At 58.1% G+C, this 57,671-nt stretch carries 50 protein-coding genes and 3 pseudogenes; 25 read left to right on the top strand and 28 right to left on the bottom strand.

Annotation, left to right across the window (positions count from 1 at the left end; translation table 11 throughout):
• Positions 1-145: 145 nt before the first annotated feature.
• Positions 146-1,873, top strand: coding sequence for an FAD-dependent oxidoreductase (locus DMP06_RS09750; protein WP_161957893.1), 1,728 nt, complete (start codon positions 146-148; stop codon positions 1,871-1,873).
• Between the two features lie 58 nt (positions 1,874-1,931).
• Here the strand turns inward: DMP06_RS09750 and DMP06_RS09745 are convergent, their stop codons facing one another.
• On the bottom strand, positions 1,932-3,323 hold the full coding sequence (locus tag DMP06_RS09745) for a helix-turn-helix transcriptional regulator (RefSeq protein WP_123209549.1): 1,392 nt from the start codon (positions 3,321-3,323) through the stop codon (positions 1,932-1,934).
• 249 nt (positions 3,324-3,572) lie between these two features.
• Here DMP06_RS09745 and DMP06_RS09740 point away from each other — a divergent pair, with 249 nt between their 5' ends.
• Positions 3,573-4,505: an IS1634 family transposase gene (locus tag DMP06_RS09740; protein ID WP_148042527.1), complete on the top strand. Its 933-nt coding sequence runs from the start codon at positions 3,573-3,575 to the stop codon at positions 4,503-4,505.
• Here DMP06_RS09740 and DMP06_RS11910 read toward each other — a convergent pair.
• Positions 4,465-4,626 carry an IS3 family transposase gene (locus DMP06_RS11910; protein WP_220092558.1) on the bottom strand — a complete coding sequence of 54 codons (162 nt, stop codon included), beginning with the start codon at positions 4,624-4,626 and terminating at the stop codon, positions 4,465-4,467. The two genes, DMP06_RS09740 and DMP06_RS11910, sit on opposite strands and share 41 nt — an antisense overlap.
• A 494-nt stretch (positions 4,627-5,120) precedes the next feature.
• Between DMP06_RS11910 and DMP06_RS11905 the strand changes: the two genes are divergently transcribed.
• Entirely contained in the window at positions 5,121-5,345 is a 225-nt protein-coding gene (locus tag DMP06_RS11905) for a type II toxin-antitoxin system PemK/MazF family toxin (RefSeq protein ID WP_123209547.1), read from the top strand.
• Between the two features lie 312 nt (positions 5,346-5,657).
• Here DMP06_RS11905 and DMP06_RS09725 read toward each other — a convergent pair whose 3' ends face one another.
• Positions 5,658-7,055: a helix-turn-helix transcriptional regulator gene (locus DMP06_RS09725; protein WP_123209546.1), complete on the bottom strand. Its 1,398-nt coding sequence runs from the start codon at positions 7,053-7,055 to the stop codon at positions 5,658-5,660.
• A gap of 189 nt (positions 7,056-7,244) precedes the next feature.
• Here DMP06_RS09725 and DMP06_RS09720 point away from each other — a divergent pair, with 189 nt between their 5' ends.
• Together DMP06_RS09720 and DMP06_RS09715 are read left to right on the top strand one after the other, a co-directional pair.
• Positions 7,245-8,912, top strand: a complete 1,668-nt coding sequence (locus DMP06_RS09720) for an FAD-binding protein (RefSeq protein ID WP_161957896.1) — start codon at positions 7,245-7,247, stop codon at positions 8,910-8,912.
• Positions 8,913-9,128: 216 nt separating this feature from the next.
• A pseudogene (locus DMP06_RS09715) lies at positions 9,129-10,615 on the top strand (IMP dehydrogenase).
• A 210-nt stretch (positions 10,616-10,825) separates the two neighbouring features.
• Here DMP06_RS09715 and DMP06_RS09710 read toward each other — a convergent pair.
• Positions 10,826-11,332, bottom strand: coding sequence for a transposase (locus tag DMP06_RS09710; protein WP_123209544.1), 507 nt, complete (start codon positions 11,330-11,332; stop codon positions 10,826-10,828).
• Here DMP06_RS09710 and DMP06_RS11900 point away from each other — a divergent pair.
• The 5 genes and pseudogenes from DMP06_RS11900 to DMP06_RS11490 form a co-directional block, all read left to right on the top strand.
• Positions 11,286-11,474 (top strand): annotated as a pseudogene (locus DMP06_RS11900) (transposase); the annotation flags it as partial. The gene DMP06_RS09710 and the pseudogene DMP06_RS11900 overlap by 47 nt on opposite strands.
• 121 nt (positions 11,475-11,595) lie before the next feature.
• The gene (locus tag DMP06_RS11895) at positions 11,596-11,880 is read left to right on the top strand and encodes a DDE-type integrase/transposase/recombinase (protein ID WP_420820462.1); all 285 of its coding nucleotides are present in this window, start codon (positions 11,596-11,598) and stop codon (positions 11,878-11,880) included.
• Positions 11,881-11,903: 23 nt separating this feature from the next.
• Positions 11,904-12,191: a transposase gene (locus tag DMP06_RS11765; RefSeq protein ID WP_245962474.1), complete on the top strand. Its 288-nt coding sequence runs from the start codon at positions 11,904-11,906 to the stop codon at positions 12,189-12,191.
• Positions 12,188-13,045 (top strand): IS3 family transposase, encoded by an 858-nt coding sequence (locus DMP06_RS09700; RefSeq protein WP_245962473.1) that lies wholly within the window; start codon positions 12,188-12,190, stop codon positions 13,043-13,045. Before DMP06_RS11765 ends, DMP06_RS09700 begins: the two co-directional genes overlap by 4 nt.
• Positions 13,046-13,064: 19 nt before the next feature.
• Positions 13,065-13,883 (top strand): annotated as a pseudogene (locus DMP06_RS11490) (IS3 family transposase); the annotation flags it as partial.
• Positions 13,884-14,320: 437 nt separating this feature from the next.
• On the opposite strand, the gene htpG reads toward DMP06_RS11490, so the two are convergent.
• The gene (htpG, locus tag DMP06_RS09695; protein ID WP_123209542.1) at positions 14,321-16,267 is read right to left on the bottom strand and encodes a molecular chaperone HtpG; all 1,947 of its coding nucleotides are present in this window, start codon (positions 16,265-16,267) and stop codon (positions 14,321-14,323) included.
• An 877-nt stretch (positions 16,268-17,144) separates the two neighbouring features.
• On the opposite strand from htpG, the gene DMP06_RS09690 reads away from it, so the two are divergent.
• A complete protein-coding gene (locus DMP06_RS09690; RefSeq protein WP_123209541.1) occupies positions 17,145-17,378 on the top strand; it encodes a hypothetical protein in 234 nt (77 codons plus the stop codon).
• A gap of 71 nt (positions 17,379-17,449) precedes the next feature.
• On the opposite strand, the gene DMP06_RS09685 is transcribed toward DMP06_RS09690, so the two are convergent.
• Complete coding sequence (locus tag DMP06_RS09685) at positions 17,450-18,001, bottom strand: hypothetical protein (protein ID WP_161957890.1); 552 nt, start codon at positions 17,999-18,001, stop codon at positions 17,450-17,452.
• A 42-nt stretch (positions 18,002-18,043) separates the two neighbouring features.
• Complete coding sequence (locus tag DMP06_RS09680) at positions 18,044-18,565, bottom strand: hypothetical protein (protein ID WP_123209539.1); 522 nt, start codon at positions 18,563-18,565, stop codon at positions 18,044-18,046.
• 163 nt (positions 18,566-18,728) lie between these two features.
• On the opposite strand from DMP06_RS09680, the gene DMP06_RS09675 reads away from it, so the two are divergent.
• Positions 18,729-19,460, top strand: a complete 732-nt coding sequence (locus DMP06_RS09675) for a metallophosphoesterase (protein ID WP_161957889.1) — start codon at positions 18,729-18,731, stop codon at positions 19,458-19,460.
• On the opposite strand, the gene DMP06_RS11760 is transcribed toward DMP06_RS09675, so the two are convergent.
• From DMP06_RS11760 to DMP06_RS09650, 4 genes are all read right to left on the bottom strand, one after another.
• Positions 19,457-20,509 carry a YaaA family protein gene (locus DMP06_RS11760; RefSeq protein ID WP_245962472.1) on the bottom strand — a complete coding sequence of 351 codons (1,053 nt, stop codon included), beginning with the start codon at positions 20,507-20,509 and terminating at the stop codon, positions 19,457-19,459. The genes DMP06_RS09675 and DMP06_RS11760 overlap by 4 nt on opposite strands.
• A 135-nt stretch (positions 20,510-20,644) precedes the next feature.
• Complete coding sequence (locus tag DMP06_RS09660; protein ID WP_123209537.1) at positions 20,645-21,856, bottom strand: Fic family protein; 1,212 nt, start codon at positions 21,854-21,856, stop codon at positions 20,645-20,647.
• A 180-nt stretch (positions 21,857-22,036) separates the two neighbouring features.
• On the bottom strand, positions 22,037-24,952 hold the full coding sequence (locus DMP06_RS09655) for a DEAD/DEAH box helicase (RefSeq protein ID WP_123209536.1): 2,916 nt from the start codon (positions 24,950-24,952) through the stop codon (positions 22,037-22,039).
• 9 nt (positions 24,953-24,961) lie between these two features.
• On the bottom strand, positions 24,962-25,354 hold the full coding sequence (locus DMP06_RS09650) for a (deoxy)nucleoside triphosphate pyrophosphohydrolase (RefSeq protein ID WP_123209535.1): 393 nt from the start codon (positions 25,352-25,354) through the stop codon (positions 24,962-24,964).
• Between the two features lie 231 nt (positions 25,355-25,585).
• On the opposite strand from DMP06_RS09650, the gene DMP06_RS09645 reads away from it, so the two are divergent.
• The gene (locus DMP06_RS09645; RefSeq protein WP_123209534.1) at positions 25,586-26,800 is read left to right on the top strand and encodes an ATP-binding protein; all 1,215 of its coding nucleotides are present in this window, start codon (positions 25,586-25,588) and stop codon (positions 26,798-26,800) included.
• 8 nt (positions 26,801-26,808) lie between these two features.
• Here the strand turns inward: DMP06_RS09645 and mazG are convergent, their stop codons facing one another.
• The 3 genes from mazG to DMP06_RS09630 all read right to left on the bottom strand — a co-directional run bounded on the left by mazG (position 26,809) and on the right by DMP06_RS09630 (position 28,445).
• Positions 26,809-27,681, bottom strand: a complete 873-nt coding sequence (gene mazG, locus DMP06_RS09640) for a nucleoside triphosphate pyrophosphohydrolase (protein ID WP_123209533.1) — start codon at positions 27,679-27,681, stop codon at positions 26,809-26,811.
• Positions 27,682-27,994: 313 nt separating this feature from the next.
• The gene (locus DMP06_RS09635) at positions 27,995-28,183 is read right to left on the bottom strand and encodes an ATP-binding protein (protein ID WP_123209532.1); all 189 of its coding nucleotides are present in this window, start codon (positions 28,181-28,183) and stop codon (positions 27,995-27,997) included.
• A 73-nt stretch (positions 28,184-28,256) separates the two neighbouring features.
• The gene (locus DMP06_RS09630) at positions 28,257-28,445 is read right to left on the bottom strand and encodes a 4Fe-4S binding protein (RefSeq protein WP_123209531.1); all 189 of its coding nucleotides are present in this window, start codon (positions 28,443-28,445) and stop codon (positions 28,257-28,259) included.
• Positions 28,446-28,732: 287 nt separating this feature from the next.
• Between DMP06_RS09630 and DMP06_RS09625 the strand changes: the two genes are divergently transcribed.
• Positions 28,733-29,089 carry a winged helix-turn-helix transcriptional regulator gene (locus DMP06_RS09625; protein WP_123209530.1) on the top strand — a complete coding sequence of 119 codons (357 nt, stop codon included), beginning with the start codon at positions 28,733-28,735 and terminating at the stop codon, positions 29,087-29,089.
• A gap of 175 nt (positions 29,090-29,264) precedes the next feature.
• Here DMP06_RS09625 and DMP06_RS09620 read toward each other — a convergent pair whose 3' ends face one another.
• Positions 29,265-29,705, bottom strand: coding sequence for a hypothetical protein (locus DMP06_RS09620; RefSeq protein ID WP_123209529.1), 441 nt, complete (start codon positions 29,703-29,705; stop codon positions 29,265-29,267).
• 224 nt (positions 29,706-29,929) lie between these two features.
• Here DMP06_RS09620 and DMP06_RS09615 point away from each other — a divergent pair, with 224 nt between their 5' ends.
• From DMP06_RS09615 to DMP06_RS09585, 8 genes are all read left to right on the top strand, one after another.
• Entirely contained in the window at positions 29,930-30,184 is a 255-nt protein-coding gene (locus DMP06_RS09615; RefSeq protein ID WP_123209528.1) for a dynein gamma chain protein, read from the top strand.
• Between the two features lie 2 nt (positions 30,185-30,186).
• Positions 30,187-30,699 (top strand): nickel-responsive transcriptional regulator NikR, encoded by a 513-nt coding sequence (gene nikR, locus DMP06_RS09610; protein ID WP_123209527.1) that lies wholly within the window; start codon positions 30,187-30,189, stop codon positions 30,697-30,699.
• Between the two features lie 39 nt (positions 30,700-30,738).
• A complete protein-coding gene (gene hypF, locus DMP06_RS09605; protein WP_123209526.1) occupies positions 30,739-33,201 on the top strand; it encodes a carbamoyltransferase HypF in 2,463 nt (820 codons plus the stop codon).
• Entirely contained in the window at positions 33,192-33,428 is a 237-nt protein-coding gene (locus DMP06_RS09600; RefSeq protein ID WP_123209525.1) for a HypC/HybG/HupF family hydrogenase formation chaperone, read from the top strand. The genes hypF and DMP06_RS09600 overlap by 10 nt, the downstream gene beginning before the upstream one ends.
• Positions 33,429-33,433: 5 nt before the next feature.
• Positions 33,434-34,513: a hydrogenase formation protein HypD gene (hypD, locus tag DMP06_RS09595; RefSeq protein WP_123209524.1), complete on the top strand. Its 1,080-nt coding sequence runs from the start codon at positions 33,434-33,436 to the stop codon at positions 34,511-34,513.
• A 338-nt stretch (positions 34,514-34,851) separates the two neighbouring features.
• Positions 34,852-34,974: a hypothetical protein gene (locus tag DMP06_RS11820; RefSeq protein WP_273123216.1), complete on the top strand. Its 123-nt coding sequence runs from the start codon at positions 34,852-34,854 to the stop codon at positions 34,972-34,974.
• 232 nt (positions 34,975-35,206) lie between these two features.
• A complete protein-coding gene (gene hypE, locus DMP06_RS09590) occupies positions 35,207-36,232 on the top strand; it encodes a hydrogenase expression/formation protein HypE (RefSeq protein ID WP_123209523.1) in 1,026 nt (341 codons plus the stop codon).
• 313 nt (positions 36,233-36,545) lie between these two features.
• Positions 36,546-38,276: a glucose-6-phosphate isomerase gene (locus DMP06_RS09585; RefSeq protein WP_123209522.1), complete on the top strand. Its 1,731-nt coding sequence runs from the start codon at positions 36,546-36,548 to the stop codon at positions 38,274-38,276.
• Positions 38,277-38,373: 97 nt separating this feature from the next.
• On the opposite strand, the gene DMP06_RS09580 is transcribed toward DMP06_RS09585, so the two are convergent.
• The 4 genes from DMP06_RS09580 to DMP06_RS09565 all read right to left on the bottom strand — a co-directional run bounded on the left by DMP06_RS09580 (position 38,374) and on the right by DMP06_RS09565 (position 42,593).
• Entirely contained in the window at positions 38,374-39,099 is a 726-nt protein-coding gene (locus DMP06_RS09580; protein ID WP_123209521.1) for a winged helix-turn-helix transcriptional regulator, read from the bottom strand.
• 154 nt (positions 39,100-39,253) lie between these two features.
• Positions 39,254-40,498 carry an ammonia-forming cytochrome c nitrite reductase subunit c552 gene (locus DMP06_RS09575; protein ID WP_123209520.1) on the bottom strand — a complete coding sequence of 415 codons (1,245 nt, stop codon included), beginning with the start codon at positions 40,496-40,498 and terminating at the stop codon, positions 39,254-39,256.
• Between the two features lie 294 nt (positions 40,499-40,792).
• Positions 40,793-42,310 carry a sodium/pantothenate symporter gene (panF, locus tag DMP06_RS09570; protein WP_123209519.1) on the bottom strand — a complete coding sequence of 506 codons (1,518 nt, stop codon included), beginning with the start codon at positions 42,308-42,310 and terminating at the stop codon, positions 40,793-40,795.
• Positions 42,303-42,593: a YhdT family protein gene (locus DMP06_RS09565; RefSeq protein WP_123209518.1), complete on the bottom strand. Its 291-nt coding sequence runs from the start codon at positions 42,591-42,593 to the stop codon at positions 42,303-42,305. The genes panF and DMP06_RS09565 overlap by 8 nt, the downstream gene beginning before the upstream one ends.
• A 254-nt stretch (positions 42,594-42,847) precedes the next feature.
• On the opposite strand from DMP06_RS09565, the gene DMP06_RS09560 reads away from it, so the two are divergent.
• On the top strand, positions 42,848-44,479 hold the full coding sequence (locus tag DMP06_RS09560) for a hypothetical protein (RefSeq protein WP_123209517.1): 1,632 nt from the start codon (positions 42,848-42,850) through the stop codon (positions 44,477-44,479).
• A 524-nt stretch (positions 44,480-45,003) separates the two neighbouring features.
• On the opposite strand, the gene DMP06_RS09555 is transcribed toward DMP06_RS09560, so the two are convergent.
• The 9 genes from DMP06_RS09555 to DMP06_RS09515 form a co-directional block, all read right to left on the bottom strand.
• Positions 45,004-45,717: a LytR/AlgR family response regulator transcription factor gene (locus tag DMP06_RS09555; RefSeq protein WP_123209553.1), complete on the bottom strand. Its 714-nt coding sequence runs from the start codon at positions 45,715-45,717 to the stop codon at positions 45,004-45,006.
• Positions 45,718-46,299: 582 nt separating this feature from the next.
• Positions 46,300-47,604, bottom strand: coding sequence for a histidine kinase (locus tag DMP06_RS09550; protein ID WP_380783673.1), 1,305 nt, complete (start codon positions 47,602-47,604; stop codon positions 46,300-46,302).
• Between the two features lie 102 nt (positions 47,605-47,706).
• Positions 47,707-48,564: a sulfite exporter TauE/SafE family protein gene (locus tag DMP06_RS09545; RefSeq protein ID WP_123209516.1), complete on the bottom strand. Its 858-nt coding sequence runs from the start codon at positions 48,562-48,564 to the stop codon at positions 47,707-47,709.
• 7 nt (positions 48,565-48,571) lie between these two features.
• Positions 48,572-49,846 carry a glycosyltransferase gene (locus tag DMP06_RS09540; RefSeq protein WP_123209515.1) on the bottom strand — a complete coding sequence of 425 codons (1,275 nt, stop codon included), beginning with the start codon at positions 49,844-49,846 and terminating at the stop codon, positions 48,572-48,574.
• Positions 49,847-50,267: 421 nt separating this feature from the next.
• Positions 50,268-50,852, bottom strand: coding sequence for a QueT transporter family protein (locus tag DMP06_RS09535; RefSeq protein ID WP_123209514.1), 585 nt, complete (start codon positions 50,850-50,852; stop codon positions 50,268-50,270).
• 271 nt (positions 50,853-51,123) lie between these two features.
• On the bottom strand, positions 51,124-51,870 hold the full coding sequence (locus DMP06_RS09530; protein WP_148042526.1) for a hypothetical protein: 747 nt from the start codon (positions 51,868-51,870) through the stop codon (positions 51,124-51,126).
• 177 nt (positions 51,871-52,047) lie between these two features.
• A complete protein-coding gene (locus DMP06_RS09525; RefSeq protein ID WP_123209512.1) occupies positions 52,048-52,914 on the bottom strand; it encodes a phosphoribosylaminoimidazolesuccinocarboxamide synthase in 867 nt (288 codons plus the stop codon).
• 6 nt (positions 52,915-52,920) lie between these two features.
• Complete coding sequence (locus DMP06_RS09520) at positions 52,921-54,555, bottom strand: sensor histidine kinase (protein WP_123209511.1); 1,635 nt, start codon at positions 54,553-54,555, stop codon at positions 52,921-52,923.
• 15 nt (positions 54,556-54,570) lie between these two features.
• Positions 54,571-55,275: a response regulator transcription factor gene (locus tag DMP06_RS09515; protein WP_123209510.1), complete on the bottom strand. Its 705-nt coding sequence runs from the start codon at positions 55,273-55,275 to the stop codon at positions 54,571-54,573.
• 445 nt (positions 55,276-55,720) lie between these two features.
• Here DMP06_RS09515 and DMP06_RS09505 point away from each other — a divergent pair, with 445 nt between their 5' ends.
• A complete protein-coding gene (locus tag DMP06_RS09505; protein WP_245962471.1) occupies positions 55,721-57,109 on the top strand; it encodes a hypothetical protein in 1,389 nt (462 codons plus the stop codon).
• 330 nt (positions 57,110-57,439) lie between these two features.
• A partial coding sequence (locus DMP06_RS11595) for a hypothetical protein (protein WP_220092557.1) occupies positions 57,440-57,671 on the top strand: 232 nt, incomplete at its 3' end.

The following is a 57,671-nucleotide window of genomic DNA, read 5'->3' as shown; positions in this document are numbered from 1 at the left end:
CTCAATCTCATCGTACGAAACGTACGATGCACCGTTTTTCTTTTTTCCATCGAACGGTACGAAGACAAGCACGTGCCCTAAGCCCTATGTTTTCCTCAGCGCAAGCAGATTAACTTGCCAGTTGGAGACAGCGAAAGGAATCAGGATGAGCACCCCTATTTCAAGAAGGTCGTTTCTCTCGGGCGCAGTTCTCGCTGGAGTGGGAGCAGCGGGCGTTACGCTTGCCGGATGCTCCCCCTCCCCCACCAAAGAAGCACTCGACACGACCGGAGACATCGATGCCCGGGAAAACGGACAGCTTCCCTCCGTCGAACAGAGCCAAATCAGTCAGACCGTCGAGGTGGACGTAGCAGTCATCGGACTGGGCATTGCGGGAGTTGCGGCCCTGCGCTCGGCCGCCGAGCACGGCCTTAAGGTCATCGGCATCGAACGATGCGCCACTCCTTCCTCCCGTTCTTGCACGTTTGCTTATTTCAACACCGACCGCGCTCGCTCCATGAACATTGCTGACGTTCCTCCGGCCGAAATAGCCAACGAAATAATGATCCAGGGCAGCCATTACCCCAACATGGGAATCCTCGTTGATTTCGCACGCCACTGCGGCGAGGCTGTCGACTGGTACTGCGACGCGTACAACCCCAATATGGTTTGGACCGACGATTTTGCCGCCATTCCTGCCGATGAAAACGAGCTCTACGCTATGAGCTGCACGTACTATACGAAGTCCCCGTTTCTGGAGAGCGCCTACGAGGAAGGGCGCGACCATGAGAAGATCTTCATGGCCGCCGTTGACTTCGCCTCGCAGACCGAATTTAGCCATCAGCCCATTCTTGAGGCGAACGTTGCCGCCGCCGAGAAGGCCGGTGCGCAGACGGTATTCAACTCTCGCGCGTGCCAACTCGTATACGATGGCACCGCGGTAACAGGCGTCATTGTCCACAACCTCGTCGAAGACACCTACACCCAGTACAACACCTCCAAGGGCGTCGTGCTGGCAACTGGCGGCTACACGCATAATGACGAGCTCATGAAAGAGTATCTTCCCCATATCTGGAGCGACATTGATTACTATACGTTGGCCTACCCCCACACAGATGCCAACGGGGACTTTGCAGATACAGGAGATGGCCTGCTGATGGGGCGTAGCATTGGCGCAAAAGTGGAGAATGCGCCCCATGTTCCCATGGCTCACTCGACCTTGACTTCGATCCTGGGCGTAGATGCCTTCCTCCAGCTCAATGCAAACGGAGAGCGCTACATAAACGAGGATCTTTCAATCGACCACTTCACCATCAACATGATGTCGCAACCGAAAAAGACCATCTATCAGTTCTTCGATGGCAATTGGCAAGAGCAGATGGGCGCCATGCAGGCGGGCCTCGGCGCCTACACCACGCTCCTTATGCCCGATGCGGCGGAAACAATCGACGAGTGGACCACCGCGCACGGCGACACGCTTGAGGAGCTCGTCGCCCAGCTCGACGTCGACAAGGATGTTCAGACCTCCATGCTGGCCTCGTTCAAGCGCTACAACGAGCTTTGCGAAAAGGGCATCGATGAGGATTTCGGCAAAACGCCGGAGCGCATGTTCAAACTGGAGACACCACCCTTCTACGCCGTTCGATTCACCCCTCAGGACGAGAACCCCGCCGTGGACAAGCTCCGCCTGCTTGTGACAATGTCGGGTTTGCACACGACTCGCCAATCCCAATGCCTTGACGAGCAGGACGATCCCATTCGTGGGCTATACGCCATCGGCAACACCCAAGGAGGCCGGTTCGGCGTCACCTATCCGGTAACGCTCGCAGGAGCCAGCCACAGCATCGCCCTTACCGCTGGTTACTTGATAGGAGAAACACTCGCAGCCCTGTAAAAGCACGGCAGGCATTCCAGCACGCAGGCATTCCAATCCTCCCCTTCGCCCTCCTTCCCTACCGGGAAAGGGGGCGATTATCTGCTTCCGTCGCCTCCAGCAAAGAGATAAGCTCCTGCCTCGAATGCACCCCGGTTTTGGCATAGGAGTGCGCCAGATGGGACTTGACGGTGCTCTCGCTCAAGACGAGCTGCTCGGCAATGAAGGGCGCACTCCTTCCCTGGGTATAGAGCATAGCTATTTCCACCTCTCGGGGAGTCAATCCGTACTCGGAAGCAAGGGCGTTCCAGGCATCCACGTTCGAAGGAGCGGAGAAGGAGCTCTCGGGGCTACCGCGGAGCAGCCCGTCGAGAGAGCGGTCGTTGAAAACCCAAAGCGTCACGCCGGCCAAAAGACCGATGAGCAGCCCGAGGAATCTCGCGTCGCCGGCAACTCCTCCGGCCATTGATACCCACAGCACAGGGACCGAGCCTGCGTAGAGCATAAAGCCCACGACGCCAAATACCCTCGTCGGAGATTGCTTCGTCGAGCGAACGACCTCGATAGCGATCAAATAGACAACGCCCCACAGCAAGCCAAAAGCCGAGCTTGCAAGACAGAAAGCGGCATTCCCGTTCCCTGGAAAACAGAGCATGAGGCACAAAGCGGCGAACGACAACGTAAGGACGACCTTCAACGCGAGCCCATGGCCCGGATCCGGCACTTTACAAAGAAAAAGCCAGAGAAGAAAGAGCGTTAGAACGCCCATGCCCAGATTCCACCACTGATTCCACGTGCCGTCCTGGGCAACCGACGACTGAACGCAGCCCACCACGAAGCCCACGAGGAGCAGACCGAAAACGGGCCGTCGCGAAATGGTCGCCTCCGGCTGCTTCGCCAGAAGCGGCTCCGATTCGCCTCCGCTGCCGTCCAAAAGCAGAAGAGAAACCGAAAGGGCTGCCAGCAGCACCGCCGCCCAAAGGGGATAAGATAGAAAACTCGTCGCGAAACCTCCGAGAAGAACCGATGCGCTTTGTCCGACTAAGACGCCCCTTAATCCCATCGAGGACACAGACGCGAGTCTCTCCATCCATGCAACGAGCATCGTCGTGGAGAACAGGAGGAACAGCGCAGTCGCGAGCAGGGCCGAACCGGGCCAATCTGTCGCAGTAGACACAACGCAACCGGCAATGCCGCAGATGCACGCACCGACCTGAAGGGCCCGGTTCTTGTTCACGCTCCTCCACTTGCCGCCAATAACAACGAACACCAGGGAAAAAAGCGCCATAAACGGCACGGCCACGGCCTCGGGGTAGAGGGGGGAATCACCCGAGAAAAGTTGATCAATGCCAGGGCGAAACAAAAACGACTGCTCGGCACAAAGCAAGGAGGCTAAGCCCACCATCGCACGCAGAGATCTCATGTCTAAGCCTTGAACGAAGAAACCCTGAGCCTTCTCTGCAAGCGCCATTCAGCCGCCCTCTCCTCTTGCCGTCCCCTCTGCACAGTTCGACGATCTCATTATATCCCACGGCATTTTGACGGATGCCCGTTTTCCGGAGTTTTGCAGCTAGTTTAGCCAGCTAATAGGATCATCACCCCAGTTCATGAGCTGTTTTTGGCTCTTTCTTTTTGTCAACTTTTATGACTATATCAGTACATGGTTGTACGTGGTTATGATATAATTCGGTATATGTATCCGCAGGTCAGAAGCCGTTTCATGTATCTGAACAAGAGGAAGAAGCCCAACGGCAGGATTTACCTCGCGATAGCCGAGAGCTATCGCGAGAACGGCAAGAATAAGACCCGCCATGTCGAAGCCATCGGCTACGTCGACGAGCTTGCCACTCCCGAGTGCCCTGACCCCATCGCGTGGTGGGACGAGGAGATCGCCCGCCGCAACGAGGCGGCGAGGGAGGCCGCGTCCCCCGTCATCGTGAAGCTCTCGACGGCGAGGAGGATCGACAAGCGCGCCGAGTCGCGCATCGACCTCGGCGCCGCCGTCCCATCCGCATACTTTCATCGCGACTTGGGGATATGGGGCTTCTTCGAGCGCAAGCGCACGGCGCGCGGCTTCGACTACGACCCCTGCCGCATCCTCGAGCTGCTCGTCTGGAACCGACTGAGCGCGCCGTCCTCCAAGAAGGCGGCGTGGGAAGGGCGGGGCCGCTTCCCGCGCAAGTGCGATTTCTCCCTCGACGACGTGTGCCGCTCGCTCGACTACATCGACGCCAACTCCGATGCGCTGGTGAGGCACATGAACGCGTCGCTGGAGAAGACCCGGGGGAGGCGCGACAGGACCCGCCTGTACTACGACGTCACCAACTACTACTTCGAGGTCGAGAACGAAGACGGGGACGGGCTGTGCAGGCGCGGCGTCAGCAAGGAGAACAGGCGCAGCCCGATCGTGCAGATGGGGCTGCTGCTCGACGCCCAGGGCATCCCGCTGGATTTCGAGGTGTTCCCCGGCAACGAGAACGACATGCTGACCATGCTGCCCGTCATGAGGAAGGCGGGGCCTTCGCAAGAAGGACGACCCCGAGGCGGAGCGGGTGGTCATTGTGGCCGACAAGGGCCTCAACACCTCCGCGAACATCGTGGATTGGCAACACTTATTTGGACAGTTTTTCGAGGAACAGTCCCGCCTTCCTGAATTCGACGGGGCTCATGTAGCCCAGCTTTGAGTGGAGCCTGAAGTTGTTGTACCAGTGGATGTAGTGGAGACGATACGACGGGGCCGCGCCCCCGGATGCGGGGCGCGGCCCAACTTGCACGAAACGCTCAATTCGCGATGCCCGGGCTGCTCAATTCCCGATGCACGATTGGGCTAATTCTTATTGCACATCAACACTCCGCTGGATTCTGCTTCGGCCATGATGGTATCCTCCAATCGTTCGGTCGATCGGACGCTGGCCGCCGCGACACCCACATTACCTGGCCGTGGCGCGTCGGAAGCGGAGCCCGGCAGTTTCCTATCAGTCGTCTGAGCCAGCGACGCCCGCGTCGGCAACACCCCCCCCGGGGCTCTCGAAGGGCAGGGGCAGACGGCCGTCCGCGGGCGCCCGATCGGCGGCCCCCAAGGACATGGCCCAATCGTAATCCGACGACGATGGGTTAATCGAGACGTTCGGATCAGCTACGATTCAGACTGTAATGGGATGGCGGGGCCAGCTTTACCGGACAGAAAGCACGCGTTTGTGAAGAGGGACAGCGTCATGCTTGGTATCTTCGAGCATGGTGACGTGATAAAAACAACTCCAACCCTTCGGTGAACCATGAGCCTGCAGGTTGGCACTACGGGGTGGTAATAAGCCCCTTTCGCATGAACTCTCTCGCCTCCTTAACGCTGATTGCACCCGTTACTTCCAAAGACAATGGGTTTCCTCTTCACATTCCCATTGCTGAAGATAACCCGATTTATGGGTTTGTTCAAGTCGAGGGCATCCAGTCGGTGGATCTTGCGGCTCGTGCTGCGAGCGGCAGCCCTCGATGACGGAAATATGGAGAACGTCATGGGTGCTTTGAAGCTTTTCACGGGTCTCTCGGAGCAGCTCCATAGTTTGACATCGTCAATGTAGCGACCGCCTTGCACGTTTCAAGAGGGCAAAAGAGAGCTCGGATTGCCGACGATTCAACCCATGGCCCGATGAACGATAGGGTCCACAGGGGCCATCCTCTCTATTGCTAAAAGCGCATACAATCGAAGCCCGCGCGCAGTGTGAAACCCCAGGTTCTTGAGCAGGATTCGCCCCACCGCTTTCAGCATCTCATTACGCAGATTGTGATGAAGTCGGGCATTACTCTGTTATGACAAGCCGAGAAAGTCATACAGCTCTTGGCGGCTGTGCACGCCAATCTTCTTGTAAATATTGTGAATATGGGTTTTCGCGGTGGCAAGGCTCACAACGAGATCGGCACTGATTTGTGGTGCCGTTTTCTTCTGCGCGAGCAGCAAGAGAACATCGCTCTCGCGTCGCGATAGGGAATATTGCATGGAAACCGAGGAGCAGGTATCGGCCAGTGTGGCGAAATATCGGATTGGGTCAAGGCATTTTTCCTTGTCAAGGACGGAGCTGTGCAGAAAATGGCAATCGTCCTCGTCTGAGAGAAGAATGAGGGTCAGCGTGCCGAACCCTGCGAGCACCACTAGGAAAAAGACGTGAACTCCAGGGCCCAACGCTAATGTTAGAGCGTCGGCGAGAAATGCTGATAATTGCTCGAACAGATAAGCCATTGCGAACATGAGGATCGGATCCATTTTGCTGCGCTGACAGAAATTGCACAGCGAAACAAAGAAATAGGTTGAGAAAGCCATATACGCTGCGTCCAGAACGATAGAGGCTAGCTCAAAAGAGTGTGCATTGCTTAGCGAGAAAACGACAACCCCAAGTTCAATTAAGCAGATTGAGGAAAAACACAGTTGTCCGATCCTGATAATGCGTTTGTTTATGGCAAGCACAATGCTCGTCACGACAATAGCAATGAGCAGGCCCAAGTATGAGACACCTGCCACGGATACATATGATAGGCCCTGCAGCGATTGAATAGTGAATACCACAATCGTATTCATGGCGATGAGCTTGGCAGGTTGACGCAAATCTTTCGATATCGAGTTTGCCCCAGTATCGGTTTCTTCGGCAATTACAAGGTTGCGCTGCAAAAGGTACACCGTCGATTTTCTCGCAAAACACAGCACGATGATTAATGGTGCGATGAGGGAGATGGCACCAGAAGGGCAGATGCTCGCAATACAGCGGAGAATCGCAACGAAAAATTGCCACGCAATGAGAGCCAGCATGCAGTCGACCATAGACAAGTTGGCGAATGCTTTGAGGCAGGTAAGTAGCAGCAGCGCTTGGCATAAAACAACCATGAGCAGGCAAAAAGAAATGGGCAAGAATAACACATCGCTTTCCTGGTGCTTGAGCACTAGGGCAAGCGCAAAGCACAGAAGGCAGAGAAGACATGCCGTAGCGAGAATGGGTCTTTTTGCAGTTATTTGACCAACCTGCTGATGGGCGATAGCTATGAACGCAAACGTTATTGCCGTCGCGAGAAGATGGGGGTAGCGAGCGAAGGGGATGAGCGCTTGCAAGGCGTCGGGAGCAGCAAGAGATGGGTCAATCATCCATGCGCAGGCAAATGCCAGGGAAAGAGCGTACGGTATTTTTCTCAACTGTGATAGCGAAACTGCTCTGCTCATGAATAAACCTTTACCTGACTTGGCAATTCAACCCTTTTTTCAACCTATAACTCTGAGAAATCATACCAAATATTCGCCTCGTTACGACTTGTCATGGGGTAATCCTGTCTCGTCCGAGAAATGGCGAAAAGCGATGCTGAAGAGCGCGCTGTGAATCGCCATAGCAACGAGAAGAAGGGAAGATGCACAATGACGAAAACAGTGAGTCGCCGCGATTTCTTGGTTGGAAGCGGCGTTCTAGGTTCAGCCGTGGCGCTAGCTGGATTATCGGGCTGCTCGCCGAATTCAACAGGAAGCGCATCTCATAATTTGAGTGCAACCAGTAGTGAGGAGGGCATATCGAGTGAAGCAAGCAAGGGGTCTTCCAGACTCTTGGCGGTTGACGAGAGCGATGTTGCCCGAACTGAAGAATGCGATGTTGTCGTCTGCGGGTCGGGCTCCGCAGGCACCTATGCCGCTATCCGCTCTGCTGAGCTAGGAGCGCGCGTAATATGGCTTGAGAAAACGAATTTAAAAGGCGGCACATCTACGGTAACGGAAGGGACGCTTGCCTACAACACCAAAGAGCAAGTTGAAGCTGGAGTCGTCTTCGAACCGCAAGAGGAGTTCGTAACCTACATGAAATGGCACAATTGGGGTGCCTATGGTCCCGGCGTATGGAGCTTTTTAGACAATTCGGGACAGGCTATTGATTGGGCAATCGAGCATGGCGCCATGATGGCCACGAGCGGCTATGGGGCTTTGCATAGCTGTTTTGATGAGGACGGCAATTGGGTCAACAACGGAGAGGGTATGCTCAAGCCCTTATGGGCCTTTGGCGATACATTGGAAAACTTGGACTTCCGCCTTGAGACACCCGCCGTCAACGTTATCGTTGAGGACGGCGTAGTAAAAGGCGTGTATGCACAATCGGGCGACGACATTATTCGCATCAACGCCAAAGCGACTATATTAGCTACTGGCGGATTCGGCAAGAATCCCGAAATGTGTGCCGAACGTCTTCGTGTCCCCAGTGAGCGTGTTGTATTTCTGGGATTCGATGGCCAGGATGGCGACGGTATCAACATGGCCCTGGAGGCGGGAGCTGCTCCGCAGGCACCTTCCTCGGTTATGTACGGTCTTTCGAAGGCTTGCGGCGAAAGCTGGAGCAGTATGCTCTCAATCTTCACCCAATGGCCCCCTTCATACCGTTATCCGCTTGAGCTCGGTAAGTTTCTGCCCATGGTCAATCAGAATGGAGAGAGGTTCTACAATGAGACCTTGGGCGAAGATGCTGATACGGCGCGCTTGAATGTCGCCATTGCCTCGCAGCCCAAAGTATTCACCCTCTTTAACGAGGACCATGTGAAGGCCTACGAAGGTGAAGAGAACCTGAATAATTTCGTTGCTTTTATGGGCGTCGGCAGCGGAGAATTGCGCTCTGCCGTCGAGAACAGTGACTTTGTTTGGAGTGCGGACACCATTGAGGACTTGGCTGGGCAGATTGGAGTAGACGCCACAGTCCTTGCGTCAACGGTATCTGATTGGAATTCCTGCGCGACAGGCGGCGATACCCATGATGCATTTGGGGCAGACCCCGCGCAAATGACAGTACTTGAGAACGGGCCGTTCTATGCAGTTCAGGTGGAAGCTTGTGCCTATAGCACCTGCGGTGGTATTCGGGGAAATTACGAAGCTCGTGCGGTGGATGCAGATGACAAGCCGATTCCCGGACTGTTCGTGTGCGGTATAGATAACGGCTCTATGCAGTATAACGATTACCCCTATGGGCTTCATGGAGGGTCTGGCCAAGGTGCAGCTTGTACGACAGGTTATGTTGCTGCCAATGCAGCTTGCAAAGATTTAGGGCTTGCGTAGCGCACCGCAGATATCGCAGTAAGCAAGGCAAGGGGCCGCGACGATGCTCGTGGCCCCTTGTCTTGCCCTGGCTATGAAATGGCACGGAAATGGCACGGATGGCTGACTTTGCATGGTCGTTGCCGAAAATGCGAATCAGGATCTTCTTTTCGTCGCGTTGCCCCTTATAAGGAGCAATTATCGCCGTCGGGTTTGAATTGAGAGAAGGAGCGCGCCGTGGCCTACTATTTCGATGAACCGTCCCGCACATTCAACGAGTACCTGCTGGTTCCGGGTCACACGCCGGCCGACTGCGTCCCGGCGGCTGTCAGTCTGAAAACTCCGCTCGTGAAGTGCCGCAAGGGCAAGGAGGAGTGCCCGCTCACCTTGTCGGTGCCCATGGTGAGCGCCATTATGGCCGCTGTTTCTGGCGACAAGATGGCCGTGGCGCTGGCTACTGAGGGCGGGCTCTCATTCATCTACGGCAACCAATCCATTGAAGATGAGGCCGCCATGGTGGCCCGCGTGAAGGACTACAAGGCCGGTTTCGTCACATCAGATGCGAACCTTTCCCCCGACGACACCCTCGAGCAGGTGGTGGCCCTCAAGGAGAAGCGCGGACATTCCACCATGCCTGTTACGGCCGATGGCTCGGCCCACGGCAAACTCTTGGGCATTGTTACCGAGCGCGACTACCGCCTGTCCCGCATGAGCATGGACGAGGTAGTGGCCGACTTTATGACTCCCCGCGAGAAACTGGTGGTCGCCTCCGACGGCACGACGCTTAAAGAGGCAAACGATATCATTTGGGAGCACAAGCTGAACTCCCTTCCCATGGTGGATGCCGATGACCGTTTAGTGGCCCTCGTGTTCCGCGAGGACTACGACTCCCATAAATCCAACCCCGACGAGATGCTCGACTCCCACAAGCGCTACATGGTGGGTGCGGGCATCAATTCCCGCGATTATGCCGATCGCATACCGGCTCTGGTGGAAGCAGGCGCCGATGCGCTGCGCATCGACAGCTCCGAGGGCTATTCCGATTGGCAGAAGATGACTATTGAATGGGTGCGCGAGCATTACGGCGATACCGTGAAAATTGGAGCGGGCAACGTGGTTGACGCCGAGGGCTTCCGCTTCCTGGCCGATGCGGCGCCGACTTCGTGAAAATTGGCATCGGGGGCGGTTCCATCTGCTTCACTCGCGAGACCAAGGACATCGGACGCGGCCAGGCCACGGCCACCATTGAAGTGGCCAAGGCTCGCGACGAGTGCTTCCGTGAGACGGGCGTGTATGCGCCCGTCTGATCCGTTGGCGGCATCGTCTATGACCACCATATTTCGCTCGCCCTTGCCATGGGTGCCGACTTCGTGATGCTCGGCCGCTACTTCGCGTGCTTCGACGAGAACCCGTCGGCCAAGGTGATAGTGAACGGCACCTACATGAAAGAGTACTGGGGCCGCTACGATTTGGGCGGCAAGAAGTCGCTGTCCTTCGAAGAAAGCGTCGATTCCTACGTGCCCTATGCCGGCAGCCTGAAAGACAATATGGCCATTACGCTGCTGAAACTGAAGAGCACCATGTGCAACTGCGGCACGCTCACCATTCCCGATTTCCAGGACAAGGCGAAGCTCACGCTGGTAAGCGCCACCTCTATTGCGGAGGGCGGCGTCCACGACGTGCTGCTGAAGGACAAGGCCCCCTACGCGAGCAATACCCGCTAGGTGCTTGGCTCCCGTCGCTTAAGAGAATGCGGCCGCTAGGTCGCATTCTCGGTGTTCGGCCAGAGATGACTCACGTTGGTACGCGACACGGAAAAGCCGCTGGTTGTGTCTATATTTCCAAGAAACTCCCTGCGGTCGCCCTCCCCCTTGGGACGGTGATATACCCCAAGTTTGCAGCAAAAAAACGAGGCTTCGCCAGTTTGTGTGGGTCTATAGGCGCCCCGGAAGCTCGATTGGCAGGTTCGAGCATCTCAACATCACGAGCGCGATGAGGTTGTCGACGTTCCGGAACCCGTAGCCCATGCGGACCGTCAGCTTGATCTTGTTGCTCACCGCCTCCGCCCGCGCGTTGCTCAAGCCCAGCCCCACCGCCCGGACGATGGCGTCGCGGTGTCTGCGCGCTTTCTTCGACAGCTCCTTGATCTCCCTGGCCCGGCTTCGCGACGCGCTGCGCAGCCAGGAGTCGAGCAGCTCGGCCGCCGCGGCCGCGCCCGTCGCCTTGAACACGTCGCGCAGGCGCTCCTTGAGCAGGCAGGCCCGGTAGAGCCGCTTGTCCTCGCGGGCGATCCGCCCGAGGTCGAGCACCTGCCTCTCCGTGAGGCCCTCTGATCTGTACTCTTTTTTCGGACACGCAGGCTCGAGGGAGAGCCTGTAGACTTCTGCACGTCCGATGAAAGAGAGGTTCGATATGGGGCAGAACCCAGCGACCAAGTACACCGACGAGTTCGGGCGCGAGACCGCCGACTACGTCATCTCGTCGGGAAAGCCCATCACGGAGTGCTGCCGCGAGCTCGGGCTGAACCCGAAGACCGTGAACAACTGGGTCGTGAAGCGCAGGCGCGAGCTCGGGGGCGAGCCCGACCCGAAGGCCGACGACGCCGAGCCCCCGGTCCCGACGACCGTGCTGTGCGGCGACATCACCTGCCTCGAGACCGGCCGGGGATGGCTGCACCTGGCGACGGTCATCGACCTGTGCGCGCATGGTGGTCGGATGGTCGCTCTCCGGGCGCATGACCGCCGACATCGCGGTCTCGGCGCTGGACATGGCGCGCTCGCGAGGCTACGTGGCGGGCGGCGCGATATTCCGTTCGGACCGCGGCGCCCGGTACACGAGCAGGCTCCTGGAGGAATGGGCGTCCGCCAACGACGTGAGGCTGTCGGCGGGGCGGACCGGCAGCCGCCGCGACAACGCGGTCGCCGAGTCCTTCTTCGCGACGCTCAAGAACGAGATTGGATTGGCTACACTTAACGGGACAGTTTCATGAGGACCTTCGGAAGGAGGGGGGGCATGGCCGACCCGAAGCACCCCCGGCGCTTCACCGACGAGTTCAAGCGCCAGATCGTCGACCTGTACAACGCTGGCAAGCCGCCGTCCGAGATCGAGCGGGAGTACGATCTGGGCCACTCGACCCTGAGGCGCTGGATCAAATCGATAAACGCCACCGGATCGCCGCACGCCGCTGACAACAGGACGCCGGAGCAGAACAGGATCATCGAGCTGGAGCGCGAGAACAAAAGGCTGCGGATGGAGGTCGACGTCCTAAAACAAGCGGCGCCGATATTCGCACGAAAGTGACGGCGATAGCGGCGAACGCCGGCCGCTACCCGGTATCAGCGCAGTGCAGGATCCTCGGCGTGCCCCGCTCGACCTACCACCGCCTCCGATCGCGGCCCGATCCGGCGCCGGAGCCCGACCCCGTCGCACCCGACGTGCTGGCGGCCCATGCGGAGAGCAAGGGAAGGTACGGGGCGAGGAGGGTCAAGGCATCGCTCGAAAGGCGCGGCGTCGTCGCGAGCCGCAGGCGGATATCGCGGATCATGAGGGAGAACGGCCTTTCGAGCGCGTACGGGAAGAAGCGCTTCAAGGCCCATCCCGGCAAGCCGAACGAGGCGGAGCTGCCGAACCTGGTCGCCCGCGAGTTCAACGGCCGCGCGCCGCGCACGCACGTCTGCAGCGACCTCACCTACGTGCGCGTCGCCGGCTCCTGGTGCTACGTCCGCCTGCTTGTCGACCTCTACAACAGGGAGATAGTCGGCCACTCGGCCGGCGCGCGCAAGGACGCGCGGCTCGTGAAGGCCGCCTTCGCCACCCTCGAGTTCCCGGTATCCGATATCGAGGTGTTCCACACCGACCGCGGCAGCGAGTTCGACAACGCCGAGATCGACCTCATGCTGGAGGCCTTCGGCGTCGAGCGGTCGCTCTCCGCCAAGGGCTGCCCCTACGACAACGCGGCCGGCGAGTCGGCGAACAGGATACTCAAGGCGGAGTTCGTCTACCGCGAGGGCTTCTCGGACCTCCGCGACCTGCAATCCAAGCTGTCCGACTACATCCACTGGTACAACAACTTCAGGCTCCACTCAAAGCTGGGCTACATGAGCCCCGTCGAATTCAGGAAGGCGGGACTGTTCCTCGAAAAACTGTCCAAATAAGTGTTGCCAATCCAGCTACTACGCCCGCCGCGGGAGGGGCGCGGCGGCGCCCGCGGACCCGTGGGCCGCGCTGCGCGCCGAGGTCGAGCGGCTGTGGCTCGACTCCGGGGGGAGGTGGGGCGCCCGCACGGTCCTCTCCAGGGTCGGGGGCTTCCCCGGGGCGACCCTCTACCGGGTCAGGAAGCTCATGCGCGAGCTGGGGATACGCGGGATCCACCCCCGCGCCTCGAGGCGCACCACCGTGCCCGACCCGCTCGCCCCCGACCGCCCGGACCTGGTCCGGCGCCGGTTCGACCGGCCCGTGCCCACCTGCTGGCTCGTCGGCGACATCACGTACCTGAGGACCGGGCAGGGATGGCTCTACATGGCCGTCGTGATCGACCTGTGCACCCGCATGGTCGTGGGGCTGTCGTTCTCGGACAGGATGGCGGCCGGCCTGCCGATAGCGGCGCTCGAGGCCGCGTGGCGGCGCGGCTACGTCGCCGAGGGGGCGGTCTTCCACTCCGACCGCGGCAGCCAGTACACCTCGAAGGCGATGGCGGAGTGGGCGCGCTCGCGGGGCGTGAGGCTCTCGGTCGGCAGGACCGGGAGCTGCCGCGACAACGCCGTCGCCGAGTCGTTCTTCGGGACCTTCAAGAACGAGATGTACCATCTCGGGGAGTTCGCCACCCGCGACGAGGCCAAGGCCGCGTCGGTCGGCTACGTCGAGGGCTACTACAACCGCCGCCGCCCGCACTCCTCAATCGGCTACGCGTGCCCGGCGGACAAGATGGAGGCGTTCATGCGGAGGATGGACGCGATGGCCGCCCGCGAGGCGGCGCTGCCGTCCGCGGCATGATTTCGGGCCGTTCGCTGTCCAGGAAGTTGAAACAGTTCAGTTCAAGTTTGGCGCCATTAGCACAGGACATCCTGGCGCTTTGCGCTCTTTCACCCGGAGCGCCTTGCTCCTCTCTTCCCTGAACAGGCATTATGTCGCCCCGCAGATTCCAACCAATCCTCCATGCCGCCACCTCGGCATGCTAATGGCGCCCTTTTTGAACCGGGCATGCCTAAAACATGCTAATGGCGCCTTTTTTGAACCGGAATCGCGCCCGAGGACGCAACCCGCGCGGCACCGCGACCCTCACAACAACGCAACCCGCACGACAACGCAACGATGCCGGAGCGGAGCGCGAAAGCCCCTTCTGCGCATGCAAAACGGCCCGCAGGCACTCCGCCCGCGGGCCGCATGCGATTCATTTCGGCGAATTTCTATCCCGCCAAGCTCGGCAAACCTTACTTCATCAGGCTCGCGATCTGCTGGGCGAACGCCACGGGGTCCTCGATCGGCATGCCCTCGACGAGCAGCGCCTGGTTGTAGAGCAGCCCCGCGTAGCTCGCCACCTTCTCGGCGTCGCCGGCCTCCTGCGCGGCCTTGAGGGTCGCGAAGATGGGGTGCTTGGCGTTGATCTCCAGCACGCGCTGGCTCTTGATGTCGTCGCCGGCGTCGGGCATCTGGGAGAGGATCTTCTCCATCTCGAGCGAAAGCGGGCCCTCGGCGGTGATGCACGCGGGCGCGTCGTCGGCGGACGTGAGGCGCGTGGACACGCTCACCTTGGTCACCTGCTCGCCCAGCGCCTCCTTCATGGCTCCGAACAAATCCTCGCTCTCCTTGGCAGCCTCTTCCGCAGCCTTCTTCTCGTCCTCGGACTCCAGGCCCAGATCGCCGGAAGCCACGTTCTTCAGCTGCTTCTCGGAGAACTCCTCGCCCTCGGCGGCAGGCTTGCCGTAGCCCATCATCGCCTGAAAGCAGAACTCGTCCACATCCTGGGTGCACAGCAGCACGTCGTAGCCCTTGTTCATGACGGCCTTGACCACCGGCATCTTCGCCAGGCGCTCGACGGAATCGCCCGCGGCGTAGAAGATGGAATCCTGGCCCTCGGGCATGGCGTCCACGTACTCGTCGAGCGTGACCATCTTCTGCTCCTTGGCGGAGTAGAACAGCAGCAGGTCGGCCAGCTCGCCCTTGTTCATGCCGTAGCTCATGTAGATGCCGTACTTCAGGCCGCGGCCGAAGTTCTCGAAGAACTTCTCATAGGCCTCGCGGTCGTTGTCGCGCATGTTGGCGAGCTCGCCCTTGATCTTCTTCTCGAGCTTCTTGGCGATGGCGCGCAGCTGGCTGTTGTGCTGCAGGGTCTCGCGGGAGATGTTGAGCTGTAGATCCTGGCTGTCCACCACGCCGCGGACGAAGTTGAAGTAGTCGGGCAGAAGCTCCTCGCACTTCTCCATGATGAGCACGTTGGAGCTGTAGAGCGCCAGGCCCTTCTTGTAATCCTTGCTATACAGGTCGAACGGCGCGCGGCTGGGGATGAACATCAGCGCGTCATAGGTCATCGCGCCTTCGGCATGCACCTTGATCGTGCGCGCCGGGTCGCTGAAATCATGGAAGTCGGATTTGTAGAACTCGTTGTACTCTTCCTGAGTCACGTCCTGCTTGCTGCGCTTCCAGATGGGCACCATGGAGTTGATGGTTTCCGTTTCGGTGTAGTGCTCGTACTCGGGTTTGTAGTCGTCACCGGCGTCTTCGGGCTTGGGCTTCTGGCGCGTCTTGGAGCACTCCATGGTGATGGGATAACGCACATAATTGCTGTACTTCTTGATGAGGTTCTTCAGGCCCCACTCGGACAGGTAGGCGTCGTAATCGTCCTCATCGGTGTTGTCTTTGAGCGTGAGGATGACGTCAGTGCCGTGCCCCTCGCGGGTCGTCTCGCTGATGGTGTAGCCCTCGATACCGTCGCTCTTCCACTCCCACGCCTCGTCGGAGCCGAACGCGCGCGACACCACGCGCACCTCCTTGGCCACCATGAAGCTGGAATAGAAGCCCACGCCAAACTGGCCGATGATGTCCACGTCGTCGCCCTGGGCCTCGACGTTCTCCGATTTGAACTCGAGCGAACCGGAATGCGCGATGGTGCCCAGGTTCTTGTCCATCTCGTCCTTGGTCATGCCGATGCCGGAGTCGGACACGGTGACGGTGCGGGCATCCTTGTCGAAGGACACGTGGATGGCCAGCTCGTCCTTGGCCAGGCTCACATCGGAATCGGTCAGACTCTTGAAATAGAGCTTGTCAACAGCGTCGGATGCGTTGGAGATGAGCTCGCGCAGGAAGATCTCACGATTGGTGTAAATCGAGTTGATCATGAGGTCGAGCAGCTTCTTGCTCTCTGTCTTGAACTTCTTCATGGGCTTGGGCCTTCTTTCCTTATGTGAATGCGTGCCGAAAGGATGCAGGGCGGTTGAGCGCGGATGGCGATTGCGAGACGCCACCCCATATCTTCCTGCTTTGCTCCATAAATTAGCACTCGAAGGTTCCGAGTGCTAAAACGTGATTGTAGTCACACGCGCGATGGTGTCAACCCGCCCGCCCGTGACGCCATGCAATGTTGACGATTCGTTGCCGGAGCCTACGAGCGTTCGGCCCATCCAGCATTGCGCGACAAGGGCCACACAGGGCCTGCGGAGCGTGAAACGCTCCCACGGCAGCGCCCCCAGGAATTCGAGATCACGCGGGGCCACCTTGCGACAGAAATCGCTATAGAATGACATGGACCACAAGGCTTAGCGCCCACGTTCTCTATTTTCCACCATACCTTATCTCTACCGCGCTCCCTTATCCCTGCCGTGCCCAGCCTCTCTGCCGTGCTCCAGCCTCTCTGCCCCGGTATAAAAATCGCGTTATGTGCTAACTTTTGGCATACTCAGTAGAAAAAGCGCGTTATTTGCACGATGGTCAATGCGAAATTGGCAGGTTTGGGCGCCACTCTTCACGCAAGAGCCGTTGGTGAACATCGCTGACCTGGGATTTCTTTATCGTCGATAAAGGGACCGTGCAAAAAAGATGCGCGGCGGGATTCTTCGACCAAAATGCGACACACATATAACGCTGTTTTTATACCGAGGGCCCATTTTCTTCGCACATAACGCGATTTTTCTACCGGGCACATGTCTCCCGGAGCATGTGCCGGCCTCCGCCGCACCCCAATCGCGTTTCCAGCCAGCGCACCTTGTTTGCCCTCCATTTGACAAATAGGGAAAAGGAAAGAATGGGAAAAGGGGAACAATGAGGCAAGGAGGCGTACATGGCGACGCGAGCTCGACCTCGCAAATTACCGAGCGCATGGGCGCAAGCGCGAGCTCGCAAGTTGCCGAGCGCATGGGCATGAGCGTCGATTACGCCCAGAAGCATCGCCGGCACCTCATCGATGCGGGCGTCATCCAAAGCGCCGGACGCAGAAAGGTAGCTTTTGCCGTACCATATCTCAAGGAGTTCCTACGTGAAGAGCTGGGCGAGTAGACTGCGCACGCTACGACCTGCGGCGCGGGGATAATCGCGAACCGAACGCGGAACAAAGACCGCTTGGAGACCTATGCCGTCGCGCTCCATCGGTCGATGAAGCGCTGCAGCGCCTCGCGAAATGCGGGCGTCAAACGCGGCTCGCCATCGGGACCGTTCTCTAGGCAGGGCACGATACGCTTGGGCTCGGCAACAGACCCCTTGAATTCAACGCACATCGACTCATCTGCCGCGAACGCCTTGATTTCGTCGTTCACCCCGGAGTGCATCTCCAGATGTGGGAAGAATTCATCCCCACGCAAATCGCAATCATAAAGCCCGCCAACCGACAGCTGAACAAGGCCGTGGACCACATGGACGTTCCCCGTTTTCCCGTCGATTTCGAAGGCCTCCGGCGAGATGAACATTTCCTGGTTTGCGGCCTTTCCATCGCCTCGACCGTCCACGGGGTTGTCGAATCGAAGCGTCACCCATCGCATATGCCCAAGAAGGGCAGTGCGCGTGTGGCTGCATTGGCGAACCGGCCGCTCGGGAATCGTCACGCCCACAAGCCCGCCCAGGCGCACCTCTTCGCCCAGCGCAGCAGCCATCCGCTTGCAAAACCGCTCATTTTCGCTAGTCAAATCATCGAAAACATCCCTGAAGGCCATCGCCGCTCACAACCTCTATTCGAACTCGTCATCCCTCACGTACCCCTGGTCATACAACGTTTCGATGTAGCGGACCGCTTTCTCGGCAGACCACAAGCCGACCGCCAAGCCCAGAAGGGGTTCCTGCATCTGCTCATACCTTCGCACCCCGTCAGAAAACAGCGCCTGACGTGCTTCTTCGGGATGCTCTTCAATCATCCAGTCGGGAACCCACGTCAAATACGTCAGATCGTTATCGTCCACCACGAACTGCCCGAAGGTAACCTCCGCACAGTTTGCCGCATTCGCAAGATGAACGAACGCGTCGCGCGTTTCGGGACGAATGATTTGCGGGCTAACGAACAGCGAGCTCATCACAGAATTATCGCGCACGAAAACCGCCAGTTGAAGCGATAGCCTGGGCAAATCGATAAACACATGGTAGGTGTCCCTGGTTTTGAAGGGGATGATGTTGCCCACCGGCTTGGGCTCGTACAGCCTGTAGAGTTTGTTCTGGCATTGCTTGCGCACCAGCGCATCCACGAGCGAGATATCCACGGCGTTCCTCCTTGCCACAGGTGCCAAAGGGCAATTGCGCTTACATCGCATTGCGTTTTCCATTATGCCGCATGGCTGTTGTTGCTGATAGAATCCGATTCGTCAAATAGCTCGCATGCGCACGTCAAAAGAACTCGCAGGAAGCCTGACGCAAGGAGGATTCGTGATCTACGTTGTCTCCGACATTCACGGGCGATACGACAAGTGGCGCAAACTGCTCGAAACCATTAAGCCCACCTGGGCCGATACGATATATGTGCTGGGCGACACGATCGATCGCGGGCCTGAGGGGTTGCGCACGCTGCTCGACATGGCGCAGCGCCCCAACGTGGTGCATCTTTTGGGGAATCATGAGTTCATGCTGATGAGCGTGCTGCCAACGCTGCTTGCCCAGCTGACCGATGAGCTTGTCGACGACCTCGAGCAAAACGACAACACAATCTCGATGTTGGCCAATTACATGATGAACGGCGGTGCGGCGACGATTGACGAGCTTAGCGCCCTGAACGCAATCGATCGCGAGGAGATCCGCGCCTACATACTGGACATGAGCTTGTTCGAAGAGTTCGAGGTGAACGGCAAGTCGTACCTGCTCGTGCATGCGGGTCTTGACAACTTTGCGCCCGAAAAGGCGCTCGAAGAATATGGCCTGCATGATTTTCTATGGGTGAGGCCCGATATTCGCAAGCGCTACTACCCCGACAAGACGGTCGTGTTCGGGCATACGCCCACGAGGGTGATTCGTCAGACGTATGGCATAAGCCCTGATAGAGAAAGCATCGGCGAGGACGGCATGATCATCACCGACGGTATGATTGCCGTCGATTGCGGCTGCGGTCATGGCGGGCCCCTGGGTTGCCTCTGCCTCGACACCATGGAGCGCGCGTACGTTTAAATCGGGCGGCGCAGCCGTCTTGAGTCGCCGCTTCTTGCCTTCCGAGGGGATGCCTCCTGCGCCGCTCCGGAAACGCTCCCCAGCCGCACAATTGCCGCGCCCATCGGGCACCTAAGAGGGCGCCCCTGATGCGTGAAGACAAACGTATCTTCAGAAGAAAGCGCCTCGTTGTATTGGTAACCGCCTATGTCAAAATGCTGAAAATCAGACACATGCCTAACATTATTCTCCGCGCACCAACGCACAAACGTGCCGCGCGCCGCTTTGGCCTCAGTGGAACGCTGCGTGAATTTGCCGCTCTTCATACTGCCGAACAGACACGTGACGTAGCGCGGAGCGGCCGCCATGGCCGCACTCCCCCGGCCCGCCTCAGGTTTCAAGACTTCGCCCCCTGCCGCGCCGACGCTTAAAGGGGTGCCCGTTGCCAAGGGCGCCTTCTCGATTGATCCACTTGCCGGATGCGCTGCCAACGTCGCCTTCGCATACGGCTCGACCGCCTTGGCATATTCGACCGACGCAAGGTTAACGATGGCGCAATCGCTCTCCCGCCCACTCGCAGCAATATCTTCGCATAGGGCGTCGTAGAGGCACGAACCCCAGAATTCATACAGATTGCGTGCCGGCACGCCGTTCGCGCCGCTTGGCATCGCAAGCTTCGCCTGCATCTCCAAGCGATACGGCGTGACACCATCAAACGGACGCAACACGCCATAGAAGCCTGAGAGTATACGCAAGTGGTTCTGCAGGTATTCCAATTGCTCGACAGTCATAACGTGCGGCGCCATGTTCTGATACTGAATGCCCTCGTAGGAGAATGCAGCCGGGGTGAGCAATCGATCGTCGCATGGATCCATCCGCTGCACGCGGTCGTAGTTGAGTGATGCCAGTGCATCGCTGCACGCCCACAGCGATTTGAGCTCGTCATACGATTTGCCACGCATCGCCTCCAACAGCTCGCACGCCTGCGAAAGAAATCGCGGCAGATCGCGCCACGCAAACGAATCGGATGCATCCACCATCTTCTTAGCGGGTGAGATTATGAACAGCATGCAGACCTTTCTAATTTCCGAATCAAAAACAGCAGAAACGATACCTCGTCAGACGCGCTCTGCAATTGGGTAAGATGTTGCTTTTTTTAACTCAATCAACTCGATATTTATCTATCGAGCTGAAAAATGACCCGATTACGAACCCTGGACATTCGCACGCTGTTCAAGCGTACTCAGATCGCACGAATAATACGTCTTGCGCCCAACTTTTTTGATTTGAAGTATCCCCTCATCGCGCAATGCCTTTGTCCGTTTATAGAGAGTTTGGCGTGTTATTCCTAGAGCCTCCGTGCATTCATCCGCCGTCACGCCATACACCGCGAACAGTCTTGCAGCAATCAAAATATTAACCACTCGAAGCATATCGCCTTCATACAAACAGCGCGCCAAGTTTTCGTACCGCAACAAATCCGCCTCGCGTTCCGCCAGAGTTTCCTTCAAACGCGCCATCCCAGACACAACAATCTCGGCAAACGAAATCACAAACGGGGTTAAATCTCCCCGATTCAGAGGGTGCTCACATACCGCAAACGCCTTGTAATACTTTTCTATCTCCTCTTTAATCGCAAAGGACAAACGCAGCCCCACCAGACGCTCATACTCATTTGCAATCATATAGCTGCTGATGAATCTGTTCGTGCGCCCATTCCCATCATGGAATGGGTGAATATATCCGAACAAAAAGTGACACACTGCGACGCGCACTAAGAGGTCGAGGTCTTCTCGGTTGAGGAATGCCAGAAGGCGCTCCATCATTTCGATTATCCTAGATTCGGGTGTAACGCCTTTATGAATCTCACGTTCCGCCCCGTCGACCACACTGACCGGTTCTTTTCGAAACCATTTTCCATCAGGTATTTTGTTTCTATCCGATTCCAGTACTTCATCAAGTACAAGATCGTCATACAGTTTTCGGACGTCCGCGCATGACCCTAAATCAACAGCTTCGCCTTTTAGAAGCATGTTGTACTTCGCAACGATTCCATGGAAACGACGGCGCCTGCCATTCTTCGCAAGATTGTCCAGCACTTCGCCAATCTCTCGACGCGTAGAGTGCTCGTTCTCTATTTCATTTGTAAGAACGATTTCGTCAATAAGGCAAGCGTTCATGTAGTCTTCCACCGCTTTATCGGGGAGCTTGCAAATAAGCCGAAACACGTCCTTATCAATTTTTGCCGCCTGCACTAGAAGCATACTGAGCTCGGGAGTAAGCACACAGAATGCCGGGGAACCCGCAACATCGCAGCCAACCTTAATCGCGAACTCCGATTCATATCTGCTTTTATACAGTTCCTCATCATCGATGGCCGGATCATGGAAAGCCTTGCACAACATTTTATAACTCATGCCTAGTTCCAATCTCGCTTAAAAGGCAATCGCTTTTTCAGAGGCAGATTATACCCTTTTCAATATATTGAGTTAAAATAATATTGATTTTTAACTCAATTGCTTAGCGCATTACCCATTGAGTCAAATATCTGACTCAATTGCAACTCTAATTGAACCTGTCATTGAGCGTATTCGCCATTAATCAATCGCGCCTTCGAAATACTCATAGATATCTTCGCGAACCGGTGGATCCACATCCAAAATAAAATTAACAACGGGCACCTTGCCGCCCTCGTCGTCAAAAATGTATTCCTGCGTCCAGTCGCGCGGCGTAACCTTGCCCATGAAATAAAAGTCCGACCCTTCGTCATCGCTCTTTTTCACGAAGAGATACATCTTTACGCTGCCGTCTCTTCCAGCGATGATCTTTTGAATTTCGGTTGACTCGATCTTGAGACGAGAGCGTGACATCCAATTGAAAAGACCCTGATCAATGAAATGATCCGCATACTGAATTGTAGCCGAAATGTCTTCAGACTTTTTATAGGTAACAAATATCGGACAGGTGCCGTATTTGACCCTGTATCCGTACAAGGTCGAGCTATCATCCTGCGGCCAATTTAATAGACGGCATACGTCTTTACGAGAATACTTCTCGTAAAGCGCGAAATCGTCGATAGTTTTACCGTACTTTTCCCTACAACGCGCCAGGCCGAACTCTACAATATCCAAAAGTGCAGCACGAAATTCCTCGTCATCCGTCATTTCCGCAAAATCAGAACTCGCATGAATCGAACCGTCGCTCCCATCAGCCTCAATCATATGTAACGTGGCATATCTTTTCTTATCTCCTGGCGAATTGAGAAAATCAGTATTCAGCACTCGGAGCGCAGACTCATACGAGCCGTCGTCGGCGTCGATCTTCCTGTAGCTTTCAACCTCAGACAAAAAGGTTGACTTAGTGAACTGCCTTTCTTCGACCAGCTGTCTTATCATCAGCAGTTCATGAGGCCGCATGCCATTTGCAACCATGCTCGACAAGAATTCCAAGACCATCCATTCCTCAGCGGAGAAATCCGGAGAATAGTCCTTGTCCACTATGCTTGCAAATCTGCGGTACGACCCTTTCTTTTCAACAAAGAGAAGCGGGTCAACTTCTCCGAAATCGACGAAGTCAACCATCGACGGCACTCTGCCCAACTTGTCTTTCAGGGCAAAATACTTCTTCTTCAACATCGTTTGCGACGTTTTCTGAGCGTCGATTGACTTGAATATCCTCTCCTTGGTGATCTCGTCAAAATGGATGCTCGAACAGCCAGAGATAACGCGAGACCCCTCCATGACGTATTTCCTGATGGCATCTTTGCTGTAGCTCCTGTCTCCTGACAGAGCGATGGGAATCATATAGTTATTCGTGTAGTTGCCAATAAAGTCGATCACGACGACAAAATCTTTTTCGTTGAACTTGCGCAAGCCTCTTCCCAGTTGCTGAACAAAGACGACCGGTGACTGTGTAGGACGAAGCATTAGTACCTGATTAACCGCAGGAATATCGACACCCTCATTGAAGATGTCGACGGTGAAAATGTAGTCGAGACGATCCTCGAAATCTGCCGACGCTTCTAATCGTGCAATTGCTTCTTCACGTTTTTGCGGCGAGTCATCGCCCGAAAGAGCACATGTCCTGTAGCCGCGTTCATTGAACAGCCTCGACAGCTCTCGCGCTTCTTTAATGGCACTGCAAAATACCAGACCCCTCAGCCTATCGCCACTGTGCCCATAATATTCCGCCTGATCGATGATGTAATTCACTCGTTCGGAAGAAACGAGCTTACGAAAATCGCTGAAAAGCGTCTCCTCGCTGATCTCGGAGCCTTCGTATTGAAAATCAGTAATACCGTAGTAATGGAACGGACACAACAGATTCTCTTCCAGCGCCTGCTGCAGCCTAATTTCGTATACAAGATTGTTGTCAAACAATTCATAGATATTGAATCCATCGAGACGCTCGGGGCTCGCCGTCATGCCCAACCAATATTGAGGCCGGAAATAATTCATGATCTTCTGGTAGCTGTCCGATCCGGCACGATGAACCTCGTCGATGACAATGAAGTCAAAGGCGTCCTTCTGGAACAGCCTCATCTCCTTATCTTCCGACATGGTTTGCATGGTCGCGAAAAGACACGTCGCCTCACGGCATTTCTCATTACCCGACAGAATGCCATACGTATACACGTTGCCAAGAACGCGACGATAGCTTTGTACCGCCTGCTTCAAAATTGTTTCCCGATGCGCAAGGAACAGTATCCTGCGGGGATTCCTGTGGCGCAAACCGAATGCAGATGCGAAAGTTTTTCCGGTTCCGGTGGCAGATACAAGCAGAAACCTATCCTCGCCCGCTTCGATCATCCTATCAAGATTGTCAACGAAACGAGCCTGCATGGCATTAGGCTCGAGCTTCACGTTTTCAAAGGAAATGACACGATCTGCGCGTACTGTCTTCTTTTTCTCTTCGTATATCTTGGCGTATGTTTCCAAGACGCTCGAAAGAGCGGAGGAATTCGCCCAAAGTCGTTCAAATTCGCAAAGCAGAGACTCTGCCATTGACCCATTCTGGGCAAACGCAAAGTGTAGATTCCATTCTTCGTTTTCCGATAAAGCTTTACCGGTCATGTTGGCGCTACCCACGAGAGCCCTGTAGGTTCCATCTTCGCGCCCAAAAATATACCCCTTTGGGTGAAAGCCATGTCCAAACCGCCGCTCTTCTGCCATACGAACCTCGACGTTCGAAAGGCTTCCAAGCTTTCTCAGCGCTTCTGGCTCGCTGAACGACAGATAATCCGTCGTGAGAATTCGGCCTTTAACTCCGCGGCTTTCCAGGGTCTTGAAGATAGGCAACAGGGGCGCAATGCCTCCCAAGGTGATGAAAGCGACACAAAAAGAAAAGGAGCTACAGTGCGCCAATTCGTACTCTATATCGGAAATGATTTTTCTCCTCGACTCGAAATTATTAACAACAAGTCGAGGAGTGAAATCCGGGTACGAGTCAATCCTCGAATCAATGAGGCCGTTCGTTGCGCCTTTCATTATCAAGGATGCTGTAGCTTGCGACATTTCTGCTCCCTATTGAATCCTGGCCTTCAATGCATCAACCACCGATATGTCGGCAGGCAGCCAATCCACCGTCTCGAGCTCATCGCTCGCAAGCCATTTTGCAGCTTCATGCTCAAGTAGCTGCAAATGATCATTTGCAAGGTGACAGATATAGCAACGCATTGACAAGTGGAATGTTTCGTAGTCGTATTCGACGTCTACTAGATGCGAATCAATGGAGATGTCCGCATCAAGCTCCTCTTTGATCTCTCTTATCAACGCCGCCTCAGGACATTCTCCTTGTTCGATCTTTCCACCAGGAAATTCCCAACCACCTTTGAACTCTCCGTAGCCTCTTTCGGTAGCAAGGACCTTGCCATCGCGCACGATAATGGCGGCAACGACATCCACGACTTTCTTCACGGCTTTCCCCTTTATTTCTAAACGTCAGGCTCACAAACGCACTATACCGTTTTATCCCCTCCGATGCTCGTCTCCTCACATCAGGAGCGCTCGGGCTTCACCTTCTTGTAGCTATCCAGATATCTGGATGATTATCGAATTTTCAAAATTTTATCCAAGTAACTGGACGAAATTCCTCATGTTGCTAAAATCATCCAAATAGTTGGATGATTTTGGTCACGGGGAGCAACCATGGCAAAGTCTGCATATTTAATCGAACGCCCGCAAGCGATGGAATGGCTTCGTCGATGGCGCAATCGTGACGTAATCAAAGTGGTCACGGGAATTCGCCGATGCGGAAAATCCACCGTGCTCGCGCTCGCCCAACAGGAGCTTCTGCGCGACGGAACGCCTAAGGATGCCATCATTTCGCTCGACATCGAAAAGATGGCGTTCGACGCCCCGAAAACCGCGAAGGAGCTGTACGACCTCGTGGTATCGCAGCTCAAGGCGCAAACGAATTACGTATTCATCGACGAGGTGCAACGCGTGCCCGAATTCGAGAAGGCCGTAGATGCTCTCTTCGCACGCGATGACGTTGACCTTTACATCACGGGATCGAACTCCGATCTGCTATCGAGCGAACTGGCAACGCTTCTCACTGGCAGATACGTTGAGCTGACCATGCTGCCGCTCTCCTTCGCGGAATACCGGTCGGCATTCCCTCGAGAGCTAAGCGACGAGGACCTGCTCAACCGCTACCTCGTCTTTGGGGGAATGCCCTACACAGCAGCCCTGCCGGAATCGGACGTGTCAGATTATCTCGATGGCGTACTCAGCACCATCCTGGTGAAAGACGTATCGCTGCGTCACCCTCGGTTCAATATGATGGCGATCAGATCGCTGGCTGCGTTCCTTGCCGACAACATCGGCAACCGCTACTCTCTTAAAACCATCGCGAACGGCCTCTCCCGAAACGGCACTAAAATATCCCCCACGACCGTTGGCGAATACCTCGATGCCCTATCAGAAAGCTATATCGTTTTCGAAGCCAAGCCCTATGACGCGAAGGGCAAAACGCTCCTAACGCAGGGCGGAAAGTACTATCTGGGCGATTTAGGGTTCAGGCACCTGCTGCTCGGTCGCGACCAAAGCGATCTGGGGCGTCGTGTTGAAAACGTCGTGTACTTGGAGCTTTTACGCCGCAATCGCAACGTATTTGTCGGCCGGTCCGGAGAGGCGGAGATAGATTTTGTTGCAGAGGGGGATCAGGGCACATGCTATTACCAAGTTGCCCTTAGCGTTCTCGATGAAAACACTCTTGCACGCGAGCTTGCTTCACTCCAAAGCTTGTCGGACAACTATCCGAAAACGCTTCTGACTCTCGACCGAATAGGCACGGGCGACTTCAACGGCATCCGGCATGTGAACCTGATTGATTGGCTTTTGGGGCGAGAGGGGGCATAGGGGTTCAGCTATTTCTTCTCCCGACGTTTGGCCTCTTGCCAAAGGGCCTCTTGCTCTTCGACGGTCAAATCGGCGGCATCCTTGCCTTGCGCCCAGGCTGCGCCTTCAATAAACGCCCATCGACGGCGAAACTTCACGCATGTCGCGCGCAGGGCGTTCTCCGCATCAATGCCACGCCACCGCGCAACGTTGACCACGCTGAAAAGCACATCGCCAAATTCGAGTTCGGCGTCTTCGGGGGCCGCGTTCTTGAATTCTTCGACCTCTTCGGCCACTTTTTCCCATACGCCCTCTTCGTCAGGCCACTCAAAGCCTGCCGCCACGACTTTGCGCGAAATCTTTTGCGCCTGCATAAGCGCGGGAAAGCTCGTGGGCACACCGTCGAGCAGCCCTTCGGGCTTTCCGGCCAAAACAGAAGCATCGCCAACAGGGATCGCAGCAACACCAACCGCATCTCCCGACACTTCCGCGGCATTTTGCGCCGCCGCAGCCGCCTGGGCCGCCTTGCGCTCTTCCATCTTCACGCGAGCCCAAATCTCGGACGTATCCTTTGCCGTTTCTGCCGTTGCATCGCCAAATACATGGGGATGCCGGCGCACCATCTTCTCATTGATGTCGCGACACACATCGTCAATGGTGAACTCGCCCGCATCTGCCGCAATCTGCGCCTGCAGCACCACCTGCAAAAGCACATCTCCCAGCTCTTCGCGCAGATGCCTCGCATCGCCGGTCTCTATGGCGTCAACCGCTTCATACGCCTCCTCGATCATGTTGTGCGCGATGCTCTGATGCGTCTGCTCGCGATCCCATGGGCATCCGTCGGGCGCGCGCAAACGCGCAATAGTCGCGACGAAAGCATCGAAATCGGGATGAGAGGCCATATGCACCTTCCTTTATATCTTCGCTTTTGCGCCCTACCCGCCAAAGACGCAATCTCGCACCGGTCATCCGTCAATGGCAAACCCCGCGCCTGCCATCCGCAAAGACAAAGCCACCACATCGGCACCTGTCAAAGACGAAGCGCATATGCGCCAAAAAACCGCTGCCCCGCCCGGCGCGCGCCGAACGGGGCAGCCATGCATGCAAAGCCGTATGCAAACCTCAACGAAACCCGGGCGTAAACCTGGAGCAAACCTGGAAGAAATCCCAGGTTAAAGCCAAGGAGCGACCGGGCGTTCGCAAGAGCGTGCGAGACTAGTCCTCGGTAATCTCGGTGATGCAGCCCGCGGGACAGGCCTCGACGCAATCGCCGCAAGCGATGCAAGCATCCTCGTCAACGACTTCCGCAACATCACCAACGATGTCGAGCACGCCCTGAGTGCAAGTTTCCACGCAGATACCGCAGCAGATGCAAAGCTCGTAATCAAGCACGGGATGAGCCATGGCGGTGCTCTCCTTCCGAATTTGTTAAATCAATTGATACTGAGCGAAGCGCGATCGCAACGAGCACGCGAGACTAGTCCTCGGCGATCTCGGGGATGCAGCCCATGGGGCATGCCTCAACGCAGTCGCCGCAAGCGATGCAGGCGTCCTCGTCGACAGCCTCAACAACGCCGTCCACGATGTCAAGAACGCCCTGGGCGCAAGACTCGACGCAAATACCGCAGCCGATGCATTCCTCGGTTTCAAGCACGGGATGAGCCATAGCGGCACTCTCCTTCCGAATTTGTTAAACAAATTGACACTGACACTGAGCGAAGCGCGATCGCAACGAGCACGCTTCAAATCACATGCGTGCAAGATAGCATTTAATCGCTCGTTTGCAAGAAGAATCTTGGAACTGGTACCGAACCGGGCAGATTGTGAACAATGCTAAATTCTCGATTGAAGTAATCAGGTTTCTATGGGATACTAGCAACCTGATTGCAATTCAATATCAAGTTTCGCTTAACCACACTACAAACACCGCACGAGCGAAAGGACGCAAGCCGCATGGCAACCAAGCTATCCCGCACCGCATGCCCCGTTGAGGCAACCCTCTCCCTCATTTCAGACAAATGGAAGTTTCTCATCCTGCGCGACCTGCTCACCGGCACCAAGCGCTTTGGCGAGCTGAAGAAATCCATCGGAACCATTTCGCAAAAGGTGCTCACATCGAATCTGCGCGCCATGGAGGACGACGGCCTGCTTATGCGCGAGGTGTTTGCCGAGGTTCCGCCGCGCGTCGAATACACGCTCACCGAGCGCGGCGCAAGCATGGCGCCGGTCATCGAAGCCATGCGCGCCTGGGGAGAGGCTCACATGGCCGAGCTTGCCGCTGAAGAGGAAGAAGCGCGTCGCGCATCGTAGCGTCTCATGCGCGTTTGCGCCGTTCGGAAGAACATAGAGACACGGAACGAAACAGCGAGCGGTTATGAGGGGCGACATATAGGGCCGCCGCGCGGCCGAGCGTACTTCGGTACGCGAGGGAAAGCGCACAAGGCCCTAGATGACGTGCCTCATGACCGCGCAGCGTCGTAGTGCCTCATGCGCGTTTGCGCCGTTCGGAAGAACGGCGCAACATTTTCAGCAGAGCCCAATCACGTTGCTTGGTGCGCTCCTGCTCCAAATCTGCCTCAAACGAAGAAAACGCCACGCAAGGCCTTCCGAAGAGACGACCGTAAGCGTCAGGCGTCACATTGGCGCGATACGCCTGCGCGAGCAGCGCTGCCGCCACATCGTCGGCCACGATAACCGCTTCGGGGTCCAAGCCCTCCAGCGCCGCGAACGCATCCGCGGGCGAAAGCTGCGACGCGTCGAGATACACCGGATCGGGCATTCCCACGCCGCCGCACGCCGCGTCTAAAGCCTTTCTCACATGCGCCGGCAACGCCCCATACGACACGACGCACGCGGATGCATCTATGTCGCCGTCGATTGCCGCATCGTACGGAGTCAGGCTTGTCACCTTGGCATTCGTGTACATGTTACTTTTCGCTGGATTTTTCACACCGTTTCCTTGACCGCTCTTTACATTGGCACCCTTCAAGTAGCAATAATATCCCCAACGAACCCGTCTCTCAACAGAAGACGAGAGGCGGATCCGGGGCAAGTCGGCAAAGCGGACGCCGGGTGCCCCAGAAGGCAGCTCGTCTGCACGACACGCCCCGAGCGCAAGACGATCGAGGCCGCTCGAAAGTAGGAGGAACCATGTGCACTAACGGAATCAACACCGACCAGTTCGAGATGATGATCGAGCAGATCGACGACCATATCAAGCTGGAGCGCCGCTGGACGCACAATCTCGCCCACAAAGCAGAGGACGCGGGCTTCGAAACCGTAGGCGAGAAGCTCCATACCGCCATGACCATGCTCGATGACATCCGCGCGCTGCTCGATGACGCAAAAGACGCCCTGGAAGATGACGCGCGCGACGCAAGCGGCGTGACCGTCGAATTGGTATAGCCATGGGCCAGGATCTCGCCCGCTTCTCGGTCACCATGCCCGAAAGCCTGCTCATGCGCTTCGATGCCCTCGTGGCTAAGCGCGGGCTGGCCAAAAACCGCAGCGAGGTGATTCGCGACCTGGTGCGCGACGCGCTGGCAGAGGAGGAGTGCTCCATGCCGGGCGAAGAGGTGATGGGCACGCTCACCATCGTCTACGACCATCACACCGGCGCCGTGCGCGAAAAGCTCGACAGCATCCAACACGAGTTCTACGAGCAGATTGTGACCTCCCTGCACGTGCACCTCGATGCAAACATGTGCATGGAGGTGGTGATTCTGCGCGGCGAAAGCGGGCTTATTCAGGCGGTTTCCAACATTATCCTGGGAACAAAGGGCGTCACGCACGGACACCTCACGCTCACCTCGACCGGATACAGCCTCTATGACAGCCACCAGGGCGGGTCTCAGGCGCGCGCATTCGCCCGTGCGCATCCTCACACCCCCACGACGGCGCCGTTCCAAATGAGCCGCTAATTTCAGCGCAAGAGAACCATCAAGCATCCGAGGTACATCATGACCGAAGCGCTCGACATAGAAGTCCACGGCATTGTGCAGGGGGTGGGGTTCCGTCCCTTCGTCTACAACCTTGCACGTAAATACGCCCTAAAGGGCTGGGTGCTCAACGCCACGGCAGGCGTGTTCATCCATGCCGAAGGAGAGCCGAACGACATCGATTCGTTCGTCATCGAGATTTCCGAGCACTCCCCTGCCGCCGCACGCGTGGATGAAATCCTCATGCACGAAGTGCCGCCGGAGCATTTCACCGATTTCTCTATCCGCTATTCCGACGATGCCGCGGCAGCAGCCACTACGCTCGTGTCGCCCGACCTTGCCACCTGTGACGATTGCTTCCGCGAGCTGTTCGATCCGGCGGATCGACGCTACCATTACCCGTTCATCAACTGCACCAATTGCGGTCCCCGCTTCACTATTATCGAAGGGCTGCCGTACGATCGCCCGAAAACGTCGATGAAGAACTTCGAGATGTGCGATACGTGCGCCGCGGAATACGCCGCCCCCGAAGACCGACGTTTTCACGCGCAGCCCGATGCCTGCTTCGAATGCGGGCCGTGGATTTCGTGGCGCGATTCGCTCGATGCCGATAAAAGCAATGTGATCTGGGGCGACACGCGCGAGCGCAGCGATGAGATCATCGACCTGGTAGTAGGCGCCCTGCGCCGTGGCCAGATTGCCGCCATCAAAGGACTCGGCGGGTTCCACTTGGCATGCGACGCAAACAACAAGGAGGCAATCGCTGAGCTGCGTCGCCGCAAGCGCCGCGAAGGCAAGGCGTTCGCCGTCATGATGCCCAATATGGCACACGTACTTGATTACTGCGAGGTGAATGACGCGGAGGAGCGTCTGCTCAACGGTCCGCAGCATCCTATCGTGCTCCTGAAGAAGAAGCCCGGCGCGCAGTTTGCCCCCGGCCTGGCCGATGCGCTGCCCGAGTTGGGCGTGATGCTCCCTTACACCCCGCTTCAGCACCTTCTGCTCGCGGCGTTCGGAGGCCCCCTTGTCATGACATCGGGCAACATTCATGACGAGCCCATCCAGACCGACGACGATCAAGCCTGGCAGGCGCTCCACGAGGTGGCAGACGTCTTCCTGGGCAACAACCGCCCCATCCTGTGCCGCTTCGATGATTCGGTGGTGCGCGTCATCAAAGCGGGCAGCGCCGGCGAGGCCATCCAATCGGTACGCCGCGCCCGCGGCTACGCCCCCCTGCCAGTGAAAATCAAGCGCGCGGAAGCACCCGATGCCACCGAGGCTGGCCCTCAAGTCGCTGAAGAGCAAGCCGGCGATCGGGAACGCGGCAGAACGCCCGTAATATTCGCCTGCGGCCCGGAGCAAAAGTCCACTTTCACGCTGCTGCGCGGCGAAGACGCATTCGTAAGCCAACACGTGGGCGACATGGAAAACGCCGCGACGTTTGATGCGTGGCTCGACGCAAAGGCTCACTACGAAAAGCTGTTCGATGCCGTGCCCCAGGCGATCGCCTGCGATATGCATCCCGAATATCTGGCTACCAAGTGGGCGCGCGAGGAAAGCGCCAAGCGCGGCATGCCCCTTATAGAAACGCAGCATCACCACGCCCATATCGCAGCCGTCATGGCCGAAAACGACCTCGACGACGCCGTGATCGGCGTGGCATTCGACGGAACGGGATACGGCGCCGACGGATGCATATGGGGCGGAGAGGTGCTGCTGGCAAACCGCTCGGATTACGAACGCTTCGCGAACTTCGCCTATATCCCCATGCCGGGCGGCGCGGCATGCATCAAGCGCCCGCTGCGCATGGCGTACGGCCTGCTGTGGGAATTCGACCTGCTCGACCATCCCGCTGCCGCGTTCGTGACCGACAAGCTGGGGCAAACGGAGTCGAACCTGTGCGCCCAGATGATCGAGCGCGGCCTGAACACACCCATGACCTCGAGCGTCGGACGCATCTTCGACGCCTTGAGCGCCCTTTTGGGCATCTGCGTACAGCCCGCCTATGAGGGAGAAGCGGCCATCCTTCTGGAAGCCGCCATCGACCCTGGCTATGACTCGACCCAAGCGGGCGAACCGTACGCGATTTCCCTCACGAAAAACGCGGCAGATCAGAACAGCACGGCCCATGACACGAGCGTGGTGCTGTTCGACGCCGAGCCGATGGTTCGCGGCGTGCTGGACGACATCGCCGCCAACGTGCCGCGCGGCATCATCGCCGGCAAGATTCACGATGCGTTCGTAAACGCCATCGTGCTTATCTGCCAAGTTGCCAACGCCGCCTATGGCATAGCCACCGTGGCGCTGGCAGGCGGCGTGTTCATGAACCGCTACCTGGTGGAGCACGCAACCGCCGCCTTGGAAGCCGCGGGGTTCACCGTGGCGCTGAACAAGGAGCTTCCGCCCAACGACGGATCAATTTCATACGGCCAGGCCGCCATCGCGGCCAAACGCCTCGAAGAAAGCGAGCAACCATGTGCCTAGCAATTCCCGCACAAATCACCGAGAAAAAGCCCGATGGCCTGGCCGAGGTTGACATCCTCGGCGTCAAGCGCACCATCGCAACCGACCTCACTCCTGCGGCAGACGTGGGCGATTTCGTGCTGGTGCACGCCGGCTTCTCCATCGAAATCGTGAGCGAAGAGGAGGCCCAGCAGACCTTGGACCTCATTCGGGAATTCCCCGAACTCGCCGACCTGAAAACCGCGTGATAGCCATGGTTGGACCTAACGATTTCAAAGACCCCAAGCTTGCGCGCGGGCTCATCGACAGCATCCAGGCGCTTGCGCCCGAGCATGCCACGCTCATGGAAGTGTGCGGAACCCATACCGTTGCCATCGCACGCAACGGCATCCGCAGCCTGATGCCCGAAGGCTGCCGCTTGGCGAGCGGCCCGGGCTGCCCCGTATGCGTGACCAGCAACCACGACATCGACGCGGTGATCGCTCTCGCACGTGTGCCGGAAGTGATTCTGACCACGTTTGGAGATATGACCCGTGTGCCGGGATCCACTTCCTCCCTTTTGAAAGAGCAGGCGGCAGGGCGCGACGTGCGCATCGTATATTCGCCCCTCGACGCGCTCAACATCGCCAAAGAAAACCCGGAGCGCCAGGTGGTGTTCGTGGGTGTGGGCTTTGAGACCACCACGCCGCTCATTGCCATCGCCATCAAGCGCGCAAAGGCCATGGGGCTTGAAAACTTCAGCGTGTTCGCGGCGCACAAGAACATGCCCAATGCCATGGACGTGCTCATGCGCGACCCCAACCTGAAGGTGGATGCCCTCATTCTGCCCGGCCACGTAAGCACCATCATAGGTATGGAGCCTTGGCGCTTTTTGGCCGAGAAATACGGCATCCCTGGCGTGATTACGGGCTTCGAACCGCTCGATGTGCTCGAGGGCATCGCGATGATTATGCGACAGCTGCACGAGGGTCGCGCCGAGATCGAGAACGCCTACACGCGCGGCGTGATGCCCCAGGGCAACCCCGTTGCGCTTGCCGCCATCGATGAGGTCTTTGAGACCTGCACCGCCACGTGGCGCGGCCTTGGCCCCATCGAGGGCAGCGGATATCGGATTCGCGATGAGTTTGCGCAGTTTGATGCGCTGCGCCGCTTTGAGCCCACGATTGAACCCACCAAGGAGCCCAAAGGCTGCCGCTGCGGCGACGTGCTGCGCGGCATCATGGCGCCCGATGAATGCCCTTTGTTCCGCAAGGTGTGCACGCCGGAAAACCCGGTGGGGCCGTGCATGGTGAGCTCGGAAGGATCCTGCGCCGCTTACTTCAGGTACTACTAATATCCCCAGGGTCGGGGAGAGTGCCCGGGAGGGGTCTGCGGAGCACCCGCGATGCTACCGCCCTCTTCGAGGGCTATGCGCATCGCTCCAGTGGCCCGTTTTGTATCAGCCTTGAGCCACTGAGTGCTCCGCAGACCCCTCCCGGGCACTCTCCCCGACCTCTTTGAAAACCATACCTGAAGCAAGCGGCTTAGGCGTCCACTCGCTTGCGTTGTTTGGAGTTTGTCGCGTGGCCTTTGGCCTCGCGGTTCAAATGAATTGCGTGATACAATTGTGTTACGCCAACGATAGTTCCGTGTGCTGGCAGTGCCTTCTTTTTTGAAAGGAGGTGATTGCTCATGGAGCTCGCTACTGAAATCGTCAAGCTCGTAACAGCTTTGCTGGGGCTGGCGGCGGCGGTGGTTGCGCTCTTGCCCAAAGCACAGGGTGGCTCCTGTAAAAAGAAGGGCCGCAAGCGCTAGCCTGCAGCCCTATCTTCAAACCAAACGGCGCTGCCCGCTTCCTACCACGGGCTACCGTTGGCTGTATCATAACACACCGCCGCACTCGCCTTGCGTATAGTGTAAATCTTCCTTGCTTCTTTAGAAAGGGAAATTGCACCTTGAAGCGTCGCCTCATCAGACGCAGAGCTTGTTTGCGCGACACTCTCTGAGCTCGAGGCAATCAGAGGCGCACGAAGGAAAGGATCTTCACATGAACGACGAAACGGTGCTTTTGGGACATGGGTCCGGAGGGACCATGATGAAGCGCATTATCGACGAGGTGTTTGCGGCGACGTATGGCAGCGAGGAACTTGCCCAGGGCAACGACGCTGCGGTGCTGCCCGCGCCCGCTCCCGGCGAACGGCTGGCGTTCTCCACCGACACCTTCGTGGTAACGCCGCACTTCTTTCCAGGCGGCAACATCGGCCGCCTTGCCGTATGCGGCACCGTAAACGATGTCGCCACGAGCGGCGCCCACGTGAAATACCTCTCGGTGGGCATGGTGCTCGAGGAAGGCTTTCCGATGGACGATCTGCGCCGCATCTGCGCCACCATCGCGGAAACCGCACGCGAGGCGGGCGTGCACATCGTGACGGGCGATACCAAAGTGGTCAACCGCGGGCACGGCGACGGTATCTACATCAACACCGCCGGCGTGGGCCTTATCCCCGAAGGGCGCGACCTTTCGGGCGCATATTGCAAACCCGGCGATGCGATTCTTGTTTCCGGCACGCTGGGCGATCACGGCATAGCCATCATGAGCCAGCGCGAGAACCTCTCGTTCACATCCCCCATCGAAAGCGATGCGGCGCCACTCAACCGGCTCATCGCCGATGTGCTCGCTGCCGCCCCCGACACGCGATGCTTCCGCGACCCTACGCGCGGCGGACTGGCTTCCACCCTCAACGAGCTCGCAGAGCAAAGCGGCGTCGATATGGCGATTCGCGAGGATGACGTGCCCGTAAAGGACGCGGTGCGCGGCGCTTGCGAGATGCTGGGCTACGACGTGTTCCAAGTGGCAAACGAGGGAAAGATGGTGTGCGTGGTGCCAGCCGAACAGGCCGATGCGGCGCTTGCCGCTATGCGCTCCAACACGTACGGCTCCGATGCGGCCATCATCGGCCAGGTAGAAGAGGCAAAACCCGAGCGCGGACCCAAGGTATTTTTGGAAACCGGATTCGGCAGCAGACGCATCCTGGACATGCTCGTAGGAGAACAGCTTCCGCGCATCTGCTAGATCGGCACGATGAGCTTCACCGCACCAGGCGCGGCAGGCCCATCAACGTGCCGCAAGAGAGCCAAGGTCGCTCACAATGGCGTTCCAGAAGCACCCTCCCGTGTAAAATCCACGTAATATTGCGGTGCTTTTCTCAAGCCAAACGGTAAGGCCAGCAACGCTTTCTCCACAAATCGCCCTATCAGACGGGCACTTTGATACAATACGGGGCACTGAAACACGAATATCGCGGCGCACAGATACGTGCGCCGTTTTCTTGCATGTCATAACCGTTCCCGGTCGCACGCGGATGCATCCGGGGAAAGGGGAAACGATGCTCGTCAACGAGACTGACAAGCTCTATCCTTCGGCGAAGACGCTCGTGCGTGACCACGTGGCAAGTCGTCTGCACGCCAAGGATGCCTCGCTCTACGAATTCGACGAAGCCGCTTGCGAATGCGCCGGCGACTTCATGGGCTGGACCGACCTCGCCACCAACCCGCCCACTTCGCCCACCGAGATTCAGGCCTTTGCTCGCGAGGTAATTGCCGAGGGCTTCAAAACCGTTCTGCTCATTGGCCAGGGCGGCAGCACGCAGGCCCCCATGACCATCACCAAGTACAACAAAATCGACAAGAACGCGCTCGATTTCAAGACGCTCGACAGCGTGTCGCCCGTGCGCGTGCGCACCATCCTCGCAGGCATCGACCCGCTGACCACGCTCGTTCTCGTTTCCAGCAAGTCGGGTGGCACCATTGAGATGCGCAGCGTGCTCGACGCCGTGATCGCCTACTTCTCGGAGAAGATCGATGAGCGGCGCATCCCGTCGCATCTTGTAGCCATCACCGACCCCGGCACCAAACTCGAAGAACGCGCGCAAACAGAAGGCTGGCGCGCCTGCTTCACCGGCGAGCCCATGGTGGGCGGCCGCTTCAGCGCTCTTTCGGTGTTTGGCCTGGTGCCGGCTGCGCTTGTAGGCATCGACTTGGAGAGCTTCCTCGCCCGAGCACAAGAGGCCGAAGCCGTGTGCAGCGAGGACGCCGTTGACAATCCGGCCATTGCGCTCGCGTCGTTTCTGTTCGACAACTACACCGCCGGACGCGATAAGTTCTGCTTCCTCACCCAAAAGCGCGGTCGCGTTCTGGGCCTTTGGATCGAGCAGCTAGTGGCCGAGAGTCTGGGCAAGAACGGCCTGGGCATCCTCCCCAACATCGAGGTTGACACGCTGCTTTTGACGCAGGACCCCAAGGACCGCTGCGTCATAACCTACCAGACCAAGAACACGCTGTGGGACGAGCGCAAAAACTTCGACATGAGCCTGGCGTATCTGGACGACGCCATTCCGCGCATGAGCTTCCGCATCGAGAATGTAATCGAGCTGGCCGAGCACTTTGTGATGTGGGAATACGCCACCGCCATGTGCGGCTATCTGATGAAAGTATGCCCGTTTGACCAGCCCGACGTGGCCTCCACCAAGGCAGCAGCGCTCAAAATTCTCGCCGAGGGCCAGCCCGAGCCAGATTTCAAAGAGGATTTCATCGGAAGTGTGAACATGGGTGAGGCCGAGGCAACCATGGCGCCGTGCGTGCGCGCCGACAATCTGATGGACGCACTGCGTAACCTGCTAGAATCCATCAAGCCCGGAGATTACTTTGCCATCGACGCCTTTTTGCCGTTTGACGGCGAGGGCCGCCGCGAAGCGCTGGAGACGATTCGCCACGGCGTCGCCGAAAAGATGGGCGTTCCCTCGTGTCTGGAGATTGGCCCGCGTTATCTGCATTCCACTGGCCAGCTGCAAAAGGGCGGCCCCAATAACGGCGTATTCTTGCTGATTTCCGCTGATGAGCTCAAGGATATCCCGCTGTCGCACGTGGAGCCCGCAAGCCTAGGTGCACTCGCTAAGGCGCAGGCGGCAGCCGATCTCTCCATCCTTATCGACCGCGGGCGTCGCTGCATGCACCTGCACCTGCCTGACAACACGGGCGTCACGCTGCGCGCCCTGGGTGATGCGGTAAACCGCGTGCTCGCCGAAATAGAGATGCAACAGACTACGGCGGATAAATAACGCATATAAAAGAGGCGTTGGACGGGCATTGTCACAAATGCGCATCCAACGCCATGCCACTAGTAAGCCTCTTTATGCGGCGATTCTTTTAAAAACACTATTGGGCCCCAAACGACTCATGCGAAAAGTCCACATCCGTGAGGCAATAGCCGCGGCCGCGCACGGTGGTCAGTATTTGCGGGTTGGAGGGGTCTGACTCGATTTTCTCCCGAATTCGGCGGATATATGTCGGAATGCTGATGGACGTTCCCATGTACTCCTCGCCCCAAATGGAGGCAATGAGCTCGTCTCCCGACAGCACTTCTCCGCAGCGGGCGGCAAGCGCCTTTAGGATGCGCAGCTCGTTGGGGGTAAGCTCCACGCGCCTCCCTGCCACAAGCACAACATCCCCCTGCATGTCTAATGCCAAATCGCCCATCCGCACATAACGGCCCGCCTTGGCTCCCCCTGTCTGAACGAAGGTCACACAACGAAGAATCGCTTTTGCCCGAAACACCAGATCGTCCAAATCCAACGGCCACAACAAGTAGGCATCCACGCCAAGGTCGCTCGCAAACTCAAAGCCCCGTCCGTTCGACTCCTCGTCGATGAAAAATACCGCCACCGCGTCATTCCTAGCGCGAATCTCTCGGAAAAGCGAGCTCCCTCCGTCAGGCATGAGCGACACGTCAAGAATCACAAGGTCAAAATCTACAAGAGTGGACGGATCGACGGCAATGTCAAAAGATTCCGCTTCAAGCCCATTTGACTTCAGGCATGAAGCAACCTTCGAGTTATTTGCGCTATGCTGGCCCACCACTGCAACATGCTTCTTTTCCACCATTCACCGCCTTCTTAGCGCATGCCCGCCAATGCCTCCGGCAAACCCTATCGCCGGCTCGATGCGTCTTGCCCTTACACACATGCCGCCCGAAAAACACTATGGATGAGATGGGAATCCCCATCTCGTCCATTATCAACGCTCATTGCTCATTCTTCTACGAGAGAAGCGCAATTCCTTGGTCCATCATGTCAATCGCCTGCTGGACATACTCACGCTCCCCGTAAGGATTGTGCGCAACTTTCTGCCCCTTGAAATCGCCGCCGCCATCGGCATAGCGCACGTACCACGTCCCGCGCGTATACAAATCGCGAGCTTCGTTAAGCGCGTCGCTCTCTTCCGCAGCCGCAGTGGCGTCTTTGATCAAACCATGGAGTTGCGTTTGCTTCTCGGTGAACTGCGCTTCAAGGTCGGCAACGCTTTGCTGGGCATCCTTCACGAACTGCTTCATTTCGTCGGTGCTCTCAACCCCCTGCTCGGTATGGCATGTGAGGCAAAACTCCAACGCCTCTTCGTTCTCAAGAGGGGACGACGATGCATTGTGAGATGTATATGGCTGCCCGTCTTCGCTCGTCTTGGTAGGCATATGGCAATCGATGCAGGCCAACCCCTCCTCTTGCATCACACTGCCCTGGAAAATTTCAATTTCAGGATGATTCGCCTGGAATGTTGCGATGCCCGTCTCCGGGTCGACGTTCATTTCGTAGCCATCCTCAAGCGCCGCTTTCATCAGGCTTTCGGGGTCGGTTCCGTAGCGGTACGGGTCGACGCTGTTGTAATCCACTTCGCCCGACTGCATCTTCTTCATAAGCCCGCCGCGCGTATATACGGCACCATAGTAGTTGTGACACTGTCCGCATACCGCCTGCTTCTGGTCGATGGAGTCAAGAAGCGTCCCTCCGAATGCGGTTGCCGCCATGCCGTTATAGTGCAGCTCGCCACCAGGAGTGGCATCCACGTGGCACAACCCGCAATCCCACCAATCGATGGAGTCCTCGTATTCGTCCCAAGGCTGGCTGAACGAGTCAAGCCCCATTTCCTCATACAGCTTCGTACCCGTCGTGGATTTGCAGGCGATGCATGCAGTCCCGTTCGTTTGCGGATCAGCCGCGCTCACAGGGACGTTTGCATACAGCATGGCATGGCTATGGACCTTGCCATCCCACGCCTCAACTTCGTCCATTCCGTCAAAAAACGAATCCACCTCAAGCGGGTATTCGCTGCGCCATTTCTCCCAGCTGGCATCTTTGGTTTGAACGAACGCGCCCGTTACAGCAGCGTCCGCCGCATCGCCCGCAGAATCCCCAACAACCTTGGGAGCGCATGCGGCGCATGAAACGGTGAGAATCACCGCTCCTGCCATGATGAGCGGCTTAGCCCAACTCGCCTTTGCTTTGCTCATGACATCCCCTTCCTCGCTACTCCATCAAGCCACCGCCGCGCAAAAGCGCCCTTCACTCAAGATAATTGCCCGGCACGCAAGCCAGCATGGGCTCGACTTGCCGGGAGGAGGGGTGCATGCCGAGGAAGAGCGCTGCGCTGCGATGCAACCACTTCTTCATTGTGATAGAGGGCTGTTTGCTGCACAAATTGCATTTTTGCAATCTAACGGCGCATGAAGCAGCCGAATCGGGGTACGCAAAAGGGCTCGCACACTGCGAGCCCCTACGTTGACAACCAGCTATGTCGCCTTTTCCTATGCCGCTTTTGCCGGCTTTTCTTCCTCCGGGAAGAACGGCTCGAGGGCTTTGGGATCGCTGGGCTTGCCCAAAAGCGATCCGACCACCATCAGCACGAACGACACCGTGATGCCTATCACGATCTGATGCATGCCGAAGAACGTAATGCCGGCCGCCATGCATACGCAGTAAGCCACTACACCACCCGCCATAGAAAGCAAGGCTCCTGTCTTGTTGGCACGCTTCCAGAACAGCGCGCCCACAAACACCCAGCAAAACGCCGTCTCAAGCCCGCCGAACGCGAACATGTTGATCTTCCAAATCACATCAGGCGGCACGATGGACAGCACAAACACCACAGCGCCGATAGCTAGCGTGATAATCTGGCTGGAACGCGACACGGCCTGCTCGGTGATCACGGTGCCCTGCTGTGCCGCGCGGTGCAGCCACAAGTCCTTGATGATGGCCGATGACGACGCAATGAGCAGCGAAGACACCGTGGAGATGGACGCCGCTATGGGCCCAATGATGGCGATGCCTGCAAGCCAAGGAGGCAGCGTTTGCACAATGGCTTGCGGGATGATGTTGTCGATGCTGTTGCCGTAAGCCGTAAGGTCATCGGTAAGCACGCCCGCCGCAAGCACGCCGAGCGCCGTCACGCCGATAATCATGGCGCCCATAATCACGGTACCCAGAATGAGCGCGCGATGAAGCGACTTTGTGTCCTTGAAGCCCATGCAGCGAACCGCCGACTGAGGCAGCGCAAACGTAAAGATGCCCACCAGCAGCCACTGCGTGAAGTAAAGCGACACGGGCATGGTTCCCGCCGAAAGCGGCTCGAGCATCTGCGGGTGATTCGCCGCAATGGTATCCATGATATTGGTGTAGCCGCCCGCCTCGTTGAGGATGCCGCCGGCGAGCACGGCGATGCCCACGAGCATGGCAACGCCGCACATGGCGTCGGTCACCGCCACGCCGCGGAACCCGCCCACGGTGGTGAATATGATGACGGCGATACCGAACAAGCACAGTCCCACCACGTACGAATAGCCGGTCACAGCCTCGAAGAGCTTGGCGCCGCCCACGAACTGGGCGACCATCGTGGCGGCAAAGAACAGCACGATGATAAGCGCGGCGATATTCGCAATGGCATTGGAGCGATATCGCGCACGAATGACATCGATCACGGTGACCGCGCCCAGCTTGCGCGACAGCAGAGCCATCTTCTTGCCCATGATTCCGTACAAAAGGAACAGCGTGGTCACCTGCACGGCGGCCATATACACCCAGCCGAAGCCGGTCTCCCACGCCTGACCGGGGCCGCCCACGAACGAGCTCACCGATCCATAGGTGGCAATGGTGGTCATAGCCAACACGAATCCGCCCAAACCGCGATTGCCGATGAAGTATTCCTTCACGAATCCGCCGCCCGCTTTGCGCGATCGATTGCGGATGACTATCGACACGATAAGTGCCGCGATGAGAAACAAGACGATGGGGATAAGGCCCACCAATCCCGCTGCGTTGTTATTCATGGCGCTCGCCCTCCCCTTCTTCCTCGTCGCCCAGATCAAAATCCTGGAACACGAACGTGCGAAGCACCACAACGGCAACGATCGAGAAGATCCATACGCCGACGGTCCCGCCAAGCACCCAGATGGGCGTATGGAACAATTGGATATCCAAATCCGAAAGCCCGAACCCGAGGGCGATCCAAACGATAACGGTCAGAGCAAGCACGACAAGCGTCGCTTTTGCCTCGCGATTGGCTTGCGCCATCTTCTCGCGATAGGTGCAATGCCTCATGGGGGCGGCCATGATGGGTCCTTTCTGTTAACGCCAATGAGCACGCTGCAATCCACGAACGAACGTGCGGCAGGCATTCTACCCGCCTTTTCCGACTGCAAAGCAATGAGCCGCAGTTAAAACTCAGTAAACGAACCACTAGGCGCAAAACACTGCGTTTACCTGGTCTTTTCCTTATCCTGCACAAACACGATGTTTTCGAATGTACGCGGGGGAATGCGGGGTATACTCTTCCGAAAGCGCCATATGCGAAGAAATGGAGCGCCATGCATCTTAAGAAAACCAAGCGCGGCGATCGCATCTACCTATCTATTGTGCAGAATTATCGCGAAGGCGGACGCACGCGAACCAAAACCATCGAGTCCATCGGATACGTCGACGCTCTTGAAAAACTCTACCCCGATCCTATTGCCCATTTCCAAGCACACGTCGACCAGCTGAACGCACAGATGCGCATCGCCAATCCCCCGATCGAGCTCAAATTTGCTTCCGACTCGAAAATCGACCCCGATCATGTCGCGTCTGCCCGTTGGGGGTGCGCGATTGCGCTTGCATATCTCGATGCCTTGGGCGTGCGCGCTTTCTTCGATGCGCGATCCGGCCATGCGGGCTTTCCCCCTCATGCCGGGCGCATCTTTGAGTTGCTCGCGGCAGAGCGCATCATCCACGTGGCCTCGAAACGTGAATCCTGGGAGCGTCGAGCGTCGTTTCCACGGCGATGCGACTTCTCGCTCTCCGAAGTGTATCAGGCGCTTTCCTGTTTTGCCGCCCATGACGAAGGCCTGATTCGCGCTATGAACGCCGCCTATCGGCAGATCCGCGGTTCACGTCGACGCGCCCAAACGTATGTGGTCCTCTCTCCCGCCGCCTTCGCCGAGACGGGCGATGTGGCGTCGGCGCACAGAGCGGCTACATCGCAGGTGGGCGGCATGGCCCTGATTCTCGATGAGGACACCATCCCCGTGTCGTATCGATTCGTTTCATCACGCCCCGCCCCCGAAGAGTTTGCCGCCCTCGCCCGCGAAGCTCGTCACGATACCGGAGCGGCTCATGCCGTGGTTATCGCCTCGCGCGCGGCGGATATCGAGCGCACGATGTCCGCCCTCCATGCCCAAGGAGACGGCTTCATTTTCTATCGGCCGCTGCGGAGCGCAGTTCCCGAACTCCAATCATGGGTGGATGACCCGCAGGGATACATCGCCACACAGTCGGGCAGCTACAAAGTGAAGTCGCGGCTGACCAGCGTTGATGCGCAGAACATGACCGTTCCCGTCAAAGAGCTCGTGCTTTGGGGGCGCGATTTCGCCCAGCGAACCCGCCTTTCGCGCTCATCAGCGCCAAACCCCCTCGCCGATCGTCCTGGCCTTTCGACTCCAGCGGCGCCCCCCGAGCAGGACGCGCCTTCGGCTCCACCAGGCAACTCTGGGTTCGCCACCGCCCCCGACCTTGATGGGTATCTCTATCTTGTCACAAGCGAAACGAAACAGCCCGAAGCCGTGATTTTCCATCTTTATCGCGAAATCTGGCGTCTTGCCGAGCCTTTTCAGGTGCTAGAGTCAGATTTTTCGCCCTCGCCCTACCCGGTATCTCACGACCAGCACATCCAAGCCCACTTCCTCATCTGCTACGCAGCCTTCTTTGCCCTGCGTTTGCTTCGCGCGGACATGGGATGGCGCTACAACGCGGCACAGGTTGCCGACGCCCTACTGCGCATGGAGGGAGCTTATTTGGATGAAAACTGGTTCTTGTTCAGTTACCGAAGCGACATCACCGATGCCATCGAGGAAGCCGCGGGCGTGGATATAGCGCGTCGACTGCGCACGCCACCCGAAATCCGCCGTGATATAGCGCGTGCGCGCGAGCATATTGCCCAGCCTACTGCCGCGCATCCTCGATGACCCTCGCCACGACATCGCACGTGCGCGCGAGCACACAGAACACCCGGCACGATTCGCGGGCATCACCGCCCATGGCGCGCAACAAAAGGCGATTTGCTGCAGTTTTCGAGGGGGACCCCGAGTACACCGCCGTTTGGCCCTCCGTCTCCCCAGGTCACAGCCTCGCGCCGATTGGGCTACTTCCGAAGGCACTTGAAAACTGCAGCAAATCGCCTTTTGTTGCATCATGTTCCGGGCGAAACGCCCTCGCGGCACCCTCATCGACTCCATTCTGCTCACACACCTGACCATCTCGATAATTGATTGGACCCAAAACTCCATTTGGCCCAAACCTCATCAGGCAAGGACACTACTCCGGCGCAATTCGCAGGCATCACCGCTCCGAAAGATGACCGGCAAAGCGGAATCACCCCAACGTCGCCGCTGGACAAAGACGCAAAACACCACCACTGCATTCCATGCACAAAAAAACCGCCCGGGTAATCCGGGCGGCATATTGATGCGATTCTCTGTCAAAGAGAGCCTTAGAGCCCCAACGCCTTCTTGAGCGAAGATACGCGGCGACGCGAAACGGGGATCTTTTCCTCAACGCCATTGAGCGTGAGCAAAAGCGTTCCACCGGCCACCGGCTCAACCTCCTCGACCAGCGAGAGGTTCACCAGGAAACCGCGATGCACGCGGAAGAACCCATGCCCGTCGAGACGCTTTTCCAGATGCGCCAGCGATGTGGTGGAGAAATACTCCTCAGTGTCGGTGTAGAGCTTGGAGTAATCATCTTTGGCGCGCACGTAGCGAATGGTATCGATGGGAACCAGAATCTTCTTGCCGCCCTTTTCCACCGGAATACGCTCGGACTGCGTAGCCTTCAAATGCAGGGTCACGTGCTCGTTCGCACGATTCACGGCTTGGCGAAGGCGGTCGGTTTCCACAGGCTTGACCAAGTAGTCAACCGCGTTGACCTTGAAGCCCTCAAGGGCATGCTCGCTGTAGGCGGTGACGAAGATGACGGCAGGAGGATTCCTCAGGCGCTGCAAAGCCTCCGCGAACTGAATGCCCGTGACCTCGGGCATGCTAACGTCCAAGAACAGGACGTCCACCGGGTAACTCTGCATCTTCTCGATAGCTTCGCGCACGCTGGCGGCCTCTGCGACCACCTCGACGCCGCCCACTTCACCCAGCAGGTAGCGCAATTCCGAGCGCGCGGGCGCCTCGTCATCTACGATAATAGCGTTAAGCACTGCATCCTCCATCGCCACTAAACTAGCCGCCCGATGCCGGCGACGTTTTTATATTATCCCACATCACGGGACGCGTGAACACGTTTCGGCATAAATGGTATGGGTTCGGCTGCATTTTCTATAAAAAGATAGACCGCATTTATAACAAATACCGTTTGCCGGTGATTATATACCGTTTATTCTACTGTTTCTACCGTACGCCGGAGCCTAAAGTGACACATTCGCACCACTGCGACGAAGGATGACCGCCAATTCACGCGGCGGCGCTGGTTCCTCACCGTGGCGTCAGTCCTTGCACCGCGGCGTCAGCCCCTGCACCATGACACCAGCCTCTGCGCGGCTGCGCTAATCCCCGTGCGGCAGCGCCAACTCCGTGCGGCGTCACCGCCCCCTGCGCAGCGCCAACCCCGCGCGGCGTCATCGGCCCCTGCACAGCGGCATCAGCCCTATGCGGCGTCACCGGCATCTGCGCAGCGGTATCGATCTCACACGACGTCAACGGCAGCGGCACGGCGGCAACCGAACCCGGCGCAGCGTCACTATATCCCTCGCGCAGCAGCGCCAATTTTCTGCGCGGTGGCACTAGTCGTCAAGCAGAGCGTCCTTCAGGAACATACGCACGCAGGTGCCGTTACCCGGCTGCGACTCGACATCCATGTGGGATTCGGTGCCGAAATTACCGCGCAGGCGCTCGCTGATGTTCTTCATTGCGATGCCCAGGCCCTTCGACGCCTCGGGGCGCAGAAGCTTGCGCGCCTGCTCCGCCTCCATGCCTACGCCGTCGTCGCTCACTTCGATAATCACGTCATCGCCCTCGCTGTGCGCCGAGATCTCCACCGTGAGCTTGCCCTCCTGAGGCATGGCATGGCGCACGGCATTCTCAACCAATGGCTGAATCATAAACGCCGGAATCATCATGCTCTCAAGGCCATCCTCGATATTCACCTCGAGCGCCAAGCGATCCTCCCCAAAACGCGCGACCTCAAAGTTGAAGTAGCGCATGGTCTGGTCGACCTCTCGCATCATCTCAATGAAATCCTCGGAGTTCTCCAGAGTGCGACGATAGAAAATGGCGAACTCGCGCAGCAATACGCGCGCGCGGTCGGGGTCGGTGCGAATGAGGGAGGCGATGGTGTTGATGGTGTTAAACAGGAAATGCGGGTTAATCTGCGATTGCAACGCTTTGAGCTCCATGGTGGTAGCGAGCTTGGTTTGCTGCTCCAGCTCAACTGCCGCGATCTGGGTAGACAGAAGCTCGCCAATGCCCTCGGCAAGCGCAAGCTGGGTCTCAGTGATTTCGCCAGCGCGACGATAGTAGAACTTGAGCGTGCCCACGATTGCCTCGCCGCGTCGCAGCGGCACGATGATGCCGGCGCGGAGGCTCTTCACCGTGGGCGGAAAACCGATCTCCTCCGGAGTGCCCAACACGCGGATACGACCGTCCTCGAGCGTGGCATGCGTCGCCTTCGTGCGGATGGGGCTACCGCCAGGGCTAGATGTTTCCTCCAGACCGGCGTAGCCCAAGATATGCTCCTTGTCGGTGATAGCCACCGCCTGTGCGCCGATTGCCGGGAGCAGCAGGCGGCATACCTTTTGCGCCGTAGGAATATCCATGCCCTTTTGCAAGCACGCCAGCGTCTCCGACGCAATCTTGAGGATGGTGTCGGATTGGCGCGCGCGCACACTATCGGGGTTCAAGCGCAGGTAGATGAGCAAAGCGAGCGAAACCGTGAACGAGATTCCGGCGATAACGTTGAGGTTGCCGATGGCCGTGGGGCGATACACGCCCAGCACCAATACGGCAGCCGCCAATGTTGCCGTAGCGAACAGAATCAAATCGAGCGCCTTGGCGTAGTTGTTCTTCATCGTCATCGATACCATGAGCATCAACGCTTCCCATCGGTCGAAATGTGCCGTAACTTAATAAGCATACCACCGATGAGCATAGAGCCGCATGCAGCCCCGGTTTCCGGCGCGGGGAAAGGCGATTTACGCCAGCACGCCAACCTCGTTGAGCACCAGCACAACGGCAACCACGGCCAAAAAGCACGCGAAGAAGATGCGCAGCGTGCGCTCCGGAATGCGCTTGACCAAATTGGCGCCCACAACGGCTCCGGGGATGGAGCCCACCGCCATGGCAATACCGATTGCGAAATCCACGTTGCCCAGCAACGCCTGCTCAATGACGCCCGGCACCGCCAAGATGCACACCGCCGTAAGCGACGTGCCCGACGCCAGTTTCATGGGCACTCCGAGCAGCGATATGAAGAGCGGCACCATGACGAAGCCGCCGCCTACGCCAACATACCCGCTCATAAAACCGGCGAATATGCCGATAGCCGCAGTTTTGGCGATGAGTGCCGGGGTGAATCGGAACGAAGCGACAAACGCGCGCTCGGGAACTTCCTCCGTCGATAGGTGCTCCTCGTTTTTGCCCGGACCGTCGGCATGTCCCTTCTTGGAACCGCCAGCACGCTTGGGCGACTTGATCGCCTTCGACAGCATCGTCACGGCCGAGTAAGCGATGATCACTGCGGCAACCGCCATGATCAGCCAGTCGGGTGAAATATTGGCCGCCCATACGCCCACCGGCGAAAGGCATGCGCCGAACAGGCCGCACACGGCACCGATTTTGGGCACGCTCGTCTTGTTGCGGGCGTGCTTGACCATGCCCGACACCGATGTGGGGATGATGGTGAAAAGCGAGGTTGCCGTAGCGGCGATGGCCTCAAGCCCAAACCCAAGCCTGAACAGGGGCACCATAATCACGCCGCCGCCGATTCCCAGCAGACCCGACAAAATGCCAACGCCCACTCCTACGACAGCGGCGATGATAAATACTTCCATGGCTCCCCTACTCGCTCGCGCCCAAGTTCAGGCGAATCTCGGTGGTTTCGCCCGGATTGATACCCGAGCCCATCGACACGCCCACCGCCTCATCGCGGCCGGCCGAACGCATCAGGGCGCTCTTCAGAATGGCATCGTTCTCCATGCGCAGCATGAGCGTGGGCCACATAAACTGAAATTCGAAATACTTGCCGCAGTGCTCCTCCGCATAGCGCGCAGCCTCGTTGCTAGCGGCTTTAGCGGCATTGCGATACCCCTTGCCATCGGGGCGTCCGATGGAGCGCAGCAACGCCGTGCGCTTGATGCGTTTGACCACATCTGCCGTAAGGAACGGCCCCGGATACGGCAGGAGCGACTGAGGTTTAATCTGCATGAGATCGATCTGGGTACGCGCGTATTCGAGCTTGCGGTATTCGTACAGCCACCGGAAGATATCCTGGCGGAAGCGCATGCCCTCGCGTGGCGTTTTAGGCGGCAAATGGCGCAGCACCCATGTATTGTCGAACCAGATATCGCTGCCGTACATGCGCAGGTCGAGCATGTAATCAAGATCCTCACCGCGTGAAATCCACGGGTCGAACGATACGCGCTTGAACGCCTCCTTATGAAGCGCCAAACAGCCGCCGCACACATGATTCGAGCGCGAAAGACGCGGCCCGCGCATTGCCCGCGTAATCCATGCGTTGAACGCCTTTCCCTGCTCCCAGTAGCGGTCATACCATTTGGTAGAGCGGCGCGAAAGGTAGCTGTCCTGGTCGTTGAGATAGTAGCCGGTTTTCGCAAGGATGGGCACGCCCCTACGCGTGAGCTTGCCCAGGCCGTACATGGCGCGCTCGAGAAACGCCTCGTCCTCGATAATCTCGTCATCATCCACGAACACGGCGGCATCGAACCCCAATACATTGGCCATGAGAAGGCCCATGTTGCGCACCGCGCCATAGCCTGCAAGACCCACCTCGCCATGAGTGACGATTCCCAGTTGCTCCATACGCTGACGGACCAATGCCGCCTCAGGAGCGCCCACTACCACGATATCCAAATCGGGGAACTGCGCCGCAATACCGCGAACCTTGCTCGCCGCCTGATTCTCGACCGCCGCCTCAGCAGCCACGAGAATAACGATGGCACCCAGCCCCCTCACGCAGCGTAGCGAATTGAGGCAGCGCGGCAGCTCCCCTTCGGAAGAGAGCGGCGTCGCATGATCATAGGTGGTGGTGACGGTGCCGCCTTGCGTACGACGGCTTGCAGAAACGTATGTCGGAATCAGAACTACCGGGTTCATAGGCATCCTTTTAAGACTGACGCGAAGCAAAACGTTCGGTATGCGCACGCGCGCCCGCAGCGTTTCGCCCGCTGACTCTTGATGCGAACCCGTATATTTTACTCTTTATCGCATCAGCCGTTCGCGCGTGGCCGCGGCTTCCACAATCGAAGCCATGCACTCCATGATATTTTGAAGCGCTTTTGACGCAAAGACGCGCACTAGCAAATTTCATGCCCCGCAAAAAAGGCCGAGCACGCATGCTCGGCCTCCAGCACCGCACTGCTTGACCGCATGACCCTGCATCGTGCCCAGCGCAATCAAGCTTGCATTCCTGATGCCCGCACGCCTCGCTCCGCGGCGGATGCGCTTAGGCCGCTGCGCTTTCGCATTCCCCATGCGCGCCTCGCCTATAAACCGAGCCGATGCCCGCGGTCAAACCTTATTTCGAAAACACCTTCGCCTTGCGCAAGGCCGCCAGAAGGGGCGTGCCCAGAATGTACACCACACACGCCTCGCCAATACCAGTCGCAATCAGGCCGAACAGGTACATGGGCAGATACGCGCCATCAAGGCTGATGGTGGTAAAGGGAATGGTGTAAAAGCCCAGTCCCTGAAGCAGAATGGGCAGATACGCCGGCACGATGATCGCGTTGGCAAGCACCGGGCCCAGCATGGCGAGCTTGGGGTTCTGCGCAAACTTGTGGCACCACAGCGCGCCGACGAGCGTCGCGGCCGATCCGAACACCACGTCCAGCAGACCAAGCGCACCCGTCCCATTGATGACCATAGCGGCAAGGTTGGCAATCACGCACCCGATAGTAAGCCCCGGAACGGCGGCCGGCGTGAGCACGGCGAGCACCGTGAGCGCTTCCGAGATGCGGAACTGAACGGGCCCCCAAGCCAGACCTTGAAGCAGCAACAGCGCGACCAGCGTGCAGGCCGCATACACAGCGGCAATCAGACCTGCCTCGGCCACATAGGTGGTGCGCGCAGAAGACGCGCCCTTGACGGCGGTTTTTTCCATTTGATTCTCCTGTTCTTCGCACAACCTCAACTGCCGCATGCCATGCGGCGCTCGAGAGACGAAGCCGCTCCGGCTGCATATGGCTTACCGCGCCAAGGCTGTGCTCCACGCTACGGTTTAGATACCGCACGGGCTATGGGCAACTACAGATACACGACGCGCAGGGCCCAACGATGCGCGACGCAATGGGGCAGTATAGCAGAAAAGCCCGCACGTGGCGGGCTTTTACATAACGCATGGATGAGTTGCCGGGGGGCGCGAGCAAAAAGCGCTATTCTGCGGATTTCTCGGCTTCTGCGGCCGCCTTCTTCTCGGCCTCACGTTCTGCCTTGAGCTGCGCGATGGTCTTGTGCGAATCCTCTTCGGCCTTTGCCTCGGCAGCCGCCTTGGCAGCCTGCTCGGCAGTGGGCTTGGGCGCCTCCTCGGCATCCGCCTTCTTGCTCTTCATGCCGAACACCTTGCCGATACGCTGCCCGATACCGGGCTTTGCCGCGCGCTCGGCCGCCTTTTTCTCGTCCTTCTCCTGAGCATGAATATTCGCGGAATGCGTCTTAGCGTGGCGTTTAATCTCCTTGGGATGCTTTTTCATCATCTCAATCTGATACGCCTGACGCACCTTGCGAATCTTGGAGAAGTCAAGCCAGAGCGCCACGATGATCAGAGCATACGCGGGAATAATGGCCCACCACTGGATGCCGGGCACATTGGGGAGCCACTGCGGAATGAACATGCCCACCGCCGTGAGTACGATGGCGCCAATCAGGCATGCCCACCACAAACGGCGCAGCTTTTTGTACTCCTCCGTAGGCGGGTTGTAATATTTGCTATCCAGCTCGCGCTGCTTTTGGCGCTGCTCGCGGCGGATGGCCTTTTTCTCCTGAGGCGTCTTTTCGGCAGGGCGCACGTACACGCTCGAAGCCGCCTTGGTTTTAGGCTTCATCGAAGACGCGGATTTCTTGGTTTGGCCCTTGGGGGCTTCGCCCTGGTAGCGTTCGTTCATCGGGTTACGTTGGGACATGGTTCCCCTTCGTTCTGCGTCGGTATCTCTAGCGAAAAAACTCGAAATGCCAATATAAAGAAAGCGTCCGCTTGCTGCAACTCTAACAAGCGGACGCCGTAAGAAAATCGTTGAAAAGATGCGGCATAGCGCCTCTTGGAGAAAAAGCGCCGTTCGGAAGAACGGCGCAGCGCATTACTAGAACTTCCTGCCGGTGATCTTCTCGTACGCCTGGATGTATTTCTCGGTGGTCTTTTCGATGACCTCCTGGGGCAGACGCGGCGGATTGCCGGTGCGATCCCAGTTCTCGTTGAGCCAGTTGCGCACGAACTGCTTGTCGAAGCTAGGCTGCTCTTTGCCAACCTCGTAGCAGGAGGCGTCCCAGAAACGAGAGCTATCGGGCGTCAGAACCTCATCGCCGAGAATGACCTTGCCGTCGACCGTGCCGAACTCGAACTTGGTGTCGGCGATAATAATGCCGCGCTCGAGCGCATGGGCGGCAGCCGTCTCGTATACCTTAAGCGACAGGTCGCGGATGGTGCTCGCAGCCTCCTCGCCGATGATTTCGGCACAACGATCGTAGCTGATGTTCTCGTCGTGATCGCCGATCTCGGCCTTGGTGGAAGGCGTGAACAGCGTAGAGGGCAGCTTGGCGGAATTCTCCAGGCCGGCGGGCAGCTCGATACCGCACACCTTGCCCGTGTTCTTGTAGTCCTTGAATCCGCTACCGGTCAGATAGCCGCGCACGATGCACTCGACGGGATACATGTTGGCTTTTTTGACCAGCATGAAGCGGCCGTCCAGATAATCGGACCACGGCTTGAACTCCTCGGGCAGGTCGGCCACATTGGCGCTGATCAGGTGATTTTCGACTACGCCTTCCAGAAGCTCGAACCAAAAGCAGCTGATTTGCGTGAGCACCTTGCCCTTGCAGGGAATCTCGTCTTCCAGGATGTAGTCGAACGCCGAGATGCGGTCGGTTGCCACCAGCAGCAGCTTATCGCCCAGATCGTATAGGTCGCGCACCTTGCCCTGCGCGTCAGGCTTGATGGTGATGGGGTTCATCGACTCCTACCTTTCTTTCCTTTTGGAGATGGGGCCAGATTTGCCGGGGTTCTTGGACTTCGGGCCTTTTCCTTTGCCCTTGGAGCTTTTGCCGCCCTTCGAATCCTTGGAAGCCTTCCTCTCTTCCTTTTCTTTCTGCGCTTTGATGCGCGCGTAATCATACAGCGGAATATGGATGGTGAAGCAGGCGCCTTCGCCCTTCTTGCCTTCCACCTGAATCCATCCGCCGTGACGATCCACGATCTCCTTCACCACGGCAAGGCCGATGCCCAAGCCGCCACTTTGGCGCTCGCGGCTTTCCTCCGCGCGCCAGAAGCGGTTGAACACCATCTTGCACTCCTCGGGCGAAAGGCCTATGCCCGTGTCGCGCACCGAGATGGACGCCATGATGTCGCCCTTGCGCACCTTGACCGACACCGTGCCCGGAGCCGGCGTATAGCGTACAGCGTTGGAAATCAGGTTGGCCGTGGCCTGGCGCAGCATATCGCGATCGCCGTACACCATCACCTCGTCCTCGGCGTCGTACTCGAGCGCCAAGCCGGCGTCGTTGACGAACGCCTCGTGCGACATGACCAGCGGACGAATGAGCTCGCCCACGTTGATGACCTCCTCGCGCATAGGCGTAGAGCGGCTTTCCAGGCGCGAGAGCTTGAGCAGCGCATCGACCAAACGGCTCAGACGCTGGACCTCGGCGTTCACGGTGCCCAGGCGCTCGGCATCGGGCTCGAACACGCCATCTACGATAGCCTCGACCGTCGATTGAATGGCCATGAGCGGGGTGCGCAGCTCGTGCGCCACGTCCATGGTAAGGCGGCGTTCCAGCTGCTGATTCTTCTCAACGCTCTCTGCCATGGCGTCGAACGTCTTGCCCAATTCGGCAATCTCGTCATCGCCCTCAAGGCCCGTGCGCGCCGAAAGATCGCCCTCTTTGATGGCGTTGGCGGTCTTGGTCATCAGGTTGATGGGGTTCACCAGGCCGCGCGCGAACAGGAAGCCGATGCACGAAGCAAGCACCACCGAAAGCACGGCGGCGAGCGCCATAGCCTGATAACTTTGGTCACGAAATGCCTGGTCAGCCTTAGAAAGCAGCATCTCCGAGCCATACACCCACATATGCACGGTGCCAATGCTTTTGCCGCCCACGATGATGGATGCCGTAGCCATCTTGTCGCCAGAATCAGGCGCAAGCGACACGGTGCCGCTTTGCCCGCTGACGCCATCGCTGGTCGCAACGGCAGATGAGTCATAGATGACCTTGCCGTCCGAGGTAGCCACCTGGATGCCCATGCCCGGCTGCAGCGTGTGGGCGGCCTGGGCCGAACCCACATCCTCGCCGTTGAGGGAGGGATACTCGCCCTCGCCAGACTGGTTGACCTCTTCGATGACGGAGGAGTAGCGGTTTTCGTACCTATCGGCGATGCTCGACGCCGTGGCATCGGTAAGCTCCTGCACGTTCTCGCGCGTGTACGTTTGGAAATGCTGCTCCCATACGTACGAAAGCACGCCCATAGCCACGATGGCGGTCATCGCGGCTATGAGTGCGAACGTGACGGTAACGCGCGTGGTATACGAAAAGCCGAAAATCCAAGAATGAAAGCGTTTGAAGAGCCCCTGCTTGGGCCTATCGGTCGATGAGCGCATGGGACGAGTAACCGCCTACTGCTTGGTGGGATCTTCGAAACGGTAGCCAACGCCGTGCACGGTGTGCAGCCACTTGGGATTACGCGGGTTATCGCCGATCTTGGCGCGCAGGTTTTTCACGTGCGAGTCGATGGTGCGCTCATAGCCCTCGAAGTCATAGCCGAGCACCTTCTCCACCAGCTCCATACGCGAATACACGCGGCCGGGGTAGCGCGACAGCGTGGTGAGCAGCTTGAACTCGCTGGCGGTCAGATCGACCTCCTCGCCGCTGACCAGAACCTTGTGGCCCGACACGTCAATAGTGAGCTCGCCGAACTCCAGCACCTCACGCTGGGGCTCGGAATCGGCATGAACGCGACGCAGAAGCGCACGAACGCGAGCTACGAGCTCACGGGGGCTGAAAGGCTTGACCAGATAGTCATCGGCACCCAGCTCCAGACCGATGATGCGATCTTCCACCTCGCCCTTGGCGGTAAGCATGATGATGGGCACATCGGAGTTGTCGCGGATGGCGCGGCACACGCGCTCGCCCGGAACGCGCGGAAGCATGAGGTCGAGAATGACCAGATCGAAATGATGCTTGGAGAATTCTTCGAGCGCCTCCTGGCCGTCGCCCACGGCGGTGACCCAGTAGTTCTCACGCTCGAGATAGGCGGCCACGGCGTCACGGATGGCCTTTTCGTCTTCGACGAGCAGGATACGGCGGGTTTCGTTGCTCATAAGCACTCCTCAAACTATTCGGGAAGGAGCCCTTCCCTGGCGCGGCGAACCTATCGCACGCGCTTCAAGCCTTGTTTGGCTTCAATTGTAATCCGCGTTCATGCACACGGTTTGCGTTTATTGTAACGATTTGGAAGAAACCCTCGAAGCCTTAGTGCAGAAAACGACATAATAAGCCGCTATGACCCAGAAAAAGCCCACACCACGTCGTTCCATGCGCGCAGGTTCCGTCCGTTCGGCGGCATCGCGCGGCGCGTCCGCACGCTCCGGAGCGGTGCGCGGGAGGAGCGCATCCTCAAGGATAGGTTCAGGCAACGGGCGCGCAGCCTCCACGCGCTTGAGTTCGGGCCGCAGCACCTCCACGCGGCTGGGCGCACACGGAAGCACCGTGCCGCGCCATGCACGCGGGGCGTCCCCCAAGCCGCGACGCGCGACGGGCGGCAATGTGCGCGATAGCCTGGCAGGCGCGGGCAAAGTATCTCTCAGCCCCCTCTCCTCGGTAGGAGGCGCCCAGGGCGGCAAGCATTCCGGCGCCAGCGGCAGGCCCAGCGTGCGGGGCATGGAGAGCCCCCTTGATTCCCAGGTGAATATTCCCTTGCCCGAAGGCGGACGATTCTCCCTTACGCGACGCCAGCTGCTGATAGGCGCCGGCGTAGTGGGCGTAGCCGCGGCAGGCGTTGGCGTAGCAAGCGTCGTGGCCGGCGGCGATGAGGAGGATGTGTCCACACTGGAGGTTTCCGGAGACGCCGTGTTCACGCTCGACGACATCCCGGCTGAAAACGTGCTGGACGGCAACGGCCCCATGCAGCTTGAAGGCGAATACCAGCTGCCCTACGGCACGCTTGTATGGGCCACCCCCCAGTCTACGTGCGCCGCGTGTCTGCTGCCCACCGATTCCGCCTCGCCGCTTACGCAGGTAGGGCTGCTCTCCCTATCCGACGGAACATGCACCACGGTGCTCGACGGCCCCGCCTCGCAAGAAAACGGATTCGACATCTACGAAGCAGCCTGCGACGATTCGGGTGTCATCTGGACCGAAGCCAATTGCCTGACCGGCCAATGGCGCGTGTATCAAGCCACCCATAGCGGCACATCTATCGGATCTCCCGTGCTGGTTGACCAGGGAGAGAGCGAATACGAAATCCCCTCCATCGCCGTTGCGGGCGGAAAGGCGTTTTGGCAGGTGCTCCCCGACGCCAACGGCACCGCCTCCGCCGAGGACTCGCTGCTCAAGGCGGCAACGTTTGGCCAGTCCGACGTGGCGGAAATGTGGCGTTCCACCGGACGTATGAGCACGCCCCCGTATTCCACGGGTGACGGCATCGTGATCACGCCGCGCCTGAACACATCGGGCGTCTATCACCAGATCACGCTCATCGATGCCGCAAGCGGGCAGATGATGGATTCGCTCACGCTGCCGGCGTCTATGAAGCCGCTTGAGGCGGGGTACGTGAACGGACGCTTCACGTTCTCGTTCGACGGCTGGTACAGCTACGGCGACGGAATTTCGCAGATTGGAACCTACGTTCCCGTGGACGAAGAGGGCGCGAATGGCGGGCAGTGGTTCCGCTTCGGTCGCACGCCTACCGCGGCCCCCGCCTGGGCGGGACCATATCTTATCGTGAAGTCCACCATGTCAGTGGCGGGCGTAGACGTTGCGTCGCGCACCATGTTCACCATCGAATGCCCCGATGGGTGCGACGATTACGGCGAATACCTAGCCGTGACCGGCACCACCGACACGCTCGTCACCTACATTGGCATGCCCGCCGATGAGGGATCCGACGACGAAGGTCACACCCTCGTGCGAGTATGGAGGTACTCGGAGGCGTAGGGCGCACTCCATATTAATCCGCGCTCCATAGTATCGATTCGCGCCGCACGAACCGCCCGGTTATCGGATGAGCGTTGCACGAACCACCCGGCTATCGGATGAGCGCTGCACGAACCGCCCGACTATCCGCCGAGCGCTGCACGAATTGCGCTTATCCGATAACGTTGGCTAACATATGGCAATTATTCCAAGTATGTAATCCACAATCACGTCGATTCTGCCCAGGCATGACAGTTTTGGCGAGTATGTAATCCACTTTTCAAAAAACTTTTCTACATTAAGACGCCAAACATCGGCTTTTGCAGGAAAGACAAAATCTGACCTGGCATTTTGTACGCAACTCAAAAGCCTTCCGCCATAAAAGCCTCGCTTGCTCTAGTAATTTACTTCGTAGAGGATTACATACTCGCCAAAACTGACAGATTGGACGAATGGGGGGACTGCGGACGAAAAGTTGGACGCGATTCACGCGTCCGGAAGGGGGTCCGCATGTATGATAGGGACGTGGTGGAGCTTGCGCTGCTCGCCCTGGAGGAGGGCATGACGCACGCCGAGGCCGCCG

Source organism: Slackia equolifaciens (genome assembly GCF_003725995.1).
Classification (GTDB): domain Bacteria; phylum Actinomycetota; class Coriobacteriia; order Coriobacteriales; family Eggerthellaceae; genus Slackia; species Slackia equolifaciens.
The sequence above is the reverse complement of the archived record's forward strand: the minus strand, read 5'-3'. Positions and strand labels throughout refer to the sequence as shown.

Bases quoted from the DNA above. Each gene is read 5' to 3' on its own strand.
- DMP06_RS09750 (WP_161957893.1), top strand. From the start codon at position 146: ATGAGCACCCCTATTTCAAGAAGGTCGTTTCTCTCGGGCGCAGTTCTC.
- DMP06_RS09745 (WP_123209549.1), bottom strand. From the start codon at position 3,323: ATGGCGCTTGCAGAGAAGGCTCAGGGTTTCTTCGTTCAAGGCTTAGAC.
- DMP06_RS09740 (WP_148042527.1), top strand. From the start codon at position 3,573: ATGTATCTGAACAAGAGGAAGAAGCCCAACGGCAGGATTTACCTCGCG.
- DMP06_RS09725 (WP_123209546.1), bottom strand. From the start codon at position 7,055: ATGAGCAGAGCAGTTTCGCTATCACAGTTGAGAAAAATACCGTACGCT.
- DMP06_RS09720 (WP_161957896.1), top strand. From the start codon at position 7,245: ATGACGAAAACAGTGAGTCGCCGCGATTTCTTGGTTGGAAGCGGCGTT.
- DMP06_RS11895 (WP_420820462.1), top strand. From the start codon at position 11,596: ATGGTGGTCGGATGGTCGCTCTCCGGGCGCATGACCGCCGACATCGCG.
- DMP06_RS11765 (WP_245962474.1), top strand. From the start codon at position 11,904: ATGGCCGACCCGAAGCACCCCCGGCGCTTCACCGACGAGTTCAAGCGC.
- htpG (WP_123209542.1), bottom strand. From the start codon at position 16,267: ATGAAGAAGTTCAAGACAGAGAGCAAGAAGCTGCTCGACCTCATGATC.
- DMP06_RS09690 (WP_123209541.1), top strand. From the start codon at position 17,145: ATGAGGCAAGGAGGCGTACATGGCGACGCGAGCTCGACCTCGCAAATT.
- DMP06_RS11760 (WP_245962472.1), bottom strand. From the start codon at position 20,509: ATGCTGTTCATAATCTCACCCGCTAAGAAGATGGTGGATGCATCCGAT.
- DMP06_RS09660 (WP_123209537.1), bottom strand. From the start codon at position 21,856: ATGAGTTATAAAATGTTGTGCAAGGCTTTCCATGATCCGGCCATCGAT.
- DMP06_RS09655 (WP_123209536.1), bottom strand. From the start codon at position 24,952: ATGTCGCAAGCTACAGCATCCTTGATAATGAAAGGCGCAACGAACGGC.
- DMP06_RS09645 (WP_123209534.1), top strand. From the start codon at position 25,586: ATGGCAAAGTCTGCATATTTAATCGAACGCCCGCAAGCGATGGAATGG.
- mazG (WP_123209533.1), bottom strand. From the start codon at position 27,681: ATGGCCTCTCATCCCGATTTCGATGCTTTCGTCGCGACTATTGCGCGT.
- DMP06_RS09635 (WP_123209532.1), bottom strand. From the start codon at position 28,183: ATGGCTCATCCCGTGCTTGATTACGAGCTTTGCATCTGCTGCGGTATC.
- DMP06_RS09630 (WP_123209531.1), bottom strand. From the start codon at position 28,445: ATGGCTCATCCCGTGCTTGAAACCGAGGAATGCATCGGCTGCGGTATT.
- DMP06_RS09625 (WP_123209530.1), top strand. From the start codon at position 28,733: ATGGCAACCAAGCTATCCCGCACCGCATGCCCCGTTGAGGCAACCCTC.
- DMP06_RS09620 (WP_123209529.1), bottom strand. From the start codon at position 29,705: ATGTACACGAATGCCAAGGTGACAAGCCTGACTCCGTACGATGCGGCA.
- DMP06_RS09615 (WP_123209528.1), top strand. From the start codon at position 29,930: ATGTGCACTAACGGAATCAACACCGACCAGTTCGAGATGATGATCGAG.
- nikR (WP_123209527.1), top strand. From the start codon at position 30,187: ATGGGCCAGGATCTCGCCCGCTTCTCGGTCACCATGCCCGAAAGCCTG.
- hypF (WP_123209526.1), top strand. From the start codon at position 30,739: ATGACCGAAGCGCTCGACATAGAAGTCCACGGCATTGTGCAGGGGGTG.
- DMP06_RS09600 (WP_123209525.1), top strand. From the start codon at position 33,192: ATGTGCCTAGCAATTCCCGCACAAATCACCGAGAAAAAGCCCGATGGC.
- hypD (WP_123209524.1), top strand. From the start codon at position 33,434: ATGGTTGGACCTAACGATTTCAAAGACCCCAAGCTTGCGCGCGGGCTC.
- DMP06_RS11820 (WP_273123216.1), top strand. From the start codon at position 34,852: ATGGAGCTCGCTACTGAAATCGTCAAGCTCGTAACAGCTTTGCTGGGG.
- hypE (WP_123209523.1), top strand. From the start codon at position 35,207: ATGAACGACGAAACGGTGCTTTTGGGACATGGGTCCGGAGGGACCATG.
- DMP06_RS09585 (WP_123209522.1), top strand. From the start codon at position 36,546: ATGCTCGTCAACGAGACTGACAAGCTCTATCCTTCGGCGAAGACGCTC.
- DMP06_RS09580 (WP_123209521.1), bottom strand. From the start codon at position 39,099: ATGGTGGAAAAGAAGCATGTTGCAGTGGTGGGCCAGCATAGCGCAAAT.
- DMP06_RS09575 (WP_123209520.1), bottom strand. From the start codon at position 40,498: ATGAGCAAAGCAAAGGCGAGTTGGGCTAAGCCGCTCATCATGGCAGGA.
- panF (WP_123209519.1), bottom strand. From the start codon at position 42,310: ATGAATAACAACGCAGCGGGATTGGTGGGCCTTATCCCCATCGTCTTG.
- DMP06_RS09565 (WP_123209518.1), bottom strand. From the start codon at position 42,593: ATGGCCGCCCCCATGAGGCATTGCACCTATCGCGAGAAGATGGCGCAA.
- DMP06_RS09560 (WP_123209517.1), top strand. From the start codon at position 42,848: ATGCATCTTAAGAAAACCAAGCGCGGCGATCGCATCTACCTATCTATT.
- DMP06_RS09550 (WP_380783673.1), bottom strand. From the start codon at position 47,604: ATGCTCATGGTATCGATGACGATGAAGAACAACTACGCCAAGGCGCTC.
- DMP06_RS09545 (WP_123209516.1), bottom strand. From the start codon at position 48,564: ATGGAAGTATTTATCATCGCCGCTGTCGTAGGAGTGGGCGTTGGCATT.
- DMP06_RS09540 (WP_123209515.1), bottom strand. From the start codon at position 49,846: ATGAACCCGGTAGTTCTGATTCCGACATACGTTTCTGCAAGCCGTCGT.
- DMP06_RS09535 (WP_123209514.1), bottom strand. From the start codon at position 50,852: ATGGAAAAAACCGCCGTCAAGGGCGCGTCTTCTGCGCGCACCACCTAT.
- DMP06_RS09530 (WP_148042526.1), bottom strand. From the start codon at position 51,870: ATGTCCCAACGTAACCCGATGAACGAACGCTACCAGGGCGAAGCCCCC.
- DMP06_RS09525 (WP_123209512.1), bottom strand. From the start codon at position 52,914: ATGAACCCCATCACCATCAAGCCTGACGCGCAGGGCAAGGTGCGCGAC.
- DMP06_RS09520 (WP_123209511.1), bottom strand. From the start codon at position 54,555: ATGCGCTCATCGACCGATAGGCCCAAGCAGGGGCTCTTCAAACGCTTT.
- DMP06_RS09515 (WP_123209510.1), bottom strand. From the start codon at position 55,275: ATGAGCAACGAAACCCGCCGTATCCTGCTCGTCGAAGACGAAAAGGCC.